This is a genomic window from Pseudomonas sp. GW821-FHT01C01 (assembly GCF_059422645.1).
The window spans coordinates 196,589-247,807 of record NZ_JBWKXF010000003.1 but is presented as its reverse complement, the minus strand read 5'-3'; the positions used below and the strand labels follow the sequence as shown (position 1 = coordinate 247,807).

The window sequence follows — 51,219 nt, the reverse complement described above, 5'->3', positions numbered from 1 at the left end:
GCGAAGGCGGTGTGTCAGTCAATGTTGATGTTGACTGACACACCGCCTTCGCGAGCAAGCCCGCTCCCACAGGTTCTGCGGCTGCTGCATAAGGAAAAACCATGAACGCCATTGTCGTATCGACCGGCAACAGCCCGGCCAAAGTAGAGGTCGGCACCAAACTGCGTGGCGCGGAAAAGGTCGCGCGGATTCCGGTGAAGATCATTCCCACGGATGAATTCCCGCGCAAACCCGACTGGATCCGCGTGCGTATGCCGATCTCTCCCGAAGTCGAGCGGATCAAGCAGCTGTTGCGCAAGCACAAGCTGCACAGCGTCTGCGAAGAAGCCTCGTGCCCCAACCTCGGCGAGTGTTTTTCCGGTGGTACCGCAACCTTCATGATCATGGGCGACATCTGCACCCGTCGCTGCCCGTTCTGCGATGTCGGCCATGGCCGGCCCAAGCCGCTGGACACCAACGAACCGATGAACCTGGCCGTGGCCATCGCCGAGCTGCGCCTGAAGTACGTGGTGATCACCTCGGTGGATCGCGACGATTTGCGCGATGGCGGCGCCCAACACTTTGTCGATTGCCTGCGTGAGATCCGCAAGCTGTCGCCCGGCGTGCAGCTGGAAACCCTGGTGCCGGATTATCGCGGACGCATGGACGTGGCCCTGGCGATCACCGCCACTGAGCCGCCGGATGTGTTCAACCACAACCTGGAAACCGTACCGCGCCTGTACAAGGCCGCGCGGCCGGGTTCGGACTTCGAGTGGTCGCTGGACCTGCTGCAGAAATTCAAGCATGCGGTGCCCCACGTACCGACCAAATCCGGGCTGATGCTGGGCCTGGGCGAAACCGACGAGGAAGTCATCGAGGTCATGCAGCGCATGCGCGAGCACGACATCGACATGCTGACCCTCGGCCAGTATCTGCAACCCTCCCGCAGTCACTTGCCGGTGCAGCGCTTCGTGCACCCGGACACCTTTGCCTGGTTCGCCGAGGAAGGTGCACGGATGGGTTTCAAGAACGTCGCGTCCGGACCACTGGTGCGCTCGTCCTATCACGCCGATCAACAACTTCATGGAGGTGCCGGCGGTTTCAAGCCATGATGGGGTGACTGGTCATGCATGGAGCCGTCCCGATGTCGCGTTCACCCTGTCTGTTGTTGCTGTGCCTGAGCCTTGCCACGCCGTGCATGGCCGACGAACCGAAACCCGGGCACATGGTGTATCTGCGTGCGGTCGACCCGGGCATCGGGCAGGACATCCGCTACGCCAGCGCCCACAACTTCACCGGACACCCGCTCGACGGTTATCAGGCGCCGGAGTGCCTGTTGTCCGTGGACGCCGCCAAAGCCCTGGCCCGAGTGCAAACGGCGCTGAAAGCCGAGGGTTACGGTTTGAAGGTATTCGACTGTTATCGCCCTGTGCGGGCAGTGGCGGACATGGGCCGCTTCGCCAATGAGCCCGGCGACCCGCTCAAGACCGAATTCTATCCACGGGTCGACAAGCAGGACTTCTGGCGCCTGGGTTACGTGGCACGGGTGTCCAATCACTCCCGGGGCAACACCGTCGACCTGACCCTGACCGGCCCCGACGCCCTGCCTGCCGATGCCTGGACGCCATCCGTCGATCCAGTGGATTGCACGGCGCCCTACGGCCAGCGCTGGCACGACGGCGCGCTCGACATGGGCACCGGGTTCGATTGCTTCGATGAGCGTGCGCACACCGATTCGGCGCTGATCAACGCCACGGCCAAAGCCAATCGCCAGCGACTCAACAGCGCGATGGAAAAAGAAGGTTTCACCGGTTATTCGGCTGAGTGGTGGCACTTCACGTACAGCGGGAATACGCAGAAACCGGACGTCATGGACTTCCCCATTACGCCGTTGGCGCCATGAACCTTTTGCTGAAGCCCCTGTTGCTGCTGTTTTTCCCATGGGTGGCGATGGCCCAAGGGCTCGACGGCAGCGATCAGCTGATCGTGGTCACCAGCAACGACTGGGATGGCATTCAAGCCACCGCTCAGCGCTATGAGCGGCACGGCAAGACCTTTGAAAAATTTGAAGCGCCGTTTGCGGTGGTGCTCGGCAAAAATGGCATGGGCTGGGGCAAGGGGCTACTCGACACCGGGCAACCTGAAGGACCGGTAAAACAGGAAGGCGACGGCAAGGCCCCGGCCGGAATGTTCAAGCTGGGCACGGCGTTTGGCTACGAGCCTTCGGCCGAAACCCGCCTGCCCTATCTGGCATTGACGCCAACTATCGAATGCGTGGATGACAGCCAATCGGCCCGCTACAACGAATTGGTCGACGGCGCGGTGATTGCGAAGGACTGGACCAGTTCCGAACGCATGCGCCGCAGCGATGACTTGTACCGCCAAGGCATTTTCATCCAGCACAACAACCCGGCCACTCCCGCCGCTGGCTCGTGCATTTTCTTCCACATCTGGCGCAGTTCCAGCGCACCAACCCGTGGCTGCACTGCCATGGACCCGGCGGATATCGCGCGGTTATTCAACTGGCTGGACCCGGGAAAATCCCCGGTACTGGTGCAACTGCCCGAAGCACAATACGAACAGTTGCGTGAGCGCTGGAAGCTGCCCAAACGCTGAACCTGTGGCGAGGGAGCTTGCTCCCGCTGGACTGCGTAGCAGTCCCATCTTTTAGGGCCGCTTCGCGCCCCAGCGGGAGCAAGCTCCCTCGCCACAAATGCGGGTGTTAACCCCGTTCAACCACCACGCCACTCATCGACGGCTTGGCCAGCGCGTAATAAATCACCCCCGGCACCAGCAACCCGACGATCCACGAAATATCCACGCCGCCCAGTTGCGCAACCATCGGCCCGGAGTAGAAATGGGTGTCGACAAACGGCAACTGAATCAACACGCCAATCACGTACACGCTGATCCCCAGCACGTTCCAGCGACCGTAGCGCCCGGCCGGGTCGGACAGTGCCGGGATGTCGTAACGTTCCTTGTTGATGAAGTAGTAATCCACCAGGTTGATCGCGCTCCACGGGGTGAAGAACGTCAGCAAAAACAGGATGAAGTACTTGAACGAGTTGAGGAACGAGTACTGCCCCAGCAACGCCAGCGTGGTGGATGCCGCGACGATCAGCAGCACAAACAGCATGCGCTGGCGGGCGGTGATTTCCAGGCGGCGACGAAAGCCAGTAATGATGGTGGCGATGCACATGAAACTGCCGTAGGCGTTGAGGGTGGACACCGTGACCTTGCCGAACACAATGCTCAGGTACAGCAGGGACGCGATCACCCCGGTACTGCCCAGACCGACAATGGTCGCCACTTCGTGCCCACGGAAATTCGCCCCGGCCAATGCGGCGGCGAACACCCCCAGCACCATCGAAGCCTGAGCCCCGAGCACCGTGCCCAGGCCCACGGCAGCAAAGGTTTTCCACGATGAAGTCTTGCTCGGCAGGTAACGCGAATAATCCGCCACATAAGGACCGAACGCGATTTGCCAGGATGCCGAGAGCGACACCGCCAGCAGGAAGGTGCTCCAGCCAAAATGACGATTGTCGAGCAGCAGGCCGATGTCGTTGAGGGTCATCAACCGGGTGAACAGGTAGGCGAAGGCGATGATGCCCAGCACGCTGGCCACCCGCCCGACCAGGTGAATCACCCGATAACCGAAGATCGTCAGGAACGCGATGCACGCCGCGAAAATCAGGATTCCGGCGCTGTCGCTGACGCTGATCAATTGCGCAATCGCCTGCCCCGACAGCACCGCGCCGGTGGCACTGAAACCGAGGTACATCAGGCACACCAGAACAATCGGGATCGCCGCGCCATACACCCCGAACTGCACTCGGCTGGAGATCATCTGCGGTAAGCCGAGCTTCGGACCTTGCGCCGCGTGCAGCGCCACCACGGCACCGCCGAATAGCTGACCGATCAGCAAGCCGATCAGCGACCAGAACACATCGCCGCCCAGCACCACGGCCAGGGCGCCGGTGACGATGGCGGTGATCTGCAGGTTGGCGCCAAGCCACAGGGTGAATTGGCTATAGAGACTGCCGTGACGCTCAGCCTCGGGAATGAAATCGATCGAGCGGGTTTCGATCAGGGGACTTCGTTGCACACTCATGACGGTGTTTCCTTTGAGGAACTGTTTTTGTTATCAGGGATAGAACTTAGAAGGTCTTGGTGGCGCTCGCCACCACCGTGGCCGAGCACAGATCGTCATAGCCATACCAGCCACTGCACTCGCTTTTCGTCAGGTCGGTGTCGACATAACTCAGGCCCCAGGTCACGCCGACGAAGTCGCGGGTCAGCTTGGCTTCCCACTCGTAGTAGGCCTCGCGGTTGTCGCCATTGGCGGACCAGAAGGCCGGGTCTTTCACATCGTTGCGCCCCACGCGTAGCTCCAGGCCGACTTCGGCCGGCAGTGCGATTTTATAGCCCAGATAGGTGTAGAGCGTGTCCTGGTCTTCGCCGAAAACATTCGGTGTGTCCTTCGAGTAATAGGCACCCAACTTCACGCCATACACGTCGAGAATGGCGTAGACCTCGCTCAGGTTGAATTCGGAATTTTTCGGGTAGTCGTACTTGATGTAGCCCAGATCGAGGCTGATCGCGTCCGTCGCCTGCCAGTAGTAACCGGCGTAGTACTCAAGTTCCTGCCGGGTATCGAAGCCGCCACCGAAATCCACGTTGGAGGTCCAGGCGCCAATGTACAAGCCGCTGCTGTGCAGCAATGTTGCGCCGGCCTGGGCCGCTGGATCGCCCAGGGTTTGCGAGATGCCGCGGCTACGGTAGTCGCTGACGACGCCCAGGGTCATGTCCAGGCTGAAGTCATCGTTGAGGGCCAGGGCCTGGCTGGTCAAAGGCGCCAATGCCAGTGCGGCGAGGGTCAAAGCTGAAAGTACGTTCATGCGCTTCTCTTGTTTTTATGGGGGTACGGGGAATTTCAGCCACGGCGCTGCCAGGCCCGTCGCAATGCGAGGGGCCTGGCAGTTTTCAGGCAGTGCGGTTGAACGCAGGTCAGGACGCGGGCGCGTAGACCTGCTTGCCGGCGAAGAAGGTGTTCAGGACTTTGGTTTCGAACAGGTCGTCATCGCTGACCTTGAACACATCGCGGTCGAGGATGATCAGGTCAGCCTGCTTGCCCGGTGCCAGCGAACCGATCTGCTGCTCCAGGCGCAGGGTTTTGGCGGCGTTGAGGGTGTAGGCGTAGAACATGGTCTGGCGGTCGATGCTCTCCTTGGCATTGAGCACACCCAGCGGCCCTTTGCGCGTGCTGGCCTGGGCAATGGCGTTGAACGGATTGGGGCTGGACACCGGCCAGTCGCTGCCACCGGCAATCACCGCGCCTGCGTCATGCAGCGACCGGGCGGGATACTGGTAACCGTAGGCAAAAGCGCTGATGTAGGGTTTGACCAGTTCGACGGTGTAGGTCTCGCCGGTGGCCCACAGCAGTTGCATGGAGGCGATCACCCCCAGTTGCTTGAAGCGTGCAAACTCCTTGGGATTGACCAGTTGCAAGTGAGCGATGCTGTGCGGCACCGGCGTCGGATTGAGCTTGCGCGCATAGGCTACGCCATTGAGCGACTCACGCACCGCGCGGTCGCCGACCGCGTGCATGTGCACGATCCAGCCACGTTTTTCCGCCGCCACCACCAGCTCACCAAAGTGCGCCGGGTCGATCAGTAGCTGACCATTCTTGTGGCTGTTCTTGAACGGCACGATGACCGCGGCGGTCTGCCCCGGAAATTCGAGAATGCCGTCGGTGAACACCTTGATGCCGGGGAACGTCAGGTTGGGAACGCCTTCGAACTGCTTCATCACCGTGGCGATCACTTCCAGATCGGCAGGTTTGCTCTTCGGGTTGGTGACCATCAACGCGGCGACGTGGGCGCTGAGTTCGCCGTTCTGCGCCAGCGCCTTGTACAGCGGCAGCACACCGACACTTTCCGTGGTCGCCTTGAAATCGAACAGCGAATCCTCACTGCCGCCGTTCGCCGCAGCGTCCATCCATGCGGTGATGCCGTATTGATTGTTGACCCTCACCGCCTCGCGAGCGGCCTTGAGCATGGTTTCCGGGCTGGGCGCGGGAATCCCGCTGCGCACCACGTCCCAACGGGATTCGGCAAAGTAACCGTTAGGTGTGAAATCCTGTTCATGCCCGATATAACCGCGTTCTTTTTCCGGCAGGCTTTTGACCAGCGCCGCATCGATGTTCAGGCGCTTGAGCATCGCGTTGTTGGCCCAACCGGTGTGACCATCAATGCCGCTGAAGACGATGGGCTGATCAGCCCAGCGTCCCTGATTGAACACTTTGCCGAGTTCACGGCTTTTCTCCCAATAGGCCGAACTGACCCCGGCGACGCTGATCACATCACCGGCCCTGGCACGGCCGGCCTTGTCCTCTTCGATCAACCATTGCTCCAGTTCCGGCAAGGGTTTGACTTCATCCAGCAGGTTGGCCTTCATGCTGTCGAATGCGCCCACGACCGGGTGGCTATGGGTGTCAATCATGCCTGGCATCAACACCTTGCCCGCCAGGTCGATGCGCTGGGTCCCGGCATCGGCCAGGGCATTGATTTCGGCATCGCTGCCGACCTTGAGGATCTTGCCGTCTTGTACCGCCACCGCTTGCACCAGCGCCTGGCCGGGCTCGGCGGTAAAGACCTTGCCGTTGAACAACACCAGGTCGGCGGCGGCCATCGCTTGCACCGAGGACAACGCCAGCGCGGCGGCCAACAGGTTTGGAATGAATCGCATCGGAACGCTCTCTAGTTTTTATTGGACGGATCGGGAAGTGACGACTTGGGAAGCGACCTGTGGAGCCAGCCCGAGGAACGGCGCCTTGGCCCACACGACTTTGCCGCCGACCAGCGTCAGCAGCACGTCGTTGCGACCCAACTCCTCCTCGGGTACCTGCATGAAGTTCTTGTCCAGCACGATCAGGTCAGCGAACTTGCCGACTTCGACCGAGCCCACCACCGCGTCCAGCTTCAGCTGTTCGGCGGCATTGAGGGTGATGCTGCGCAGCACTTCAGCTCGCGACATGGCCGGATCGGCATTGAGTCGCCCGGCATACTTCGGTCCGTAGCTGTGCGGATTGGTGGGGTCGCCGGAGCGGGTGACACCGACTTTCAGCGCCAGGAACTCATCGAGGGGATCGACCGGCCAGTCGCTGCCAAACGCCACACGACCGCCAGCATGGGCGATGCTGCCCGAGGGTTCCATGCGCTCGAATCGCTCGGCTCCGAGGTGATCGCTGGTGCCATCGACCGTGGACGGCGCCTGCTGCGCCCACTGGAACGACATGGTGGCCGTGACGTCCAGTGCCTTGAAGCGTGGGTAGTCGGCAGGGTCGACCGACTCGGCGTGCGCGATGGCCGGGCGGAAATGATTGCCCGGCAGTTGCTCGCGCACGTAGGCAACGCTGTCCAGTGCATCCCGCACCGCGCGCTCGCCGGTGGCATGCAGGTGCGGATCGAACCCGGCCTTGACCGCCTCCAGCAACAACGGATTGAGCACCTGCGGCGGGAAGTACAGTTCGCCCAGGTTTTTGCCCGGTGTCCACTTCGGCGCCTTGTCAGTGCCGCTGTTGTGCAGGTACGGGGTCAACATGGCCCCGGTGTCCGCCGGGGCATTGATGATGCCGTCCATGAACAGTTTGACGTGGCGCATGTTCACGCCCGGCGCGACATGCACTTCGCCCTGGTCGTAGATGTTGGCCAGGGCCTTGGCCTCGGCGATGGTTTTGACCGGATCGGCGGCAGCGGCGGCCGGGTCCAGCTTGATCGCCAGCAAGGCCCGGGCAGTCAGTTCGCCGGATTTTTGCAGACGGGTGAAGGCCTTGCCGCTTTCCGGTCCCGACAGGGCATCGAAGAAGCTGGTGATGCCCTGTTGGCGCATGGCGTCGAGGGCCGCGCGGATCTGCGTGAGTTTTTCCGCGTCGGTGGCGGGCGGCACCACGGCGGCCATCGACTCGGCGGCGCCGTCTTCGCAGATACCATTAGGATTGCCGGCACTGTCGCGCCGGTATTTGCCATCTTCGGGGTCCTTGGTCTGCTGGTTGATGCCGGCCATTTCCAGGCCACGGGAATTGGCCAGCACGGTATGAAAATCGGTGGAGCGGACCTGAATCGGCCGTTTGGTCTTGAGCGCGTCCAGGGTCGATTTGTCGGCGTCGCCGTCAAGCCCGGTCATGCCCATGCGATCCCAGCTGCCGACTTCCAGCCAGACATCCGGGCCCTTGTCCTTGTCGGCATCGAGGCAGGCCTGGATGCTCGCCTGAAACTGCGCGCGGGTCATGGTCTGGTATTTCAGATCGCACAGCGTCATGGCGCGACCGCCGTCTCCCGGGTGCATGTGCGCATCGACGAAGCCCGGCATCAGCATGCGCCCGGCCAGGTCGATCTGCTGTGTTTGCTTGCCGATGTAGCCGTCGACCCCGGCATCGCTGCCGACATAGACGATCTTGCCGCCCGATATGGCAATGGCTTGCTGCACGGAATCCTGGCCATCGACGGTGTAGACGTAGCCATTGCGCATGACCATGTCAGCGGGCGTCGCACCCAACGCCACGCAGGAAAACGCCGTTGTCGATGCAACGGCGATGAACAACCTGGAAAGTCTCAAATGCCTCACCCCTGTTCTTATTGTTTTGAAGCGGCCCGAAGCAACTGCACAAGCCCTTGATAGACAGGGCATACCCTATAGGGCGCAGCGCTCGAATGGACCTCTGCAAATGAGGAGGGGTCAGGCAAATAGTTGAAACGGCTGGGGTTAATCCCGGCGCACGGACTCCGCCAGAGTGCCCGGCGAACGCAGAGCGGAGCCCAGCTCCACCTTGCTTTTCACACCGAGCTGCAAGTAACAGTTACGCAAATAGGTGCGCACGGTCGCGGGGCTCAGGGCGAGGAGTTTGGCGATCTCTTTGTAGGAATGGCCGGCGGCGAACAGCATCGCTGCGGTACGTTCCCGTGGCGCCAGGCCATCTCCGCCCGATGGCGCATCGAGGGACAGGATGACGTGTTCGGCGTTGGGGCTGAGGGTCAGGGCACAGCGGCCCAGGCGGATCACGCAGGGGGCTTTGGACAATTGCGCGATCACCTCAGGTGGCAGCGTGGAACCGCTCCAGCCGGGCAGTTCGCGCTGGATGGCAACACACAACCTGGCCCCCACATAGAGCAGACTGCCGTCCATACGCGCGATGCCAAAATCACTCGCGCCGTTTTCGCTGTCGAAGCGAATCATGTCCTGCACTTGAAACCGCCACAGCTGGAACAGGTGATCGCAGAACGCCAAAAACAGCTCGGCTTCGTTCTCCTCGAACGCCTGTTCATCCTGACCACGGTAGAGGCAGACGAAAAACATCAGGCCGCTTTCGGGCAATTCGTAGGTGATGCTCATCAAGTGATAGAGATCGAAGCGCCGGGCGAAATCATTGACTGCCTCGCAAGGGTCGTTGAAACCCTTGTCGCACACCACCTCACCGGGACGATTGAGCGTGGCGTAGGAGAACTGATCGTTGGCCGCCACCGGATGCCATTCGCAGGCAAAGGATTCAGGAAGATTGATGCTGCCATGCATCCAGCTTTGCATGGGCACATCAGGACCTGGCGCAGACATTTCGCCCCACCAGGCAGAGGCGAAGGGCACCAGTTGACCGAATGCCTGCAGGCCATCGGCGATGAATCGCGACGCCCCGCTCTCCCGCGCCAGCCGGCCAAGGTGCAGTACGCAATGATTGAACGCCTTGAGCGTGACCATCGTTGCGTCACCGTCGACTTTATTTCCCTCCCCCATCATTGCGATCCCGTTCACTGCATGGCCTTTCGTTTCGACGATGCCATAGGCCCCTGACGGGCGTCCAGCACGCAATGACATCATCGGTTACAAAGTGCTGTGCAACCCGTACAGCTGTGGCCGGCGGTCCTGATGCAGGTCGTTGCGGGCGCTAATGCGCTTGTTGCGCGCTTCGGCGAGGTTCAGCGTCGCCAGCAGGATTTGCTCACCGCCCTGCTCCGCCGGCCCGGCCAAGGGGTAACCGTCAGCATCGACGATAACCGAGCCCTGTACCCAGCCGACGCCGCGTTCATGACCATAGCGGTCACACGCGGCAATGAACATCCGGTTCACCGACGCATTGGCCTGCACCCGCAGCACTTCAGCCGGGCGCTCGGTGGGCGGTCGCGGACCGTCGGGCCAATTGACCGGCGCACAGAGCAGGTCGGCCCCGGCCAGCGCCGGAAGACGCACCCATTCAGGGAATTCCAGGTCGTAGCAAATCAGCATGCCGAGCCGTCCATGGACCGTTTCCACCACTGGCGGTGGAGCATCGCCCGCCGTGAAGACGTCCTTCTCGGCATCCCATAAATGCGCCTTGCGGTACACCGCGCGCAGCCCATTGGCGTCGATCATCGCGGCGCTGTTAGCCAGTGCGTCATTGGCCAGGCGTTCGCAGAATCCGCCCACCACCACGAGATTCAGCTCACGGGCCAGGGACTGCCACAGTTGCAAGGTCGGACCGTCAACGGGTTCCGCCAGGGACAGCGCTTCGTCGCGGTCGGCAAACAGATAGCCGCTCTGCACCAACTCAGGCAGCACTACGATTTGCGCGCCCTGGTACGCCGCCTGACGAATCGCGCGTTCGGTGAGCGTGCGGTTATAAGCCAGATCGCCAATTTTCGGTGCCAATTGGCAGCAGGCGACCACGATATTTTTTACGCTGTTCAACGCCCTGCCTCCGCAGATGAATGGGTCATGGCGACGATGTCGCTTTCGCTCAGCGCGTCGATCACCCGGCGCTCGGCGGCCAGATCAATCGAGCGACTGAGCAGGTAATAGGTCAGCCCCGAGACCACCAGGCCCACCAGCCAGGCGATGTCCACGCCTTCCAGCACCCGTGCCAGCGGGCCGACGAAAACCTCTTTGCCGGCGGCGGCATCGAAGATGTAGAAGAACGGCACCATCGCAGCGAAGCCGATCAGGTACGAGACGATGCCGCGAAATTGCCAGGCGCCGTAGATGCCCTTTGGCGTGAAGAAATGCGGGATCGCATAGCGGCCCTTGCGCACGAAGAAGTAGTCCACCAGGTTGACCGCCGTCCACGGCACCAGGAAGTACAGCAACAACACGAGGAAGGTGTTCAACAGAGCGATGCCGTCTCCTTTGATCGACAGCACGCAGGTCAACAGAATGACGCTGATCACGCTGATCGACAGTACACGGGCGCGGGGTGTCGGGGTGATTTTCCTGACCGAGTCGACGCCGGTCAGCAACGTCAGCATGGCGCTGTAGGTGTTGAGCGCGATGATCGGCAGGAAACCCGCCACCGAGACGACCACCAGCAGATTACCCAGCCCCGGCACCATCGAGGAGCCGACCTGATTCAACGCAACCAGCGCATCCGCCGCTTTCAATTGCTGCGCCAGCCAGGCACCGAGGCCGATCATCCAGCTGCCCGACAACGAAGCGCCGATGAACACCGCGGCGATCAGTTTCGCCCGGCTGGTGTTTTTCGGCAGGTAACGGGAATAGTCGGACACGTAAGGCGCATAGGAAATGTTGTAGCTGGCACCGATGGCGAACAGCGTAGCGAAGGCCACCCAGTTGAAGCCCAGATCGGTCGCCGGCGTGACGCCCTCCTGACCCGCACCGAACATCAGGGCGATGGTCACCAGTGCGTACAGCGGCAAGGTCGCCAGCAAGGCCCACTTGAAGGCCTTGTGCATCAGGTCGTGGCCGTAGATCGACAACAGCGCCCCGATCAGCACCACGGCGACGGCGACGATGGTCGGGTCGATGCCAAACACGTGCTCCAGACCATTCATGATCAACGAGATGTTCACCACGTTGAAGCCGACGAACACAAACATCGTCGCCATCAAGGCCAGGATCACCCCGCGATAACCGAACTGGGCGCGGGACTGGATCATTTGCGGCAGGCCCATTTCCGGGCCCTGGGAGCCGTGGAACGCCATGAAAATGGTGCCGAACATGATGCCCAGGGCACCGGCGAGCATGGTCCACAATGCCGACAATCCGAGGCTCGGGCCGACAAAACCGATGGAGATGGTGAAGAAATGGAAATTGCCCAGGAACCAGAAAGGCCCCTGACTGCTGAGTTTGGCGTGGCGTTCGTTTTCCGGAATGTAATCGATCGAGTGGCCTTCGATGGCCAATCCGCCGCTCGTCTCGGCGACGTGCGCAGACACTGGGGAACCTGACATACGATTGTTCCTATGCTGTTGATTGTTGTTTTTGTGGGTACAGCGCTCGCCACGACCTCCAGATCCGGTAAAACTCCATAAAAAGCTGACGATGACGCTGGTTTCACGGCAATGTAGGGCGTGAGTTCCGGCAATAAAATATCGCAGGCACACTGTTCACATAGATCAGCACCTATGTAAGTGAGAATCGGGAGCCCCCATGCTGGGAACTGTTACGGAGCTGGATCTGCGTCTGATCCGGGTATTTCTGACCGTCGTCGAGGCTGGCGGCATCTCGGCGGCACAAACCGCCCTCAACACCACGCAGCCCACCATCAGCGCGCAGTTGGCGACGCTGGAAGCCAGGGTCGGTTTCCGCCTGTGCGAGCGCGGGCGCGGCGGGTTTTCCGTAACGCCCAAAGGCACTCAGTTCATCGAGGCGGCCCGGCGTTTGCTGGCGGCGGCCGAGGGTTTTCGGGTCGAGGTGCAGCACATCAACCGCAAAGTCTCGGGCAGCATCAACATCGGCCTGCTGGGGCAAATCGATCCGGTGGCGAACAAGAAAATCGGCCTGGCCATTGCCCGTTTGCGGGCTCGGCACGAGGGGTTGTACTTCCACTTCACTGAACTGTCGTCGTCCCTGCTGGAAGAAAAAATCATCAATGGCCATATCGACCTGGCCATCGGCTACTTCTGGCATCGCTTGCCCAGCATCGATTATTTCCCCTTGTTCCCGGAAACCCAGATTGCCTACTGCGCGCCCTCGCATCCGCTGTTCGGGCAAGTCGGTGCACTGACCCGCGAAGATGTCAGCGGCTTTGACTGGGTCTGGCCGAGCCATCCGCTGCCGGAAATGCCGGCCCCCACATCAATCGAACGCCTGACCGTGCTCACCGACAGCATGGACGGCGCAGCCCTGTTGATTCTGTCCGGCCAGCATTTGGGGTTTCTGCCGCAGCATTACGCGACCCGTCATGAACAGCTGGGGCAATTGCACCCGCTGAACCCGGACCTGCTGCGCTATGAGGTCAGCTTTCATGCGGCGGTGCGGCATTCGTCGCGGCAGCGGGATCTGGTGAGTGCGTTCCTGAACGAGTTGATCGAGATTTTCGGACCGATGTAGAGAAGTCGTCGCCGCGCACTGCGCTCAACGCTGGCTCAATCGCTATATAGTTTTGTATATTGCGAAGCTTATTTTTCCCAGATACCCCCATGAGCCGTATCCGCCAGCACAATCTGCACCTCATTCTGGAAGCCGCCAGCGCCGAATTCGCCGCCAAAGGTTTCGACGGCACGCAAACCCGCGACATCGCGTTGCGTGCCGGGGTGCCAAAAGCCAACCTGTATTACTACTTCCAGACCAAGGAGAACCTCTACGCGCAGGTCCTGCTCGGCTTCGTCCAGCCGTTGCTGGAAGCATCTGCCGTCCTGCGCGAGAGCGACGACCCGGTGTCGGGGTTGCAGGCCTACATCACCGCCCGCATCCGCATAGCCCGGGAACATCCGTACATTGCCAAGGTGTTCAGCGGCGAGTTGCTGTTGGGGGGCAAGCAGTTGCCCGCAGAATGCCGCGACCTGCTGTATGCCGAGGCCCAGCGCAATGTCGAATGCCTGCGCAGCTGGATTGATCGGGGCTTGATCGCGCCGGTCGACCCGCAGCACTTGATGTTGTTTATCTGGTCAGCGACCCGGACCTACACCAATCTGGGCTGGCAGATGGCGCATATCACGGGGCGCGAGACGCCGCAGGACGAGGATTACGACAACGCCGCGGCCACCATCACCCGACTGGTACTGGGCGGCGTGGTGCCGGCCGCGGTGCGGGAGGAAAGGGTTTTGATGTTTGCGACTTGAGTGAACGTGACGCGATTCATGTGGGAGCGGGCTTGCTCGCGAAGGCGGCGGGTCAGTCAACTCCGATGCTGGCTTTAATGACGCCTTCGCGAGCAAGCCCGCTCCCACAGGAAAATGCGGTGGTTTCAGAAATGGATGTCCTTGGCCGGTATCACATCGATCCGCGCCACGGAACCGGTCAGGCGCTTCAGGTCCTTGTTGTGCTCGGCAATGATGTCTTCGGCGCTGAGGTTGCCGTTGTCGACGGTGGAATGTGCATCGCTCGCCAGCACCACGTCGTAGCCCAGTGTCAGGGCCTGGCGCACGGTGGCATTGATGCAGTAATCGGTTTGCAGGCCGCAGATAACCAGGCGTTCGAAGTCTTGCACCGGCAACAGTTTTTGCAGATTGGTCTGGTAGAACGAATCCTGTGTGGTCTTGCGCACGCGATGATCCTTGGGCGAGGTTTCCAGCCCTGCGGCCAGTTGCCAGCCGGCAGTCTCATGCGCCAGCGGGCTGCCCGCTTCTTCGTGCTGGATCAGCACTACGGTCACGCCGGCCTTGCGCGCCCGGGCAGACAGGTCATTGATGGTGTCGATGACCCGTCCAATCTTGAAGCATTCATACTCACCGGAACACAAAGCCTGCTGGACGTCGATGATTAGCAACGCGGTGGTCATGATTTCCTTCCTTGATACGTCGAGGGATCAGGGGACGAACATAAGTCCGCCCCCTTCCGGACACAACCTTCAATAACCCAGCGACAACCCGGTGTTACGCCGTGGGTCGTTCGCCCCGTAGAAACGGTTCTTGCCTACCGGTTTGCCACCCAGGGACGGCGCGCCGACGAGGATCGCCGCCAGGTGGTTGGCATCCTGGGGACCGGCGAACTTGTGGCCCCAGCTTTCGAGGATCTTCACCGTGTCCGGGCTGGTGGTGAAGGCTTCCAGGTTGGTTTCCTCCGGCAGCCACTGCTGGTGGAAACGCGGTGCATCCACCGCTTCCTGGATGTTCATGCCGTAGTCGATGACGTTGAGCATGGTCAGCAAGGTCGCGGTGATGATACGGCTGCCACCCGGAGTGCCGACCACCATCACCACTTTGCCGTCCTTGGTGACAATGGTCGGGCTCATGGACGACAGCGGCGCCTTGCCGGGCGCGATGGCGTTCGCCTCGCCCTGCACCAGGCCGTACATGTTCGGCACGCCGATTTTCGAGGTGAAGTCGTCCATTTCATCGTTGAGGATGACCCCGGTCTTGCTCGCCATCACGCCGGCACCGAACCAGTCGTTGAGGGTGTAGGTCACCGACACCGCGTTGCCCCATTTGTCGACGATGGAGTAATGCGTGGTGTTGTTGCCTTCATGGGGCGCTACGCCTGGCTTGAGTTCACTGGATACCGCGGCTTTTTGTGGTTTGATCGCTTCGCGAAGTTTGGTCGCGTAGTTTTTATCCAGCAGATGAGCGATCGGGTTTTTCACGAAATCCGGATCGCCGAGGTAGCTGTTGCGGTCCACATAGGCGTGGCGCATCGCTTCGATCTGATAGTGCATGCCCTGGGCCGAGTGATAGCCCAGATCCTTCATCGGATAGCCTTCGAGAATGTTCATGATCTCGCAGATCACCACGCCGCCGGAGCTCGGTGGCGGTGCGGAAACCACGTGATAGCCACGGTAGTCGCACTCGATGGGCGCCAGTTCGCGGGTCTTGTATTTGTCGAGATCGGCCTGGGTGATGATGCCCTTGTTGGCCTGGCTGGAGGTGACGATGGCGTCGGCTACCCAGCCCTTATAGAACCCGTCGGCGCCTTTCTCGGAGATTTCCCGCAGGGTTTTGCTCAGGTCCTTTTGCACCAGCTTCTGGCCGACCTGCATCGGCTCGCCCTTGCTGAGGAAGATCGAGCCGGAATCCTTCATGTCCTTCTTGAACATGTCGGTGGCGTAGTCCAGCAGATCGACGTCACCCTGCTCCAGTTCAAAACCCTCTTCAGCAAGCTTGATGGCCGGGGCGATGATTTCCTTGCGCGGCTTGGTGCCGTACTTGGACAGCGCCAGCTCCATGCCCGAAACGGTGCCCGGTACACCCACGGCCAGGTGACCACGGGTACTCAAATCGGGAACGACGTTGCCCTCCTTGTCCAGGTACATGTTGGCGGTAGCGGCCAGCGGGGCTTTTTCACGGAAGTCGAGGAAGGTCTTGCGCCCGTCCGCCAACTGAATGGTCATGAAACCGCCGCCGCCGAGGTTACCTGCCGCGGGATACACCACCGCCAGCGCATAACCGACCGCGACCGCCGCATCCACGGCGTTGCCACCATTCTTGAGCACATCCACGCCCACATGGCTGGCCAGGTGCTGGGCAGTGACCACCATGCCGTTTTCCCCGGTAGCCGGGGCCACGGAGGCGGCGTGAGCAGTCAGACAGCTGAGTGCCAATGAGGTCGCAATCAGCGATTTGGCAAAAGGTTCATACTTCATGAGTCGGTCTCTTCTTGTTATTACGTAGGAAAACGCTTCAAAAGCCGTAGCCAAGTATGGTCGGGATTACGTATTGCGCCTCCCCGTCGAGACAGTATCCTTGACGCCTGTTCAGCCATTTCCCGCGAGCCCCGGCATGACCTACACCTGCATTACCATGGCTTCGCCCGTGGGCGAGTTGAAGCTGGTCGCGAACGGTTCACGACTGGCGGCCATCCTCTGGGAAAACGACAAACCCGGTCGGGTGCGCCTCGGACCGATGAGCGAAGCGCCGGATAACCCGATCCTGGTGCGCACGGCTGCGCAGCTGGGAGAATATTTTTCCGGCACCCGCGATCGCTTCGAACTGGAACTGGATTTTGCCGGTACGGAATTTCAGAAGAAGGTCTGGGCGGCGCTGCTGACTATCCCGTTCGGTGAGACCCGCAGCTACAGCCAGATCGCCGAGCAGATCGGCAACCCGGCGGCAGTCAGGGCAGTGGGTGCGGCGAATGGCAAGAACCCGATATCGATCGTGGCGCCGTGTCACCGGGTGATTGGCGCATCGGGCAAGTTGACCGGGTTTGCCGGAGGGCTTGAGGCGAAGGAGCTGTTGCTCACACTTGAAGGTTGCGAGTGGTCTGGCGCCAGTCGCATGGATGATTTGTTTCTACTAAACGATGAATAATTTGTGGCGAGGGAGCTTGCTCCCGCTCCAGTGCGCAGCACTGGCAAAGTACTCCGGCAACTTCAAGAGTTCTGGGGCAGCTGCGCAGCCCAACGCGAGCAAGCTCGCTCGCCACAGCAAGCACATACGTTAGCGGGCGAAGAGATTCTTCATCGCCGCATACTGCAACAGCATGATGGTCTTGGCGTCGCAGATCTCACCACGGTAAAACGCTTCGAGCGCGTCGTCGAAACGCCATTCCAGCACTTCCAGTTCCTCGGTTTCCGCCTCCAGCCCACCACCGTCGCTGACTTTCGAGGTCGCATCGTATTCAGCGATGAAGAAGTGCAATTTTTCCGTCACCGAACCGGGGCTCATGTACGCCTCGAACACCTTCTGCACATGGTGCACGCGGTAACCCGTCTCTTCCTCCGCCTCCTCGCGGATGCGGTCTTCCGGTGCCGCGCCTTCCAGCAGCCCCGCCGCCACTTCGATCAACAGGCCATCGTGGCCATTGACGAACACCGGCAGGCGAAATTGCCGGGTCAGTACCACTGTTCTCTTTTCGCGGTTGTACAAGAGAATCGCCGCGCCGTTGCCACGGTCGTAGACCTCTCGCGTCTGGCGTTGCCACTCGCCGTTGTTGCGGCGGTAATCGAAGGTGATTCTCCTGAGCAGGTACCAGTCGTTGGACAACACCTGAGACTCAAGGATGTTGACCCGCTCGGCCGTGTTCGACATGACAACGCGTCCTGTTATTTGTCTGAGGGGGCACATGTTAAGTGAAAACGAACAGCGCTTGCCCCTTTCAAACAAGCTGCGCGTTGGCGGCGGTTCAACTTTTCCGGGGATGGAACAATCGCTGCAACCGGGATAGGCTGCGGTTTCAATGCCATATGGATATAGCCATGAACTTGCGTATCGAACTGTCGCAAAACCCCACGGAAGAACAACGCCAGGCGATCCTCAAGCCGTTGCGTGCCTATAACGCCTCGAAGGCCGAAGGTCACGTGCCTGAACATATCGCCTTGCTGATTCGCGACGATAACGACGAGATCATCGGCGGCCTGCATGGCCGTTTGTTTTACCAGTGGCTGTACATCGATTTGTTGGTGGTGCCCGACCAGGCGCGGGGACAAGGCATGGGTTCGAAGCTGATGCAGATGGCCGAGGACCTCGCGCGGGAGCGGCAATGTGTCGGGCTGTGGCTCGACACCTTTGAATTCCAGGCACCGGAGTTCTACAAAAAATGCGGCTACAGCGAGATCGGGCACATTGCCGACTATCCGCCGGGCCACAAGCACTTCTTCTTCCAGAAGCGCCTGAATGACTGATCAACACCCAAAACCAATGTGGGAGCGGGCTTGCTCGCGAAAGCGGTGGATCAGTCGACATCAATATTGACTGAAGGACCGCTTTCGCGAGCAAGCCCGCTCCCACAAGGGACTTGCGTCTGTTATCAGATCACAGACAAGTCGCCAACGCCGCCAACCGGCGCTTGGCCACAAAATCGTCCTTCTGCGCGTAATAGCTCAAAACCGTTCCCGAGGCATCGTTGGTCACGTCGACGAAAGACTCTGCCGAACGCGTGTAAACCGTAGTGCCGCCCTTCTCGCCGGCCTGCAAATACGCCGCGGCATCGACACCGAAAACAGCCTCGTCCTGCCAGGAAAACTGCACGCACTGAGCAACGTCTTTTACCGGTTTTTCCGAGTTCAGGGTCTTGTACGGGGCCTTGGTGCGGGCATCGTTCATTGCCGAGCCCGCGCATCCCGCCAGCAACGTCACGGCCAGCGCCACCATCACAATTCGCATTGCATTCACTCATCAGAAAAAAGCGGACTTTATCACCCCGGCAGCCCGTATCGTTCTGCTTTACTGCATTTATACCGCGACACCGCGCAACGATTCGCGCACCCTGTCGCGCCAATACCGCCGCATCGCGCTTTTAACTGGAATTCTGATGACACCCAATGCCGAGTTTTACAAACCGACCGCTGAATATGCCGACAAGCTGATCAGCCAGATCGGTCAGACGCCTTCCTGGATTGCCAAGCGAATCGGCGTCACCGACAAGCGGATTCGCTACATCCTCAACGGTGAAAGAACCGTCAAAGGCGAAACCACGCCGATCCAGATGACCTACTCCGAACAGTTTGCCCTCGAATGCCTGGCAGCAGCAGCCAAGGCCAGCAAGAAGCAGTCTTCGTAATCCCCATTCAAGGAGCGACCATGGCGGCAACCGAGCAGCAACATGAACAGGCACTGAAGCGGTTTCTCGACGAACGCCCCGAGTTGCGCCACGACCTCGACAACCTCAACCCGCTGCTCGCACAAGCGAAAGGCGAAACCCCGGCGCAATACCGCGACGAACGCCTGCATGAAGCTTTTGAGGCCGAAGCCGAACGCCTTGGCCTGTTTGCCTGGGAACTGACCTTGCAACTGACGGCCGCCACGCCGCAGGACTATGAAACCCAGCGCCGTGAAGTGCACCGGGAGGTGGCGGAGATGGCCGGGATGGATTGGCTGGAGTATTGCGACTTGTATGGGATAGAACCATAGGGTTTGCTCAAGAACAGGCATTGGTGTTGTCTGTCAGTCCGCCTTCGCGAGCAAGCCCGCTCCCACATTAAACCGCGCTCTTGAGATAGAACCCGGTCGAATGTGGGAGCGGGCTTGCTCGCGAAGAGGCCAGAACAGGCAACATCGTTTTAGCCGCCCCGCCGATAAAGCATTATCATGGCCGCAGTTTCGCTGATCGAGTCCGTCATGAAGTTCGCCATCGCCGTGTTTTCCGCCGCCCATGCGCCCTCCTCGCGCCGCGCCTTGCTGTTCGCCCAGGCGGCGCTGGCCGGCGGGCATGAGATTGTCCGGCTGTTTTTCTACCAGGATGGCGTCTACAACGCATCCGGCAGCGTGGTCACACCCCAGGATGAACTGGACTTGCCCAAGCAATGGCGCACATTCGTCAGCGACCATCAACTTGATGGCGTGGTGTGCATCGCCGCCGCCCTGCGTCGTGGTGTCTTGAATGAAGAAGAAGCCAAGCGTTATCAGCGCGAGGCTGTAGCCGTCGGCGCGCCGTGGGAATTGTCCGGCCTCGGCCAATTGCACGATGCGGCGCAGGATGCCGACCGCCTGATCTGTTTCGGAGGCGCATGACATGGCCAAGTCCTTGTTGATCATCAGCCGTCAGTCGCCATGGTCCGGCCCAGGCGCGCGGGAAGCGCTGGATATCGTGCTGGCCGGCGGCGCCTTCGATCTGCCGATTGGCCTGTTGTTTCTCGATGACGGCGTGTTCCAGCTCGCCGCCAGTCAGAACGCCAAGGCCTTGCAACAGAAAGACCTGAGCGCCAACCTGCAAGCCCTGCCGATGTTCGGTGTCGAGGAACTGTTTGCCTGTGGCGACAGCATCACCCAACGCGGCCTTGACCCGAGCGGCCTGTCGCTGGAAGAAGCCCATGTGTTGGCCGCCCACGAAATCACCGCCCTCATTGACCGTTACGACCAGGTGATCACCCTCTGATGTCGACTTTGCATGTGTTGTCTCACTCCCCGTTCGGCGACGAACGCCTGACCAGTTGCCTGCGCGTGATCGGCGCCAACGATGGGTTGCTGTTGTCCGGTGATGCGGCCTATGCGTTGCAACCGGGCACCGCGCCGTTCACTGCGCTCAGTGAACGCAGCGAGCGCGGTCTGAAACTGTTCGTCCTGGCCGAAGATGCCCAGGCCCGTGCGCTTGCGGTTCCAGACTGGGCCCGGGCCATCGATTACCCGGCCTTCGTCGAACTGTCGATTCACTACGACAAGGTCAACAGTTGGCTATGAATGCATTGACGGTTGGCGCCCGCGCCATCGAGCTGGACAAGGACGGTTTCCTGGTCGAACTGAGTGACTGGTCTGCCGATGTAGCCAGTGCCCTGGCGGCGGCCGAAGACATCGAGTTGACACCCGAACACTGGGAGGTCCTCGAACTGCTGCGCAGTTTCTACGCCGAATTCCAGCTGTCACCGGCCACCCGTCCGCTGATCAAATACACCGCATTGAAACTCGGCCCGGAAAAAGGCAACAGCCTGCACCTGAACCGCCTGTTCAAAGGCACGCCCGCCAAACTCGCCGCGAAACTGGCGGGCCTGCCCAAACCGACGAATTGCTTATGACTGACTATCCTGCACTGACCCTCGAAACGCCCGCCGAGCATCCGTTCGCCCAGTTCGTGCGGATCCTCGGCAAAGGCAAGCGCGGCGCCCGCGATCTGACCCGGGTCGAAGCCCGCGAGGCCATGGGCATGGTGTTCGATGAAAAGGTCGAGGAAACCCAACTCGGGGCGTTCCTGATGCTGTTGCGGCACAAGGAAGAAAGCGCGGAGGAAATGGCCGGGTTCACCGAAGCCTTGCGTGAGCGCCTGAATCCGCCGGCACTGGCGGTGGATCTGGACTGGCCGACGTATGCCGGCAAGAAGCGTCATCTGCCGTGGTTTCTGCTGGCGGCCAAGTGTCTGGCGCAAAATGGCTTGCGGATTTTCATGCATGGCGGCGGTGCCCACACGGCTGGCCGGTTGTACACCGAGCAACTGTTGGGCGAGTTGAACATTGCGCTGTGCCGTAACTGGCAACAGGTGAGTTCGGCGCTGGATAACGACGGACTGGCGTTCATGCCGCTGGTTGACTGGGCGCCACAACTGCAACGGATGATCGACCTGCGCAATACCCTCGGCCTGCGGTCGCCGATCCACTCGCTGACGCGCATTCTCAATCCGCTGGGCGCGCGCTGCGGCCTGCAGAGCATTTTCCACCCCGGCTATCAGGCCGTGCACCGCGACGCCAGCGGATTGCTCGGTGATACCGCCATCGTGATCAAGGGCGATGGCGGCGAGATCGAGATCAACCCGGACGCCGACAGCCACCTGTATGGCACCACCGGCGGTGTTAGTTGGGATGAGGAATGGCCGCAGCTGTCGAGCCAGCGCCATGTCAAACCGGCCAGCCTCGATCCGGAGCACCTCAAAGCCGTATGGCGTGGCGACGTGATCGACAGCTATCCGCAAATGGCCCTGATCTCGACCATGGCCCTGGCCCTGCGCGGCCTCGGCCAGAGCCGCGAACAGGCCTTCGAAACCGCTGAAAAATACTGGGCTGCGCGGGACAAATCGATTTAACCGATCATTCACGCCCGATCTTTGCGCTTTTTGTTCGAACTCATCGGAATAGACTCAACTGCAACGCTTATGGGTTTCGGGAGTCTTGAACATGGGTTTATTAGTCGATGGCCGCTGGCAGGACAAGTGGTACGAAAGCAGCAAAGACGGCGCGTTCCAGCGTGAACAGGCGCAACGCCGCCACTGGCTGACCGCTGATGGCAAACCGGGGCCGACCGGCGTCGGTGGATTTGCGGCCGAACCCGTGCGCTATCATCTGTACGTGTCCCTGGCCTGTCCGTGGGCTCATCGCACGCTGATCCTGCGCAAACTCAAAGGCCTCGAAAACCTGATCGACGTCTCGGTGGTCAGTTGGTTGATGCTGGAAAACGGCTGGACCTTCGACCAGCACCTGGGCTCGACCGGCGACAAGCTCGATCATTTCGACTTCATGCACCAGCGCTACACCGCCGATGCCGCCGACTACACCGGCCGCGTCACCGTACCGGTGCTGTGGGACAAACAGCAAAAGCGCATCGTCAACAATGAATCATCGGAAATCATCCGCATGTTCAATGGTGCCTTCGATGATCTGACCGGCAATGACCTGGACTTCTACCCGGCGCCACTACAGGGTGAAATTGATGCGCTGAACGAGCGGATCTACCCGGCGGTGAACAACGGCGTATATCGCGCCGGGTTTGCCACGTCGCAGCAGGCTTATGAAGAAGCCTTCGACGATGTGTTTGCCGAACTGGATCGACTTGAGCTGCTGCTCGGCGCCAACCGTTACCTGGCTGGCGAGTACCTGACCGAAGCGGACATCCGTCTGTTCACCACGCTGGTTCGCTTCGATGCGGTGTATTACGGGCACTTCAAGTGCAATCTGCGGCGGATCGCCGATTATCCGAACCTGTCGAACTGGCTGCGCGAGATTTATCAGTGGCCGGGGATTGCCGAGACGGTGGATTTCACCCACATCAAGAACCACTACTACGCCAGCCACCGCACCATCAACCCGACAGGTGTCGTGCCGAAAGGCCCGGCACAGGACTTCATCGCGCCCCATGATCGGGAGCGGTTGAGCGGGAAAGGGGTTTGGCGCAAGGCCTGAGCTTCGCACTGGCTTTGAGGGCCTCTTCGCGAGCAAGCCCGCTCCCACATTGGATTTGTGTCGTTCACGAATCCAATGTGGGAGCGGGCTTGCTCGCGAATGGGGGCAACTCGGTCTTCAGACCTGCCCCTGAGCCCCTTCAAACCACGCCAGTTTCTCGCGCAGTTGCACCACTTCACCGACGATCACCAATGTCGGCGCATGCACTTCATGCTCCGCCACCAGCCGAGGCAGGTCCGCCAGGGTGCCGGTGAACACACGCTGATTGACCGTGGTGCCCTGCTGGATCAACGCCGCCGGGGTATCAGCGCCGCGACCGTGCTTGATCAACTGCTCGCAGATGACCGGCAAGCCCACCAAACCCATGTAGAACACCAGGGTTTGTGCCGGCGCGACCAGATCGGCCCACGGCAAATCGGTTGAGCCGTCCTTCAGGTGCCCGGTGACAAAGCGTACCGATTGCGCGTAATCGCGATGGGTCAGCGGAATCCCGGCATAGGCCGCGCAACCACTGGCCGCCGTGATCCCCGGCACGACCTGGAACGGGATGCCATTAGCCGCCAGCTCTTCGATCTCTTCACCGCCACGACCGAAGATGAACGGATCACCGCCCTTCAATCGCACCACACGCTTGCCCTGTTTGGCCAGATCCACCAATTGCTGGTTGATCTGATCCTGCGGCACCGCGTGATCGGCACGGCGCTTGCCGACGTAAACCCGCTCGGCATCGCGACGGCACAGCTCGAGAATCGCCGGCGCTACCAGACGGTCATACAGCACCACGTCGGCTTGCTGCATCAGACGCAATGCCTTGAACGTCAGCAGGTCGGGATCACCCGGCCCTGCGCCCACCAGATAGACTTCGCCGGTTGCAACCGGCGCTTCGCCATCGATCTTCGCTTGCAACAACCGCTCGGCTTCACCGCCCTGCCCGGCCAGTTGCCGATCGGCAATCGGGCCCTGGAAAACATCTTCCCAAAATGCTCGACGCTGCTGCACATCCGGAAACAGGCCTTTGACCTGATGTCGAAAACGCGCCGCCAGTCCGGCCAGCTGACCGAAGGTGGAAGGAATCCAGGTTTCGATCCTGGCGCGGATCAAACGCGCCAGCACCGGCGCATCGCCGCCGCTGGACACCGCGATGATCAGAGGGGAACGGTCGACGATGGCCGGGAAGATCACGCTGCACAGGGCTGGCGCATCCACCACGTTGACCGGTACGCAACGCCGATGGGCATAGGCGGAGACTTGTGCGTTCAGCGCCTCGTCGTCGGTGGCGGCAATGATCAACCCGCAACCGTCCAGATCCGCCTCGGCATAACCACGTAACAGGCACTCGCCACCGCTGCCGGCAACCAGTTCGCGCAATTGCGCTTCGATTTCAGGTGCAACCACCCGCAGCAGCGCACCGGCATCGGCCAGCAGGCGGGATTTGCGCAAGGCAATTTCCCCCCCACCGACGACCAACACACGACTGCCGCGAAGGTTGTGGAACAGCGGCAGATAGTTCATTTAGCCAATGACCTCAAGGCCACCCATGTACGGCTTGAGAACTTGCGGCACACGGATCGAACCGTCGGCCTGCTGATAGTTCTCCAGCACCGCCACCAGGGTACGACCCACCGCCAGGCCGGAGCCGTTCAGGGTGTGCACCAGTTCCGGCTTGCCGGTTTCAGGGTTGCGGAAACGCGCTTGCATGCGACGGGCCTGGAAGTCGCCGCAGTTGGAGCACGACGAAATCTCGCGGTACTTGTCCTGGCTCGGGATCCACACTTCCAGGTCGTAGGTCTTGACCGCGCTGAAGCCCATGTCGCCGGTGCACAGCGCCAGGGTGCGATAAGGCAGTTCCAGCAGTTGCAGGACTTTCTCGGCGTTGGCGGTCAGGCCTTCCAGCGCTTCCATCGACTTCGACGGCTCGACGATCTGCACCATCTCGACCTTGTCGAACTGGTGCTGGCGGATCATGCCGCGGGTATCACGACCCGATGCGCCGGCTTCACTGCGGAAGCACGGTGTGTGGGCGACGAACTTGATCGGCAGCAGTTTCGAGTCGACGATTTCGCCAGCGACAATGTTGGTCAGCGACACTTCGGCGGTCGGGATCAGGTACAGGTCGGCCTCGCCTTCGCGCGAGATCTTGAACAGGTCTTCTTCGAACTTCGGCAGTTGGCCGGTGCCTTGCAGCGCCGGGGCCTGGACCAGGTAAGGCGTGTAGGCCTCTTCATAGCCGTGCTCGGTGACGTGCAGGTTGATCATGAACTGCGCCAGGGCGCGATGCAGGCGAGCGATCGGGCCGCGCAGCAAGGCGAAACGGGCGCCGGACAGCTTGGCGGCAGTTTCGAAGTCCAGCCACCCGAACTTTTCGCCCAGTGCCACGTGGTCCTGAACCGGGAAGTCGAAGGCAGTCGGGGTGCCCCAACGGCGCACTTCGACGTTGCCGTCTTCGTCGTCGCCCACCGGTACCGATTCATGCGGCAAGTTGGGGATACCGAGCAGGATCGAGTCCAGTTCGGTCTGGATCGCGTCGAGTTCGACTTTACCGGCGCTCAATTCGCCCGCCATGCGCTCGACGTCCGCCATCAGCGGCGCGATGTCTTCGCCGCGCTGCTTGGCCTGACCGATGGATTTGGAGCGCGCATTACGTTCAGCCTGCAGCGCTTCGGTGCGGGTCTGGACGGTCTTGCGCTGTTCTTCCAGCGCTTCGATGCGCGCAACATCCAGCACAAAGCCACGGGATGCCAGGCGGTCCGCTACGTCCTGAAGGTTGCTACGTAACAGTTTGGAATCGAGCATGTCGGTTTCTCGTTTATCAAAGTTTGGTCAAGGACAGGCCGGCCCAGGTGGCAAGCAGCCCGCCGAATACGCTGAGCGCCGCATAGCCCAGGGCCAGCGGCACCTGCCCGCTTTCCAGCAGGCGCACCGTATCCAGTGAAAAGGATGAAAAAGTCGTCAGCCCCCCGAGGAAGCCGACGATCAACCCGGCGCGAATCTCAAAAGGCACCTCCGGGCGTATCAAAAACAGACCGTATAGAACACCGATCAGCAAACAGCCCACGATATTAACGGCCAGCGTCGCGGTATAGAAGTGCCGCGGCCAATTCGCGTTGATCCAGTTGCCCGTGGCGAAGCGCAACAACGTGCCGGCAATCCCGCCGACGGAAACCGCAACGATCAATGGAAGCACTACTTTCTCCGCTGCCTTGGGCTTAAACGATCGAGTTTCGCCAAGTGGTTGAGCTTTTCGCCGATCTTCAATTCCAGGCCACGGGGGACCGGTTGATAGAACGGGATCGGGTCGAGTTCTTCCGGGAAATAGTCTTCGCCAGCGGCATAGGCGTCCGGCTCATCGTGGGCGTAACGGTATTCATCGCCGTAGCCCAACTGCTTCATAAGCTTGGTCGGCGCATTGCGCAGGTGCAGCGGCACTTCCAGCGAACCGTGTTCGGCGGCAGCGCGCAGTGCGGTCTTGAAGCCCATGTACACCGCGTTGCTTTTCGGCGCGCAGGCCAGATAGGTGATGGCCTGGGCCACCGCCAGCTCACCTTCGGGGCTGCCGAGACGCTCCTGCACTTCCCACGCCGCCAGACACAGGCTCAGGGCACGTGGATCGGCGTTGCCGATGTCTTCGCTGGCCATGCGCACCACGCGCCGGGCCAGGTACAGCGGATCGCAACCGCCATCGATCATCCGCGCAAACCAATACAGCGCGCCATCCGGGTTGGAGCCACGCACCGATTTATGCAGCGCGGAAATCTGGTCGTAGAACGCTTCGCCACCCTTGTCGAACCGGCGGCGGGTGTCACCGAGCAGACTTTGCAGGAGCTCGGTGCCGATTTCACTGTTGTCCTCGGCCAGGTCCGAGGCGTTTTCCAGCAGGTTGAGCAAGCGCCGGCCATCGCCATCGGCGGCCGACAGCAGCATCTGGAAGCCTTCATCGCTGAGGCTCAGGTTGCGCTTGCCCAGACCCCGCTCTTCGGTCAGTGCGCGCTGCACCAGTTTGCGCAAGGCCGCTTCATCAAGGCTCTTGAGCACATAGACACGCGCCCGCGACAGCAAGGCGTTATTGAGTTCAAACGAAGGGTTTTCCGTGGTCGCGCCGATGAAAATCAGCGTGCCGTCCTCGACATAAGGCAGAAACGCGTCCTGCTGGGACTTGTTGAAGCGATGCACTTCGTCGACGAACAGAATGGTGCGGCGGCCGTACTGCGCGGCCTGCTGCTTGGCGATTTCCACCGCCTGACGGATCTCCTTGACCCCGGCCAGCACCGCCGAGACCGTTTCGAAGTGTGCATCCGAGACTTCCGCGAGCAATCGCGCCAGGGTGGTTTTACCCACGCCCGGCGGCCCCCAGAAAATCATCGAATGCAGCGCACCCTGCTCCAGCGCTTCGCGCAAGGGCTTGCCGCGAGCGAGCACGTGTTCCTGACCGACGTACTCGTCCAGATTGGCCGCACGCAAGCGGGCGGCCAAGGGCTGGGCGATCGGGGTGCTGCGAAACAGATCCATGACTATCTGTGAAACCTCACTGGGACTGATGCCGATCCTGTAGGAGCGAGCTTGCTCGCGATGGTCGCCAACGATAACGCTGTAAGCCTGACACCCCGCGGCGTGCTCGGGTTTATCGCGAGCAAGCTCGCTCCTACACTGGTTCGGCGTTTTACTCTTGGATCACATCCGCACCCTTGGGGATGTCGAATTTGAATTTGGAAGCCGGGATCGGCTCGTTGGCCTTCACCCCGGTGAACAGGATATTGGTGCGCTGGCCGACACTGTCGATCAGTTGCATGTCGTTAACCAGACCATTGCGGAACGACAGGCGCAGGCTGTCGAACAGGGTGTCCTTGGTCTTCGGCTTGAGGGTGAAATCGATCACGCCGCCCGCTTCCTTGGCGCTGATGTCGAAGCTCTGGCTGATCTTGGACACATCACCGGACAGCAGCAACGCTGGTGTCTGGGTCAGGCGCTGGTCGAGTTTCTTGATGGTGGCCTGTTCCAGGTCCGGGTCCCACAGGGTGACTTTCTTGCCATCGGAGATCATGGTCTGTTCGGCCGGTGCATCGGTGTGCCAGTAGAACAAGCCCGGACGCTGCAGCGACATCTCGCCGGCAGTTTCCTGCAACTGGGTGCCGGTGCCATCAAGGGTCAGTTGCGAGAAACGTGCGGTCAGGGTCTGGGATTTTTCCAGCAGTTGGGTCAGGCGCGCCACGTCCTTGTCATCGGCGTGAGCCGAGAGCGTGGTCAAAGCCAGTGCCGGCAGCAACAGCATGCGGATCAGACGCATGGGAGTCCTCATAACATTCGTGGGAGTGCGAGCGGCGCCAAAGGGCGCCGCCCCTTTCATACTTGGGTCAGTCGCGCACCGGGCCCGGGGCCAGGACTTCACGCGAACCGTTGGTGTTCATGGACGTCACAACCCCGGCCATTTCCATGGCTTCGATCATGCGCGCGGCGCGGTTATAGCCGATTTTCAACTTGCGCTGAACGGCGGAAATGGAGGCGCGACGGCTTTCCAGGACAAACTGCACTGCTTCGTCATACAGCGCGTCGGCCTCGGGATCGTCGCCGTCGCCGCCACCGCTGCTGCCTTCAAAGCCACTGCCCGCCTCTTCAACGCCATTGAGAATGTCGTCGTTGTATTCCGGCGCGCCACGCAGTTTCCAGGCTTCCACCACGCGGTGAACCTCATCGTCGGAAACGAAGGCACCGTGAACACGAATCGGCAGACTGGTGCCCGGCGGCATGTACAGCATGTCACCGTGGCCCAGCAGTTGTTCGGCACCGCCCTGGTCGATGATGGTCCGCGAGTCGATCTTGCTCGATACCTGGAACGCCATGCGGGTCGGGATGTTGGCCTTGATCAGACCGGTGATCACATCCACCGACGGACGCTGGGTCGCGAGGATCAAGTGGATACCGGCCGCACGAGCTTTCTGCGCAATACGGGCGATCAACTCTTCAACTTTCTTGCCGACGATCATCATCATGTCGGCGAATTCGTCGACCACCACCACGATGGTCGGCAGCTTTTGCAGGAGCGGCGCTTCGTCGTGGATGCTTTCACGCTTGTACAGCGGATCGCTCAACGGTTCGCCTGCGTCCTGGGCTTCCTTGACCTTGGCGTTGAAGCCCGACAGGTTCCGTACGCCCATCTTGGCCATCAGCTTGTAGCGTCGCTCCATCTCGGCAACGCTCCAACGCAAGGCGTTGGCGGCGTCCTTCATGTCGGTGACCACCGGGCACAACAGGTGCGGAATGCCTTCGTAGATCGACAGTTCAAGCATTTTCGGGTCGATCATGATCAGCTTGGCGTCTTCCGGGCCGGACTTGAACAGAATCGACAGGATCATCGCGTTCACACCCACCGATTTACCGGAACCGGTGGTACCGGCCACCAGCAAGTGCGGCATTTTCGCCAGGTCGGTGATGACCGGCTTGCCGCCGATGTCGTGACCCAGGGCCAGGGTGACCGGGGATTTGAAGTTGTCGTACTCGGGGGTCGACAGCACCTCGGAGAAACGCACGATCTGCCGGTCTTCGTTGGGAATCTCGATACCGACCGTGGTCTTGCCCGGAATCACTTCCACCACCCGCACGCTGGTCACGGCCAGGGAACGGGCCAGGTCTTTGGCCAGGTTGGAGATGCGGCTGACCTTGACGCCGGCAGCCGGCTGGATTTCGTAACGGGTAATCACCGGGCCCGGGTGGATCGAATCCACTGCGACTTCAACGCCGAATTCCTTGAGCTTGATTTCCAGCAAGTGGCCAACCGCAGCCAGGGATTCAGGCGAGTAATTGAGCTGTTTCTTTTCCGCAGGATCGAGAATCGAGATCGGCGGCAAGGTGCCTTCCACGGCGCTGTCGACGAACAGCGGTGCCTGTTTCTCTTTTTCGACGCGTTTGCTCGGTGCGGCAGGCTTTGGCGGCGCGGGCGCAATCACTGGCGGCACCTGCTTCTCGCGTTCGGACATGTGCTTGCTCAGGGCTTGCTCACGCTCGATCAGGCGCTCCTTGACCTTGGCCTGCTCGCGCTTGTCGGTGACGGTCGGCGCGACCACTTCATCCATACGGTCGTCGACCTCACGCAACTGGGCAACCAGTTGTTTGCGCTCGGTACGGGCCGCCCACCAGCGATTGGCCGCGCCCTGGAACAGTTCGAACAGGTCGAGGGTGATCTTGCCGGTGATGTCCATCACCTTGAACCACGACAGGTCGGTAAACACGGTCAGACCGAACAGGAACAACGCGATAAACAGCAACGTGCTGCCCTGGATATTCAGGGCATTCCTGGCCAGGTCGCCGAGGCTTTCGCCCAGCGCACCGCCCGCACCGGCCGGCAGACCGGTCGCGGCATGAAAATGGATATGGGCCAGGGCGGCACCCGACAGCACCAGGAATACCAGGCCGATCAGGCGCCAGGAGAACAGCCAACCGCTCCACTGCCACGGTTCGTGACGCTGACGGAAGATCTGGTAAGCCTTGATCGCCAACAGTAACGGGAAGATGTAGGCGAAGTAACCCAGCACCATGAACAGGATATCGGCGCTGTAGGAGCCCGCGGGCCCGCCGAAGTTCTGCACATCGTCGATCTTGCTGTTATGACTCCAGCCCGGATCATCCTTGCCATAGGTCAACAAGGCCATCATCAGGAACAGGCACAAGGCACCGATGGCGATCAGCGCACCTTCCTTGAGTCGGTAGTGCAAGTGCTGGCGCCAGAGCGGAACGACGGCTGGTTTAGGTGCTGCGGTGGATTTCTTCAAAACGCTTCTTTTCCTGCGCCATGGGCGCGTCCATCTGGTGAATGTCTATAAAAACTGCCAAAAAAACTGCCCAATCCAGGCAGGTAAAAAGTTAACACGCGTAACCGGGACTACTTTTAACACTGCGCCTCGGTTTTTATAAACACGCCGCGCACTGAATATATGTAACACGCAAGGCATTGTACGGGTTTGTACGCACGACGCCATGCTTGAGACCCTTGGGTGTAGCATAGTCAACAGCACATGACATGCCGTTCAATTTGAGCATGCATTCTCTTTGGTGACAAAGGCTTATGAGGTGTTTTTATGAGCGAAGCGAAGCATTCACGCCTGATTATCCTGGGCTCCGGTCCCGCCGGTTACAGCGCAGCCGTTTATGCCGCCCGTGCCAACCTCAAACCCGTTGTCATTACCGGCATACAGGCAGGTGGCCAGCTCACCACCACCGTCGAAGTCGATAACTGGCCAGGCGACGTCGAAGGCCTGACCGGGCCCGTCCTGATGGACCGCATGCAAAAACACGCCGAGCGCTTTGCCACCGAGATCGTTTACGACCACATCCATACTGCCAAGTTGCAACAACGGCCGTTCGAGCTGATCGGCGACGGCGGAACCTACACCTGCGACGCACTGATCATTGCCACCGGCGCTTCCGCGCAATACCTGGGCCTGCCGTCGGAAGAAGCGTTTGCCGGCAAAGGGGTTTCGGCCTGCGCGACCTGTGACGGATTCTTTTATCGCAACCAGGTGGTCGCAGTGGTCGGCGGCGGTAACACGGCGGTCGAAGAAGCGTTGTATCTGTCGAACATCGCCAAAGAAGTGCACCTGGTCCATCGGCGCGACAAGCTACGCTCGGAGAAAATCCTCCAGGACAAACTCTTCGAAAAAGCCGCCAACGGCAACGTCCGCCTGCATTGGAACCAGAATCTGGACGAAGTGCTCGGCGATGCCAGCGGTGTGACCGGCGCCCGCCTGCGCGACAGCCACACAGGTGAAACCACGGAGCTCGCACTGGCCGGCGTATTTATCGCCATTGGCCACAAACCCAACACCGACCTGTTCACGGGCCAACTGGAAATGCGTGACGGGTACCTGCTGGTCAAGGGAGGCAGCGAAGGCGATGCCACCGCCACGGCGATTGCAGGCGTGTTTGCTGCCGGCGACGTGGCCGACCACGTTTATCGCCAGGCCGTTACGTCTGCCGGGGCTGGTTGCATGGCGGCACTTGACGCCGAAAAATACCTCGACGACATTCCTGTCGTTTGAAGGCAAACTTTATGGCGGGTCAACACCCGCCACTGCCCTCCCCTTCTGCAAGCCCGGACGCCATGCTGACTTGGTTACAACGCAACTCCCTGACCTTTCCACCACTGGAAAAAGCCATGCGCGACCCCAACGGGTTGCTGGCTGCCGGCGGTGACCTGTCCGCTGATCGACTGATCAACGCCTATCGCCACGGGTGTTTTCCATGGTTTTCCGAAGGCCAGCCGATCCTCTGGTGGTCTCCGGACCCGCGCACGGTTTTGTTTCCCGACGAATTGCACGTCTCGCGCAGCCTGAACAAACTGCTGCGCCAGCAACGCTATCAAGTGAGCTTTGACGAGGACTTCGCCGCCGTCATCCGCGCCTGCGCAGCTCCCCGGGATTACGCCGACGGCACCTGGATCACCGACGCGATGCAGGACGCCTACATAGAGCTGCACCGGCGTGGTCACGCCCACTCGGTGGAAGTGTGGGACGACGACGAACTTGTCGGCGGGCTGTATGGCCTGGCGATGGGCCGGTTGTTTTTCGGCGAGTCCATGTTCAGCCGCGCTGACAACGCCTCGAAATTCGGCTTTGCCACACTGGTTCGACATCTGAAAGACTCAGGTTTTGTGTTGATCGATTGCCAGATGCCCACCGATCACCTGCACAGCCTGGGAGCGCGGGCAATTCCTCGCCGCGACTTTGCCAATTACCTCGCGCAGTATCTGGACCAGCCCAGCAGCGCCAATTGGGTTTGCTGAGCGACATTTGCGCGCGTGGCTTACACTTATTCAAAAGCATTATCCCGAGGGTTGATCATGACCGAGTTGGCGCGTTTGAAGTTCTATGCCACTCAGCCGCACTCTTGCAGTTATCTGCCTGAGGAGCAGGCCACGACCCTGTTCCTCGACCCTAGCCAGCCCATGGATGTGCATGTCTATGCAGACCTGTCAGAGATGGGTTTCCGGCGCAGTGGCGATCATCTCTACCGGCCGCACTGCCAGAATTGCAATGCGTGTGTTCCAGCGCGCATTCCTGTAGTGCAATTCAGCCCCAACCGTCAGCAGAAACGCATCTTCAAGCGCAACGCCGACTTGCAGGTACGCCCCGCCAAGCCAAGCTTCAACGAAGAGTATTTCGATCTTTATCAGCGCTATATCGAACAACGCCATGCCGACGGCGACATGTACCCGCCCAGCCGCGATCAGTTTTCCACGTTCCTGGTGCGCGACCTGCCGTTTTCCCGGTTCTACGAATTCCGTCTCGACGGCCGCTTGCTGGCGATCGCCGTCACCGACCTTCTGCCGAACGGTCTGTCGGCGGTGTACACCTTCTATGAACCCGACGAAGAGCGTCGCAGCCTGGGACGCTACGCCATCCTCTGGCAGATCGCCGAGGCCCGGCGACTGGGGCTGGATGCGGTCTATCTGGGCTACTGGATCAAAAACTGCAAAAAAATGAGCTACAAGACCCAGTATCGTCCCATTGAACTGCTGGTTAACCAGCGCTGGGTCGTCCTGAACTAGAGCGAACCCTAAACCCCTTGGCTTGAACCCCACTTTTCGGGCACAATGCACGCCGCTTTTGCCTGGCGCAGTTGCACCGGGCCATTCACTGGACACCGAGGGCTTTACTGCATGTCGAAAGAAGACAGCTTCGAAATGGAAGGCACTGTCGTCGACACCCTGCCCAACACCATGTTTCGCGTGGAGTTGGAAAATGGGCACGTCGTAACCGCGCACATCTCCGGCAAGATGCGCAAGAACTACATCCGTATTCTTACCGGCGACAAAGTGCGCGTCGAGCTGACGCCCTATGACTTGAGCAAAGGGCGCATCACTTACCGCGCTCGCTAATCAAGTCAATACAAGACGCCCGGCCTATGCCGGGCGTTTTTGTTTGTGCACGATTTAGCTGCCATCACACCAAACCCTGTGGGAGCGGGCTTGCTCGCGAAAGCGGCGGGTCAATTTGCATCAATGTTGTATGTGCAGACGTCTTCGCGAGCAAGCCCGCTCCCACAGGGAATCTACGGCGACAACCCAATTTCTGGCAGGCAACAAAAAGGCGCCTTTCGGCGCCTTTTTGTTTTGCTTCTAAACGTCAGGCCATTTCGGCCGTAGTCTCGAACTCGAAGGACAGTTCGCCGTCTTTGATGTCGATGTGCACCACACCGCCATGTTCGGCCAGTTCGCCAAAGAGAATCTCCTCCGCCAGCGGACGCTTGATCTTGTCCTGGATCAGGCGAGCCATTGGGCGAGCACCCATCGCCGCGTCGTAGCCACCTTCGGCCAGCCAGCTGCGGGCCGCATCGGTGACTTCGAGCAACACACGCTTGTCTTCCAGCTGCGCCTGAAGCTCGGTAAGGAACTTGTCCACCACGCTCTTGATGACCTCATGACTGAGGCGACCAAACTGGATGATGGTGTCCAGACGGTTGCGGAATTCCGGCGTGAAGCTCTTCTTGATCACTTCCATCGCATCGGACGAGTGATCCTGATAGGTGAAACCGATCGAAGCGCGGGCTGCGGTCTCGGCACCGGCGTTGGTCGTCATGATGACGATCACGTTACGGAAATCCGCCTTGCGCCCGTTGTTATCGGTCAACGTACCGTGGTCCATGACCTGCAGCAGCAGGTTGAAGACTTCCGGATGCGCCTTCTCGATTTCATCGAGCAACAGCACGCAGTGTGGCTGCTTGGTGATGGCTTCGGTGAGCAGACCGCCCTGATCGAATCCGACATAACCCGGAGGTGCACCGATCAGACGCGATACGGTGTGGCGCTCCATGTACTCGGACATGTCGAAGCGAATCAGCTCGACACCCAACGCCTTGGCCAACTGACGCGCCGCCTCGGTTTTACCGACACCGGTAGGCCCTGCGAACAGGAACGAACCAACAGGCTTGTCAGGGGATTTGAGGCCGGCACGGGACAGCTTGATCGCGGTTGCCAGCGAGTCGATCGCGGCATCCTGACCGAACACGGTCAACTTCAGGTCACGCTCAAGGTTACGCAACAGCTCCTTGTCGGAACTGGTGACGTGTTTAGGCGGAATCCGTGCGATTTTCGCGACGATGTCCTCGACTTGAGGCACTTCGATGCGTTTAACGCGCATCTCGATCGGCTGCAGGCGCTGGTAGGCACCCGCCTCGTCAATCACATCGATCGCCTTGTCCGGCATGTGCCGGTCATTGATATAGCGCGAAGCCAGTTCGGCAGCGGCGCGCAAGGCTTCATCGCTGTATTCGATGTTGTGATGCTGCTCGAAGCGCCCTTTGAGACCGCGCAGGATACCGATGGTGTCTTCCACGGAAGGCTCCGACACATCAACCTTCTGGAAACGCCGGGCCAAGGCACGGTCCTTCTCGAAGATGCCACGGAACTCCTGGAAGGTGGTCGAACCGATGCAACGGATATCACCCGAGGACAGCAGCGGCTTGAGCAGGTTCGAGGCATCCATGACACCACCGGACGCGGCACCCGCACCAATGATGGTGTGGATCTCGTCGATGAACAGGATCGCCTGCGGACGTTTTTTCAGTTCATTGAGCAACGCCTTGAAGCGCTTCTCGAAATCGCCACGGTACTTGGTACCGGCCAGCAAGGCCCCCAGATCAAGGGAGTAAACCACGCTGTTGGCCAGTAGGTCCGGCACCTGGTTATCGACAATGCGCTTGGCCAGGCCTTCGGCAATCGCAGTTTTACCCACGCCCGCTTCGCCCACCAGCAGCGGATTGTTTTTGCGACGACGCGCCAGGATCTGCGCGACACGCTCGACTTCCAGCTCACGACCTACCAACGGATCGATACGACCCTGGCGCGCCAGTTCGTTGAGGTTGCTGGCATAAGCATCCAGGGGATTGCCCGAGGAAGAAGACTCACCGCCCTCGTCGTCCTGCATATCTTGCTCACCTTCAGAGTGATCGCCATGCCCCGGCACCTTGGAAATGCCATGGGCGATGTAGTTGACGACATCTATACGGGCAACGCTCTGCTGTTTCAGCAGGAACACCGCCTGACTCTCTTGCTCACTGAAGATCGCGACCAGCACGTTGGCACCAGTCACTTCGCGTTTGCCCGAGCTCTGTACATGAAACACAGCACGTTGCAGTACACGCTGGAAGCCCAGGGTTGGCTGGGTTTCGCGATCCTCGTCATGAACCGGGATCAATGGCGTGGTGGAGTCAATGAACTCCTGCAGGTCATGCTTGAGTTTGTCGAGGTTTGCGCCGCACGCACGCAAAACGGTGGCGGCAGCCTCATTGTCCAATAGGGCCAGCAAGAGGTGTTCGACGGTCATGAACTCATGACGCTTCGAACGGGCCTCCTTGAAGGCAAGATTGAGGGTGACTTCGAGCTCGCGGTTTAACATAGCTTCACCTCATACCCAAGTGGTCGGCGATTAACCGTCCTTCTCGATTTCACAGAGTAGCGGATGCTGGCTTTCCCTGGCGTACTGGTTGACCTGCATGGCCTTGGTCTCGGCGATGTCGCGGGTAAACACTCCACATACTGCCCGCCCTTCTGTATGGACGGCCAGCATGACCTTGGTCGCCAGCTCGCGATTCAGGTTAAAAAACACCTCGAGCACTTCGACGACGAAATCCATCGGTGTGTAGTCATCGTTGAACAAAACCACCTTGTACATCGGCGGCGCCTGAAGTGCAGGCTTTGCCTCCTGAACAGCAATGCCTGCGGAATCGTCGTCGTGTAAATCAGGGCGATCCTGATTGAATGTTAGTCGAATCTGGCTGATTGCATGCATGGAAAGAAAGGTTCGTCAGTTGTTCAAATACAGTGGTGGGGGCGGCTATCAGCGTTTTCAACTCCGACTGCCCGGTCAGCTTGACTATCGGCAAAACGGTGTTACAACCAATAGAGCCCACAGTGGGTAAAAAAGGTCCGCGGAGTCAATCTTATTTACAGATTCGACTGCGGATGTACTGGATGATACTCCAGTGATGGAGTCTGTTGCAGAGGGAGTTGGGTATGTCAGGCGGCAAGGTCAGCGGCAAGGTCAAATGGTTCAACAATGCCAAGGGTTACGGTTTCATCATCGAGGACGGCAAGACAGAGGACCTGTTTGCCCACTACTCGGCCATCCAGATGGAAGGTTATAAAACCCTGAAAGCCGGGCAAGCTGTCGTATTCGACATCATCCAGGGCCCCAAAGGCCTGCACGCGGTCAACATCGGCAATCCGGTGGATGCTTCGAAAGCGATGACATCCGCCGTGCAACAGACCGTTACGGTGTAAGACCGCACCACCATCCCGCCATAAAAAAACCGCCTGACTCAAGTTCTTGAATCAGGCGGTTTTTATGTGCCTGCGTTTTCTTACATGTGCGAGATCAGCGCATCACCGAAGCCGGAAGACGAAACCAGCTTCGCGCCCTCCATCAGACGCTCGAAGTCATAGGTCACGGTCCTGGCGGAAATCGCGCCGTTGGTGCCCTTGATGATCAGGTCGGCCGCTTCGGTCCAGCCCATGTGGCGCAGCATCATTTCAGCGGACAGGATCAGCGAACCCGGGTTGACCTGGTCCTTGCCGGCGTACTTCGGTGCAGTACCGTGGGTAGCTTCGAACATGGCCACGGTGTCGGACAGGTTGGCGCCCGGCGCAATACCGATACCGCCCACTTCTGCCGCCAGGGCGTCAGAGAGGTAGTCGCCGTTCAGGTTCAGGGTTGCAATCACGTCGTACTCGGCCGGGCGCAGCAGGATCTGCTGGAGCATGGCGTCGGCGATGGCGTCCTTGACGATGACGTTCTTGCCGGTTTTCGGGTTCTTGAACTGCATCCACGGACCGCCGTCGAGCAGGGTCGCGCCGAACTCTTGCGCCGCCACTTCGTAGGCCCACTCCTTGAAGGCACCCTCGGTGAACTTCATGATGTTGCCTTTGTGCACGATGGTCAGCGAATCGCGATCGTTGTCGACCACATATTGCAGGGCCTTGCGTGCCAGACGCTTGGTGCCTTGCAGGGACACCGGCTTGACGCCGATACCGCAGTTCTCGTCGAAACGGATCTTGGTAACGCCCATTTCTTCCTTGAGGAACTTGATGACCTTGGTGGCTTCCGGCGTACCGGCCTTCCACTCGATGCCGGCGTAGATGTCTTCGGAGTTCTCGCGGAAAATGGTCATGTCGACATCGCCTGGCTTCTTGACCGGGCTAGGCACGCCTTCGAACCAGCGCACCGGGCGCAGGCAGACGTACAGGTCGAGCTGCTGACGCAGGGCCACGTTCAGGGAACGGATGCCGCCACCGACCGGGGTGGTCAGCGGGCCCTTGATGGAAACCACGTAATCCTTGACCGCGTCCAGGGTTTCCTGAGGCAGCCAGGTGTCCTGATCGTAAACCTGAGTCGCTTTCTCCCCGGCGTACACTTCCATCCAGGAAATCTTGCGCTCGCCACCGTAGGCCTTCTTAACAGCAGCATCGACAACCTTGATCATGACCGGACTGATGTCGACACCAATGCCGTCGCCTTCGATGAAGGGGATGATCGGGTTATTAGGAACATTGAGAGAATGGTCTGCATTGACGGTGATTTTGTCGCCGACGGCTGGAACCTGAATCTTCTTGTAACCCATGCTGAACTCCATTGATTGGATTGAACATCTGGCTTGGTTCGAGCGTAACCCAGTTGAATCGGCGCGCAAACCCTATGTTCCATCCATCTGCCGCAAAGCCTTGCAACTCGCGAGCTACAAGCCTGAAAGCAAAGGGAAAAGCGCCAAACTCAAGCACGACGAATGACCTTACGCCCTCCTCGCCCCTGCGACCTTTAGACCAATGGACGACATTCGTTGCGTATGAACCATCGGCAGATTGCCAGCTACCTATGTATAATGCCGCCGCTGACTAAAGGGTCACGACGGGCGGAACAGCTCTACGATGAGTGTTTACGCCCGATAAGCCGGTCTGTTACCGCAGCCCGACTGCTTGACGCCCTACTGATGCACCCAACATCACAGCAACGAAACCTCGATATTCGGCTCATGGATGACTTTGAACGAACGCGCTTACCCGGCGCCCTCGAGTTTCTGCGCACGCTTTAGCAAAGAAGAGAGAGTTAATCCGAATATGCCCACCCGCTCGAAGATCATCTATACCTTCACCGACGAAGCTCCTGCCCTCGCCACCTATTCACTGTTGCCTATCGTAGAGGCGTTCACCGCCTCGGCCGATATCGCCGTTGAAACCCGCGATATCTCTCTTGCAGGGCGCATCCTGGCCAGCTTCCCCGAGCAACTGGGTGACAAAGCCGTAGCCGACCACCTCGCCGAACTGGGCGCCCTGGCCGTTACGCCTGAAGCCAACATCATCAAGCTGCCGAACATCAGCGCTTCGGTTCCACAACTGCAAGCCGCGATCAAAGAACTGCAAGCCCAGGGCTACAACCTGCCGGACTACCCGGAAACCGTGACCTGCGACGCCGACAAAGAAGCCAAGGCGCGCTACGACAAGGTCAAGGGCAGCGCCGTGAACCCGGTTCTGCGCGAAGGCAACTCCGACCGCCGCGCTCCACTGTCGGTCAAGAACTACGCACGCAAGCACCCGCACAAAATGGGCGCCTGGGCCAAGGACTCCAAGTCCCACGTCGCGCACATGAGCACCGGCGATTTCTACGGCAGCGAAAAAGCCGCCCTGATCGACGCCGCTGACGCCGTGAAAATCGAACTGATCGCTCAAGACGGCACCTCCACCGTCCTGAAAGAAAAGACCAGCGTACAAGCCGGTGAGATCCTCGATTGCGCGGTCATGAGCAAAAACGCCCTGCGCAGCTTCATCGCCGCCGAAATCGAAGACGCCAAGGCACAAGGCGTGCTGCTGTCGGTTCACTTGAAAGCCACCATGATGAAGGTCTCCGACCCGATCATGTTCGGCCAGATCGTTGCCGAGTTCTACAAAGACGCACTGGCCAAGCACGCTGACGTGCTGGCACAGATCGGCTTCAACCTGAACAACGGCATCGGCGACCTGTACGCTCGCATCAAGGCATTGCCTGCTGAACAGCAAGCGGCCATCGAAGCTGACATCCAGGCGGTCTACGCCGCTCGCCCTTCCCTGGCGATGGTCAACTCCGACAAAGGCATCACCAACCTGCACGTGCCGAGCGACGTTATCGTCGACGCCTCGATGCCGGCCATGATCCGTGACTCCGGCAAGATGTGGGGCACCGACGGCCAGCTGCACGACACCAAGGCTGTGATCCCGGATCGCTGCTACGCGACCATCTACCAGGCCGTGATCGAAGACTGCAAGGCTAACGGCGCGTTCGATCCGACCACCATGGGCAGCGTGCCAAACGTTGGCCTGATGGCGAAAAAAGCCGAAGAGTACGGCTCCCACGACAAGACTTTCCAGATCAAGGCTGACGGCGTTGTTCGCGTCACCGACAGCAAGGGCAACCTGCTGCTGGAGCAGTCGGTTGAAGCCGGCGACATCTTCCGCATGTGCCAGACCAAAGACGCGCCGATCCAGGACTGGGTCAAACTGGCCGTCAACCGTGCTCGCGCCAGCAGCACCCCGGCAATTTTCTGGCTGGACCCGATGCGCGCCCACGACGGCGTGGTGATCGAGAAAGTTCAGGCTTACCTGAAGGATCACGACACTGCCGGCCTGGACATCCAGATCATGTCGCCAGTCGACGCCATGAAGTACACCCTGCTGCGCACCCGCGAAGGTAAAGACACCATCTCGGTAACCGGCAACGTACTGCGCGACTACCTGACCGACCTGTTCCCGATCATGGAACTGGGCACCAGCGCCAAGATGCTGTCGATCGTTCCGCTGATGAACGGCGGTGGCCTGTTCGAAACCGGCGCCGGCGGCTCGGCACCGAAGCACGTTCAGCAGTTGCTGGAAGAAAACTTCCTGCGCTGGGATTCGCTGGGTGAGTTCCTGGCCCTGGCCGCGTCCCTGGAACACCTGGGCGTGACCTACAACAATCCAAAGGCGCTGGTTCTGGCCAAGACCCTGGATCAGGCCACCGGCCAGTTCCTGGACAACAACAAGTCGCCATCGCGCAAAGTCGGCAACATCGACAACCGCGGCAGCCACTTCTACCTGGCGCTGTACTGGGCTCAAGCCCTGGCTGCCCAGACCGAAGACACTGCACTGCAAGCGCAGTTCGCGACCCTGGCCAAGACCCTGACCGAGAACGAGGCGACCATCGTTGCCGAACTCAACGCCGTCCAGGGCAAGCCAGTGGACATCGGCGGTTACTACCATGCCGACGCCGAGCTGATCAGCAAGGCCATGCGCCCGAGCGCAACCTTCAACGCGGCTGTAGCTGCGCTGGTGTAAGGTTGTAAGGATGCAAAGAAGCCCCGGCCCAGTGCCGGGGTTTCTGTTTGTGGCCTGCACACAACTCTATCTGCCGAACCTCAAAACCTGTAGGAGCTGGCTTGCCAGCGAAAGCGGTTTATCATTCAACATTTCACTGACTGACCCACCGCCTTCGCTGGCAAGCCAGCTCCTACAAGGTTCGTGTTTCAACATTCAAAATTGAAGGCATCTCATGGAGTGGAAACCCCACATCACCGTCGCCACCATCGTCGAAGACAACGGCCGCTTCCTGATGGTCGAAGAACTCAAGCACGGACGAACGGTGCTCAACCAGCCAGCCGGCCACCTGGACCCGGATGAAACTCTGACCGAAGCCGCCGTGCGCGAAACCCTCGAGGAGACCGGCTGGGACGTCGAACCGACCGGCGTACTGGGTATTTACCTCTACACCGCCCCGAGCAACGGCGTGACCTACCAGCGGGTCTGCTTCATTGCCAAACCGCTCAAACACCACGCAGACTATCAACTGGACGAGGGCATCGTCGGCGCCAAGTGGTTGACCCGCGAGGAATTAATCGAACAGCGCGGCAACTGGCGCAGCGAGCTGATCATCCGCTGCATCGACGACTATCTGGCAGGCATTCACTTCGGCCTTGAATTGATCCGTCCTTCTCTTTAGCCATGCAGGCTCCAGCCTGTTAGAATCGCGTCCTTTTTCAAGACACTCATTGAATCCCTATGCGTGATCCAGCCCCTTCTGACACACAAAAGAAGCGCGTCATTGTCGGCATGTCCGGCGGCGTGGACTCTTCCGTTTCCGCCCTCCTGCTGATCGAGCAGGGCTATGAGGTGGAAGGCCTGTTCATGAAGAACTGGGAAGAAGACGATGGAACGGAGTACTGCACCGCCATGGATGACCTGGCGGATGCCCAGGCCGTGTGCGACAAGATCGGCATCAAGCTGCACACCGCCAACTTCGCCGCCGAGTACTGGGACAACGTGTTCGAGCATTTCCTGGCCGAATACAAGGCCGGACGCACGCCGAACCCGGACATCCTGTGCAACCGCGAAATCAAGTTCAAGGCGTTCCTCGACTACGCCATGATGCTCGGCGCCGATCTGATCGCCACCGGTCACTACGTGCGTCGCCGTGACATCGATGGCCGCACCGAACTGCTCAAGGGCCTGGACCCGAACAAGGACCAGAGCTACTTCCTGCATGCCGTCGGCGGCGAACAGATCGCCAAGACCCTGTTCCCGGTCGGCGAGCTGGAAAAGCCGCAAGTGCGTGCCATTGCCGAGAAATACGAGCTGGCGACCGCGAAGAAAAAGGACTCCACCGGAATCTGCTTTATCGGCGAGCGCCGCTTCAGCGACTTCCTCAAGCAGTACCTGCCAGCACAACCGGGCGAGATCAAGACCACCGAAGGCGAAATCATCGGCCGCCACCACGGCCTGATGTATCACACCATCGGCCAGCGTCAGGGCCTTGGCATTGGCGGGCTGAAAGACGCCAGCGACGAGCCGTGGTACGTGCTGATCAAGGACCTGGAACACAACGAGCTGATCGTTGGCCAAGGCAATGATCACCCGTGGCTGTTCTCCCGCGCCCTGCTCGCTTCCGATATCTACTGGGTCAACCCGATCGACCTGAGCCAGCCGCGCAAGCTGACCGCCAAGGTTCGTTATCGCCAGAGCGACCAGCCGTGCACCCTGGAAAAAACCGCCACCGGTTATCGCGCGACCTTCGATGACCCGCAACGCGCGGTCACTCCGGGCCAGTCCGTGGTGTTCTACGACGGTGAAATCTGCCTCGGCGGCGGCGTGATTGAAGTAGCCGAGCCGTGGACGAGCAAGGGCCAGGCCCTATGAACCCCATTCAGGAGCAACTGACGGCACTGGGCGGCGTATTTCTTGCCGCGGTGCTGGTGGACAGGATCGCCAAAACCGGCCAGACCAACGAGGCCGGCCTGACCTGCATGCTCGGCAGCCTGCTGATCCGCGACCCCAAGGACACTTTGGAAGTCTATGGCGGCGACGACATCAACCTGCGCGAAGGCTACCGCGCACTGATCGGCGCCCTCGAACGCGACCCTAGCGCCTTGCAACGCGAGCCGCTGCGCTATGCCCTGGCCATGCTCGGCCTTGAGCGTCAGCTGGCCAAACGCAACGACATGCTCGACGTGATCGGCAAACGCCTGCCGCAGATTCAGTCCCAGGTCGAACACTTCGGCCCGGCTCACGAAAACGTGATCGCCGCCTGCGGCGCGCTGTATCAGGACACCCTGAGCACACTGCGCCAACGCATCCAGGTGCACGGCGACATGCGTAACCTGCAACAACCGAGCAACGCCTCGAAAATTCGTGCCCTGCTGTTGGCCGGTATCCGTTCGGCACGCCTGTGGCGGCAATTGGGCGGTCATCGCTGGCAGCTGGTGATCAGCCGCCGCAAATTGCTGAAAGAGCTTTACCCATTGATGCATAACGAATAACCCGCATCGACAGAACCGAACTTAGCAATACGCGTAATACGCCGGTCAGTTGGCGACGGACCGGCGGATTTTTTCATGTATGATACGCGCCCCATTTCGTTGCCCGACTGTCCGAGAACACCCCATGCAGCTCTCTTCGCTCACTGCGGTTTCCCCTGTTGACGGCCGCTACGCCGGCAAAACCCAGGCCCTGCGCCCAATTTTCAGCGAGTACGGCCTGATCCGCGCCCGCGTTCTGGTTGAAGTGCGCTGGCTCCAGCGCCTGGCTGCTCACCCTGCCATCAGCGAAGTGCCGGCGTTCTCCGCCGAAGCCAACGCTGTGCTCAACACCCTGGCGGAAAACTTCTCTCTGGAGCACGCCGAGCGCGTCAAAGAGATCGAGCGCACCACCAACCACGACGTCAAAGCCATCGAATACCTGCTCAAAGAGCAAGCGGCCAAGCTGCCGGAACTGGCCAAGGTCAGCGAATTCATCCACTTTGCCTGCACCAGCGAGGACATCAACAACCTGTCCCACGCCCTGATGCTGCGCGAAGGCCGTGATGACGTGATGTTGCCGCTGATGCGCCAGACCGCCAATGCCATCCGTGAACTGGCCATCCGTTTCGCCGACGTGCCGATGCTGTCGCGCACCCACGGTCAACCGGCCTCGCCGACCACCCTGGGCAAAGAATTGGCGAACGTGGTTTACCGTCTGGAGCGCCAGATCGCTCAAGTCGCCGCCGTTCCGCTGCTGGGCAAGATCAACGGCGCTGTCGGCAACTACAACGCACACCTGTCGGCCTACCCTGAGATCGACTGGGAAGCCAACGCCCGCGCCTTCATCGAAGACGAGCTGGGCCTGGGCTTCAACCCGTACACCACGCAGATCGAACCGCACGACTACATCGCCGAGCTGTTCGACGCGATCGCCCGCTTCAACACCATCCTGATCGACTTCGACCGCGATATCTGGGGCTACATTTCCCTGGGTTATTTCAAACAGCGCACCATCGCTGGCGAAATCGGCTCGTCGACCATGCCGCACAAAGTCAACCCGATCGACTTCGAAAACTCCGAAGGCAACCTGGGCATCGCCAACGCACTGTTCCAGCACCTGGCGAGCAAGCTGCCGATCTCCCGCTGGCAGCGCGACCTGACCGACTCCACCGTACTGCGCAACCTCGGTGTCGGCTTCGCCCACAGCGTGATCGCGTACGAAGCCAGCCTCAAGGGCATCAGCAAACTGGAGCTCAACGAGCAGAAGATTGCCGCTGACCTGGACGCGTGCTGGGAAGTATTGGCCGAGCCGATCCAGACCGTGATGCGCCGCTACAACATCGAAAACCCGTACGAAAAACTGAAAGAACTGACCCGCGGCAAAGGCATCAGCCCTGAAGCGCTGCAGACTTTCATCGACGGCCTGGACATGCCGGCCGCCGCCAAGGCTGAGCTGAAATTGCTCACCCCGGCGAACTACATCGGCAACGCTGTAGAGCAAGCCAGACGCATCTGATCGATCGCTAGACCCTTTTAAGACGCCCGGCCGCGCCGGGCGTTTTTATTCCCGTCTGAAAAGTGCATTTTTTCAATAGGTTACACATGAATCCTGATACTCCTCTTCAACTTCTGGGCGGCATCACGGCACGGGAATTCCTGCGCGACTACTGGCAGAAAAAACCACTGTTGATCCGTCAGGCGATTCCTGATTTCGAAAGCCCGATCGACGCCGACGAACTGGCCGGCCTGGCACTGGAAGAAGAAGTCGAATCGCGCCTGATCATCGAGCACGGCGAGCGCCCCTGGGAATTGCGTCGCGGCCCGTTCGCCGAAGACGAATTCAGCAAATTGCCGGAGCGCGAATGGACCCTGCTGGTGCAAGCCGTGGATCAATTCGTGCCGGAAGTCAGCGAACTGCTGGAAAACTTCCGCTTCCTGCCGAGCTGGCGCATCGACGATGTGATGATCAGCTTCGCCGCACCGGGTGGCAGCGTCGGTCCGCACTTCGACAACTACGACGTGTTCCTGCTGCAAGGCCACGGCAAGCGCAACTGGAAGATCGGCCAGATGTGCAACTCCGAAAGCCCGCTGTTGCAGCACGCCGACCTGCGCATCCTCGCCGACTTCGAAGCCACCGATGAATGGGTACTGGAACCGGGCGACATGCTGTACCTGCCGCCGCGTCTGGCCCACTGCGGCGTGGCCGTCGATGACTGCATGACCTACTCCGTGGGCTTTCGCGCACCGAGCGCCGCTGAAGTACTGACTCACTTCACCGACTTCCTCAGCCAGTTCCTGTCGGACGAAGAGCGCTACACCGACGCTGACGCCTTGCCGACTGCCGATCCTCACCAGATCCAGCGCGACGCACTCGACCGCTTGAAAGTCCTTCTGGCCGAGCACATGAGCGACGAGCGCTTGCTGCTGACCTGGTTCGGCCAGTTCATGACCGAGCCACGCTACCCGGAACTGGTGGTTGGCCCGGAAGACCTCGAAGAAGACGACGTCCTGGGCGCCCTGGAACAAGGCGCCGTGTTGATCCGCAATCCAAGCGCGCGCCTGGCCTGGTCGGAAGTCGATGACGACCTGCTGCTGTTCGCCAGCGGCCAGAGCCGTTACCTGCCGGGCAAACTGCGCGAACTGCTGAAAATGATCTGCGCCGCCGACGCACTGCACGCCGACAACCTTGGCGACTGGCTGAGCGATGAAGACGGCCGCGGCCTGCTGTGCGAACTGGTCAAGCAAGGAAGCCTGGGGTTTGCCGATGAATAAGATTCACGTACGTGTCGCAGACTGGCAAAAGGACAACGCCGAGATCCGGCGCATTCGTGAAACGGTGTTTGTCGCCGAGCAATGCGTTCCACCCGAGCTGGAATGGGATGCCGACGATGCAACCGCCGTGCATTTTCTGGCGTTCGAAGGCGACTTTCCGATTGGCACCGCCCGCCTGCTGCCTGACGGCCACATTGGCCGGGTGTCGGTGCTCAAGGACTGGCGCGGCCTGAAGGTCGGCGATGCGCTGATGCAGGCGGTGATCGGCGAAGCCGAGGAGCGCGGATTGAAGCAGCAGATGCTGAGCGCCCAGGTACAAGCCACGGCGTTCTATGAGCGCCTTGGCTTCAGCATGGTCAGCGAGGAGTTCCTGGAAGCCGGGATTCCGCATGTGGACATGGTGCGACACTCTGCTTAAGACCCTGTGGCGAGGGAGCTTGCTCCCGCTAGACTGCGTAGCAGACCCAAGCTTTTAGGGCCGCTTCGCGCCCCAACGGGAGCAAGCTCCCTCGCCACAAAAAGCACCATGCAAGCACTACAAAACGCCCTGACATCACACGATGCCGGGGCGTTTTGCTGTCTACGATTCAACTTGCCCCATCTCAGGCCGATATATTGGCAATATCAACACCTGTAGGAGCGAGCTTGCTCGCGATGGACTTGAGAGCGCCGCGGGAATGTCAGGCTTCACGCATTATCGTTGACGACCATCGCGAGCAAGCTCGCTCCTACACAAATCACATTGGCGGAGATAACGGATATGCCCCTACGCACCCTGCTCAGCACCCTGCTGGTGGCCTGCAGCTTTTCGGTCATGGCAGCCACCGAAATCGTGCCCCTGAACTACCGCACCAGCGCCGACCTGCTGCCGGTAGCCCAGGACTTCATCGGCAAGGAGGGACAGGTCAGCACCTACGGCAATCAACTGATTGTCAACGCCGATCAGCGCAAGATCGACGAACTTAAAGCCCTTCTCGCACAACTCGACACCGCTCCCAAGCGCTTGCTGATCACCGTCGACACCAGCGACAACAACTTCCAGGGTGACCAGGGTTACTCGGTGAACGGCGCCAAGCCAAGCCAGACCCGCATCATCAACTACAGCACCGACAGTCGTGACGGCGGCATCCAGCAAGTGCAGGCCAGCGAAGGTGCACCGGCGCTGATCCAGGTTGGCCAGAGCGTGCCGATCACCAGCAGCCAGAGCGACGTCTATGGCGGTTACAGCAGCCAGACTGAGTACCGCAATGTCACCCAGGGCTTCTACGTCACGGCAAACGTCACCGGCGACATCGTTCACCTGTCGATCAGTACCAACCGTGACCGCATGAGCCAGGAACGTCCCGATGTAGTGAACGTGCAAAGCACCGACACAACCGTCACCGGCCGCCTCGGTGAGTGGATCCTGCTGGCCGGGGTCAATGGCCAGACCCAGGCCGACAAACAGGGCCTGACCCGCAGCTACTCGACCCAGAGCCGCAACGACATGACTTTGCGAGTGAAAGTCGACACTTTGGACTAAGGCCCCGAAAACTGACCGGCGAGTCGTATTAGACCAAAGATGTAGTGCCAGAAAAAAAGCACTACAAAACGTTTGACGAGCCAAAAAAGCGAAGGCATGATGGCCTCGCTCCCGCTAATCAGGGGCCCTGGCAAGGGCCTTCGAGGCGATGTTCGCAACCTACCCCCGCGAACCGCTTCGTGTCTGTACCGCCCACAAGGTGTGTTTGACGAGGTTGTCGACTGGAACGAAGTTGTCCCGAGGGACGGAAGCGTAATTAGGTAACCCGGCAGCACACTGATGTTCGTACCAAGGCCCACGACGCCCGAATGCGCCCGCAGTTCGCCTTTACCTGCTCACTTCCCCTCGAGCCCATCGTTCATCCCGTCGCCCTCCCCGCCGAATCCGACTTGACCGCTTAAGCCTCTGGTCAGCGAGCGCAGGAATTTTCCACCGCAGAACTACTTTTCATAAAGACGCGACGAGGTTTATCTCCCATGGCACTGACACGCGAACAGCAAATTGCAGCCCTCGAAAAAGACTGGGCTGAAAACCCGCGCTGGAAAGGCGTGACACGCACTTACTCCGCTGCTGACGTCGTCCGCCTGCGTGGCTCGGTTCAACCTGAGCACACTTTTGCAAAAATGGGCGCCGAGAAGCTGTGGAACCTGGTTACCCAGGGTGCCAAGCCGGCCTTCCGTCCTGAGAAAGATTTCGTCAACTGCATGGGCGCCCTGACCGGCGGCCAGGCTGTACAACAAGTCAAAGCCGGTATCCAGGCGATCTACCTGTCGGGCTGGCAAGTGGCTGCGGACAACAACTCCGCCGAATCGATGTACCCGGACCAGTCGCTGTACCCGGTGGACTCGGTTCCAACCGTGGTCAAGCGCATCAACAACTCGTTCCGTCGTGCTGACCAGATCCAGTGGAAAGCCGGCAAGAACCCGGGCGACGCTGGCTACATCGACTACTTCGCACCAATCGTGGCTGACGCCGAAGCCGGTTTCGGCGGCGTACTGAACGCTTACGAGCTGATGAAGAGCATGATCGAAGCAGGCGCCGCCGGCGTTCACTTCGAAGACCAGCTGGCTTCCGTGAAAAAATGCGGCCACATGGGCGGCAAAGTACTGGTTCCTACCCAGGAAGCCGTACAGAAGCTGACCGCTGCTCGTCTGGCAGCTGACGTTGCCGGTACTCCGACCATCATCCTGGCCCGTACCGACGCTAACGCCGCTGACCTGCTGACGTCCGACTGCGACCCGTACGACCAGCCATTCGTGACTGGCGAACGTACCCAGGAAGGCTTCTACAAAGTGCGCGCCGGTCTGGACCAGGCCATCGCTCGCGGCCTGGCCTACGCGCCGTACGCCGACCTGATCTGGTGCGAAACCGCCAAGCCGGACCTGGACGAGGCTCGTCGCTTCGCTGAAGCGATCAAGAAGGAATACCCGGACCAACTGCTGTCGTACAACTGCTCGCCTTCCTTCAACTGGAAGAAAAACCTGGACGACGCGACCATCGCCAAGTTCCAGCGCGAACTGTCCGCCATGGGCTACAAGCACCAGTTCATTACCCTGGCCGGCATTCACAACATGTGGCACAGCATGTTCAACCTGGCGCACGACTACGCCCGCAACGACATGACTGCCTACGTGAAGCTGCAAGAGCAGGAATTCGCTGACGCTGCCAAGGGTTACACCTTCGTGGCTCACCAGCAGGAAGTGGGCACCGGCTACTTCGACGACATGACCACCGTGATCCAGGGTGGCTCGTCTTCGGTTACCGCGCTGACCGGTTCGACTGAAGAAGAACAGTTCCACTGATCTGCTTCAACTGAGACATCGGCCGCTGCGGACCGGATAGAAAGCTAACCGCAGCGCTGCACATCTGACGCCCCGACTGGTTCGGGGCGTTTTTTTTGCGCGCGATTTCTCCGCCCGTGTAGGAGCTGGCTTGCCAGCGAAGAGGCCCGAAAGCCGTGCGATGAATGAACGGACGCTTTCGCTGGCAAGCCAGCTCCTACAGGTTCTGCGGCGCAGCCAGGATCGCGACGCGGCAAAAATCTTTGATCCAGAGCAGTTTCCCGATCAAAAAACAGGGTAAAACGACCCCGCCCGCTACTTGCAGTAACCCGCATTTAAGACAACTTCCTGCGCACTTACCGAATTAACAGATTAAAAACCAAGCCAAACAATATTGATTATCATTTAGCAGCAACTATGTTCGTTACATTCCCTACAAAACATAATTGATGAAAAGCCGGCTAATGCCCGCAACGCATGGGCTGCCGGGCTTTGGAGGTGCGTTATGTCCTTATTCCTGTAAATAATTTCGCTACAGGAATTTTACTTGCCGGGTGTTTAGCCATAAAATCAGCTGGATTGATTGCTGCGACATATCGTCACTGCGTTGTTTCTTTTCAAGCTCAGAGACCTTTGCTCTCTGTTAAGGATTACCAGCATGCCCGAAGCGACAGGACTCATGGCCCACAACTGGGGCTTTGCCATTTTCCTTCTAGGCGTCGTCGGCCTCTGTGCCTTCATGCTCGGTGTCTCCAGCCTACTCGGGTCAAAAGCCTGGGGCCGCAGCAAAAACGAACCGTTCGAGTCCGGCATGCTACCTACAGGTGGCGCCCGCTTGCGGCTCTCAGCCAAATTCTATCTGGTCGCGATGCTCTTCGTGATCTTCGATATCGAAGCCCTCTTTCTCTTTGCATGGTCTGTGTCCGTCCGCGAAAGCGGCTGGACCGGATTCGTCGAAGCTCTCGTTTTCATAGCAATTCTGTTGGCAGGCC

Annotated in this window: 51 protein-coding genes (1 of these 51 running past the window's edge); 31 read left to right on the top strand and 20 right to left on the bottom strand. The window is 60.0% G+C overall.

Features of this window, described 5'->3' with window-relative positions; all coding sequences use genetic code 11:
* The first annotated feature begins 101 nt into the window (after positions 1 to 101).
* From lipA to AC07XF_RS03725, 3 genes are read left to right on the top strand one after another with little or no spacing between them, the layout of a single operon-like run.
* A complete protein-coding gene (lipA, locus tag AC07XF_RS03735; protein ID WP_495025449.1) occupies positions 102 to 1,091 on the top strand; it encodes a lipoyl synthase in 990 nt (329 codons plus the stop codon).
* A gap of 32 nt (positions 1,092 to 1,123) precedes the next feature.
* Positions 1,124 to 1,882 (top strand): M15 family metallopeptidase, encoded by a 759-nt coding sequence (locus AC07XF_RS03730; protein WP_495025448.1) that lies wholly within the window; start codon positions 1,124 to 1,126, stop codon positions 1,880 to 1,882.
* The gene (locus tag AC07XF_RS03725; protein WP_495025447.1) at positions 1,879 to 2,595 is read left to right on the top strand and encodes a L,D-transpeptidase family protein; all 717 of its coding nucleotides are present in this window, start codon (positions 1,879 to 1,881) and stop codon (positions 2,593 to 2,595) included. Before AC07XF_RS03730 ends, AC07XF_RS03725 begins: the two co-directional genes overlap by 4 nt.
* 106 nt (positions 2,596 to 2,701) lie before the next feature.
* Here AC07XF_RS03725 and AC07XF_RS03720 read toward each other — a convergent pair whose 3' ends face one another.
* The 7 genes from AC07XF_RS03720 to AC07XF_RS03690 form a co-directional block, all read right to left on the bottom strand.
* Entirely contained in the window at positions 2,702 to 4,090 is a 1,389-nt protein-coding gene (locus AC07XF_RS03720) for a purine-cytosine permease family protein (RefSeq protein ID WP_495025446.1), read from the bottom strand.
* Positions 4,091 to 4,136: 46 nt separating this feature from the next.
* On the bottom strand, positions 4,137 to 4,877 hold the full coding sequence (locus AC07XF_RS03715) for a TorF family putative porin (protein ID WP_495025445.1): 741 nt from the start codon (positions 4,875 to 4,877) through the stop codon (positions 4,137 to 4,139).
* A gap of 109 nt (positions 4,878 to 4,986) precedes the next feature.
* Positions 4,987 to 6,726 (bottom strand): amidohydrolase, encoded by a 1,740-nt coding sequence (locus tag AC07XF_RS03710; RefSeq protein WP_495025444.1) that lies wholly within the window; start codon positions 6,724 to 6,726, stop codon positions 4,987 to 4,989.
* 18 nt (positions 6,727 to 6,744) lie between these two features.
* On the bottom strand, positions 6,745 to 8,595 hold the full coding sequence (locus tag AC07XF_RS03705) for an amidohydrolase (RefSeq protein ID WP_495025443.1): 1,851 nt from the start codon (positions 8,593 to 8,595) through the stop codon (positions 6,745 to 6,747).
* 147 nt (positions 8,596 to 8,742) lie between these two features.
* Positions 8,743 to 9,765: a helix-turn-helix transcriptional regulator gene (locus AC07XF_RS03700; protein WP_495025442.1), complete on the bottom strand. Its 1,023-nt coding sequence runs from the start codon at positions 9,763 to 9,765 to the stop codon at positions 8,743 to 8,745.
* An 87-nt stretch (positions 9,766 to 9,852) separates the two neighbouring features.
* Positions 9,853 to 10,695: a nitrilase family protein gene (locus AC07XF_RS03695; protein ID WP_495025441.1), complete on the bottom strand. Its 843-nt coding sequence runs from the start codon at positions 10,693 to 10,695 to the stop codon at positions 9,853 to 9,855.
* Entirely contained in the window at positions 10,692 to 12,191 is a 1,500-nt protein-coding gene (locus AC07XF_RS03690; RefSeq protein ID WP_495025440.1) for a purine-cytosine permease family protein, read from the bottom strand. The genes AC07XF_RS03695 and AC07XF_RS03690 overlap by 4 nt, the downstream gene beginning before the upstream one ends.
* Before the next feature lie 199 nt (positions 12,192 to 12,390).
* Between AC07XF_RS03690 and AC07XF_RS03685 the strand changes: the two genes are divergently transcribed.
* Both AC07XF_RS03685 and AC07XF_RS03680 read left to right on the top strand, forming a co-directional pair.
* On the top strand, positions 12,391 to 13,293 hold the full coding sequence (locus tag AC07XF_RS03685) for a LysR family transcriptional regulator (protein ID WP_495025439.1): 903 nt from the start codon (positions 12,391 to 12,393) through the stop codon (positions 13,291 to 13,293).
* An 89-nt stretch (positions 13,294 to 13,382) separates the two neighbouring features.
* Positions 13,383 to 14,024, top strand: a complete 642-nt coding sequence (locus AC07XF_RS03680; protein WP_495025438.1) for a TetR/AcrR family transcriptional regulator — start codon at positions 13,383 to 13,385, stop codon at positions 14,022 to 14,024.
* A gap of 125 nt (positions 14,025 to 14,149) precedes the next feature.
* Here the strand turns inward: AC07XF_RS03680 and AC07XF_RS03675 are convergent, their stop codons facing one another.
* On the bottom strand, positions 14,150 to 14,683 hold the full coding sequence (locus tag AC07XF_RS03675; RefSeq protein ID WP_495025437.1) for a cysteine hydrolase family protein: 534 nt from the start codon (positions 14,681 to 14,683) through the stop codon (positions 14,150 to 14,152).
* Between the two features lie 69 nt (positions 14,684 to 14,752).
* Entirely contained in the window at positions 14,753 to 16,480 is a 1,728-nt protein-coding gene (gene ggt / locus AC07XF_RS03670; protein ID WP_495025436.1) for a gamma-glutamyltransferase, read from the bottom strand.
* Between the two features lie 136 nt (positions 16,481 to 16,616).
* Here ggt and AC07XF_RS03665 point away from each other — a divergent pair, with 136 nt between their 5' ends.
* Positions 16,617 to 17,147: a methylated-DNA--[protein]-cysteine S-methyltransferase gene (locus tag AC07XF_RS03665; protein ID WP_495025435.1), complete on the top strand. Its 531-nt coding sequence runs from the start codon at positions 16,617 to 16,619 to the stop codon at positions 17,145 to 17,147.
* A gap of 129 nt (positions 17,148 to 17,276) precedes the next feature.
* On the opposite strand, the gene AC07XF_RS03660 is transcribed toward AC07XF_RS03665, so the two are convergent.
* Entirely contained in the window at positions 17,277 to 17,867 is a 591-nt protein-coding gene (locus AC07XF_RS03660) for an NUDIX domain-containing protein (RefSeq protein ID WP_495025434.1), read from the bottom strand.
* Between the two features lie 167 nt (positions 17,868 to 18,034).
* Here AC07XF_RS03660 and AC07XF_RS03655 point away from each other — a divergent pair, with 167 nt between their 5' ends.
* Positions 18,035 to 18,460, top strand: a complete 426-nt coding sequence (locus AC07XF_RS03655) for a GNAT family N-acetyltransferase (protein WP_495025433.1) — start codon at positions 18,035 to 18,037, stop codon at positions 18,458 to 18,460.
* Positions 18,461 to 18,590: 130 nt separating this feature from the next.
* Here the strand turns inward: AC07XF_RS03655 and AC07XF_RS03650 are convergent, their stop codons facing one another.
* Positions 18,591 to 18,941 (bottom strand): hypothetical protein, encoded by a 351-nt coding sequence (locus AC07XF_RS03650; protein WP_495025432.1) that lies wholly within the window; start codon positions 18,939 to 18,941, stop codon positions 18,591 to 18,593.
* 148 nt (positions 18,942 to 19,089) lie between these two features.
* On the opposite strand from AC07XF_RS03650, the gene AC07XF_RS03645 reads away from it, so the two are divergent.
* The 8 genes from AC07XF_RS03645 to AC07XF_RS03610 all read left to right on the top strand — a co-directional run bounded on the left by AC07XF_RS03645 (position 19,090) and on the right by AC07XF_RS03610 (position 23,377).
* Entirely contained in the window at positions 19,090 to 19,338 is a 249-nt protein-coding gene (locus AC07XF_RS03645; protein ID WP_495025431.1) for a hypothetical protein, read from the top strand.
* Between the two features lie 20 nt (positions 19,339 to 19,358).
* Positions 19,359 to 19,688, top strand: a complete 330-nt coding sequence (locus AC07XF_RS03640) for a DUF6388 family protein (RefSeq protein ID WP_495025430.1) — start codon at positions 19,359 to 19,361, stop codon at positions 19,686 to 19,688.
* A gap of 207 nt (positions 19,689 to 19,895) precedes the next feature.
* Entirely contained in the window at positions 19,896 to 20,288 is a 393-nt protein-coding gene (gene tusD / locus AC07XF_RS03635; RefSeq protein ID WP_008000825.1) for a sulfurtransferase complex subunit TusD, read from the top strand.
* A 1-nt stretch (position 20,289) separates the two neighbouring features.
* Positions 20,290 to 20,652 carry a sulfurtransferase complex subunit TusC gene (gene tusC, locus AC07XF_RS03630; RefSeq protein WP_495025429.1) on the top strand — a complete coding sequence of 121 codons (363 nt, stop codon included), beginning with the start codon at positions 20,290 to 20,292 and terminating at the stop codon, positions 20,650 to 20,652.
* On the top strand, positions 20,652 to 20,954 hold the full coding sequence (gene tusB, locus AC07XF_RS03625; RefSeq protein WP_495025428.1) for a sulfurtransferase complex subunit TusB: 303 nt from the start codon (positions 20,652 to 20,654) through the stop codon (positions 20,952 to 20,954). The genes tusC and tusB overlap by 1 nt, the downstream gene beginning before the upstream one ends.
* Positions 20,951 to 21,286 (top strand): TusE/DsrC/DsvC family sulfur relay protein, encoded by a 336-nt coding sequence (locus AC07XF_RS03620; RefSeq protein WP_046037873.1) that lies wholly within the window; start codon positions 20,951 to 20,953, stop codon positions 21,284 to 21,286. The genes tusB and AC07XF_RS03620 overlap by 4 nt, the downstream gene beginning before the upstream one ends.
* Positions 21,283 to 22,284 carry a glycosyl transferase family protein gene (locus AC07XF_RS03615; protein ID WP_495025427.1) on the top strand — a complete coding sequence of 334 codons (1,002 nt, stop codon included), beginning with the start codon at positions 21,283 to 21,285 and terminating at the stop codon, positions 22,282 to 22,284. The genes AC07XF_RS03620 and AC07XF_RS03615 overlap by 4 nt, the downstream gene beginning before the upstream one ends.
* Positions 22,285 to 22,375: 91 nt before the next feature.
* Positions 22,376 to 23,377, top strand: coding sequence for a glutathione S-transferase family protein (locus tag AC07XF_RS03610; protein ID WP_495025426.1), 1,002 nt, complete (start codon positions 22,376 to 22,378; stop codon positions 23,375 to 23,377).
* A 117-nt stretch (positions 23,378 to 23,494) separates the two neighbouring features.
* Here the strand turns inward: AC07XF_RS03610 and cysG are convergent, their stop codons facing one another.
* From cysG to AC07XF_RS03580, 6 genes are all read right to left on the bottom strand, one after another.
* Positions 23,495 to 24,889: a siroheme synthase CysG gene (cysG, locus tag AC07XF_RS03605; protein ID WP_495025425.1), complete on the bottom strand. Its 1,395-nt coding sequence runs from the start codon at positions 24,887 to 24,889 to the stop codon at positions 23,495 to 23,497.
* Positions 24,890 to 26,170, bottom strand: a complete 1,281-nt coding sequence (serS, locus tag AC07XF_RS03600) for a serine--tRNA ligase (RefSeq protein WP_495025424.1) — start codon at positions 26,168 to 26,170, stop codon at positions 24,890 to 24,892.
* Positions 26,171 to 26,186: 16 nt separating this feature from the next.
* A complete protein-coding gene (gene crcB, locus AC07XF_RS03595; RefSeq protein WP_495025423.1) occupies positions 26,187 to 26,561 on the bottom strand; it encodes a fluoride efflux transporter CrcB in 375 nt (124 codons plus the stop codon).
* A complete protein-coding gene (locus AC07XF_RS03590) occupies positions 26,561 to 27,883 on the bottom strand; it encodes a replication-associated recombination protein A (protein ID WP_277537973.1) in 1,323 nt (440 codons plus the stop codon). Before AC07XF_RS03590 ends, crcB begins: the two co-directional genes overlap by 1 nt.
* A 151-nt stretch (positions 27,884 to 28,034) precedes the next feature.
* Positions 28,035 to 28,658, bottom strand: coding sequence for an outer membrane lipoprotein periplasmic chaperone LolA (lolA, locus tag AC07XF_RS03585; protein WP_007986890.1), 624 nt, complete (start codon positions 28,656 to 28,658; stop codon positions 28,035 to 28,037).
* A 67-nt stretch (positions 28,659 to 28,725) separates the two neighbouring features.
* A complete protein-coding gene (locus AC07XF_RS03580; protein WP_007986892.1) occupies positions 28,726 to 31,137 on the bottom strand; it encodes a DNA translocase FtsK in 2,412 nt (803 codons plus the stop codon).
* A gap of 306 nt (positions 31,138 to 31,443) precedes the next feature.
* Here AC07XF_RS03580 and trxB point away from each other — a divergent pair, with 306 nt between their 5' ends.
* The 4 genes from trxB to infA all read left to right on the top strand — a co-directional run bounded on the left by trxB (position 31,444) and on the right by infA (position 34,241).
* A complete protein-coding gene (gene trxB, locus AC07XF_RS03575) occupies positions 31,444 to 32,403 on the top strand; it encodes a thioredoxin-disulfide reductase (protein WP_495025422.1) in 960 nt (319 codons plus the stop codon).
* Between the two features lie 62 nt (positions 32,404 to 32,465).
* Complete coding sequence (gene aat, locus AC07XF_RS03570) at positions 32,466 to 33,146, top strand: leucyl/phenylalanyl-tRNA--protein transferase (RefSeq protein WP_495025421.1); 681 nt, start codon at positions 32,466 to 32,468, stop codon at positions 33,144 to 33,146.
* 57 nt (positions 33,147 to 33,203) lie between these two features.
* Complete coding sequence (locus AC07XF_RS03565) at positions 33,204 to 33,911, top strand: arginyltransferase (protein ID WP_495025420.1); 708 nt, start codon at positions 33,204 to 33,206, stop codon at positions 33,909 to 33,911.
* A 111-nt stretch (positions 33,912 to 34,022) separates the two neighbouring features.
* The gene (gene infA, locus AC07XF_RS03560; protein WP_002553999.1) at positions 34,023 to 34,241 is read left to right on the top strand and encodes a translation initiation factor IF-1; all 219 of its coding nucleotides are present in this window, start codon (positions 34,023 to 34,025) and stop codon (positions 34,239 to 34,241) included.
* A 247-nt stretch (positions 34,242 to 34,488) separates the two neighbouring features.
* On the opposite strand, the gene clpA is transcribed toward infA, so the two are convergent.
* Positions 34,489 to 36,759, bottom strand: a complete 2,271-nt coding sequence (clpA, locus tag AC07XF_RS03555) for an ATP-dependent Clp protease ATP-binding subunit ClpA (RefSeq protein WP_495025419.1) — start codon at positions 36,757 to 36,759, stop codon at positions 34,489 to 34,491.
* Positions 36,760 to 36,789: 30 nt separating this feature from the next.
* The gene (gene clpS, locus AC07XF_RS03550; RefSeq protein ID WP_015094394.1) at positions 36,790 to 37,152 is read right to left on the bottom strand and encodes an ATP-dependent Clp protease adapter ClpS; all 363 of its coding nucleotides are present in this window, start codon (positions 37,150 to 37,152) and stop codon (positions 36,790 to 36,792) included.
* A gap of 224 nt (positions 37,153 to 37,376) precedes the next feature.
* Between clpS and cspD the strand changes: the two genes are divergently transcribed.
* Positions 37,377 to 37,643, top strand: a complete 267-nt coding sequence (gene cspD / locus AC07XF_RS03545; RefSeq protein WP_495025418.1) for a cold shock domain-containing protein CspD — start codon at positions 37,377 to 37,379, stop codon at positions 37,641 to 37,643.
* Positions 37,644 to 37,723: 80 nt separating this feature from the next.
* On the opposite strand, the gene icd is transcribed toward cspD, so the two are convergent.
* Positions 37,724 to 38,980 carry an NADP-dependent isocitrate dehydrogenase gene (gene icd / locus AC07XF_RS03540; RefSeq protein WP_495025417.1) on the bottom strand — a complete coding sequence of 419 codons (1,257 nt, stop codon included), beginning with the start codon at positions 38,978 to 38,980 and terminating at the stop codon, positions 37,724 to 37,726.
* On the opposite strand from icd, the gene AC07XF_RS03535 reads away from it, so the two are divergent.
* The 11 genes from AC07XF_RS03535 to AC07XF_RS03485 form a co-directional block, all read left to right on the top strand.
* The gene (locus AC07XF_RS03535) at positions 38,979 to 39,146 is read left to right on the top strand and encodes a hypothetical protein (protein WP_177318805.1); all 168 of its coding nucleotides are present in this window, start codon (positions 38,979 to 38,981) and stop codon (positions 39,144 to 39,146) included. The genes icd and AC07XF_RS03535 overlap by 2 nt on opposite strands.
* Before the next feature lie 327 nt (positions 39,147 to 39,473).
* The gene (locus AC07XF_RS03530; RefSeq protein ID WP_495025416.1) at positions 39,474 to 41,699 is read left to right on the top strand and encodes an NADP-dependent isocitrate dehydrogenase; all 2,226 of its coding nucleotides are present in this window, start codon (positions 39,474 to 39,476) and stop codon (positions 41,697 to 41,699) included.
* Between the two features lie 214 nt (positions 41,700 to 41,913).
* Complete coding sequence (locus AC07XF_RS03525; RefSeq protein ID WP_495025415.1) at positions 41,914 to 42,360, top strand: NUDIX hydrolase; 447 nt, start codon at positions 41,914 to 41,916, stop codon at positions 42,358 to 42,360.
* A 59-nt stretch (positions 42,361 to 42,419) separates the two neighbouring features.
* The gene (mnmA, locus tag AC07XF_RS03520) at positions 42,420 to 43,553 is read left to right on the top strand and encodes a tRNA 2-thiouridine(34) synthase MnmA (RefSeq protein ID WP_007972086.1); all 1,134 of its coding nucleotides are present in this window, start codon (positions 42,420 to 42,422) and stop codon (positions 43,551 to 43,553) included.
* Positions 43,550 to 44,173 carry a high frequency lysogenization protein HflD gene (gene hflD, locus AC07XF_RS03515; RefSeq protein ID WP_495025414.1) on the top strand — a complete coding sequence of 208 codons (624 nt, stop codon included), beginning with the start codon at positions 43,550 to 43,552 and terminating at the stop codon, positions 44,171 to 44,173. Before mnmA ends, hflD begins: the two co-directional genes overlap by 4 nt.
* 124 nt (positions 44,174 to 44,297) lie before the next feature.
* On the top strand, positions 44,298 to 45,668 hold the full coding sequence (purB, locus tag AC07XF_RS03510; RefSeq protein ID WP_007981277.1) for an adenylosuccinate lyase: 1,371 nt from the start codon (positions 44,298 to 44,300) through the stop codon (positions 45,666 to 45,668).
* An 86-nt stretch (positions 45,669 to 45,754) separates the two neighbouring features.
* Positions 45,755 to 46,924: a ribosomal protein uL16 3-hydroxylase gene (locus AC07XF_RS03505; protein WP_495025413.1), complete on the top strand. Its 1,170-nt coding sequence runs from the start codon at positions 45,755 to 45,757 to the stop codon at positions 46,922 to 46,924.
* Positions 46,917 to 47,342, top strand: a complete 426-nt coding sequence (locus AC07XF_RS03500; protein ID WP_056854616.1) for a GNAT family N-acetyltransferase — start codon at positions 46,917 to 46,919, stop codon at positions 47,340 to 47,342. Before AC07XF_RS03505 ends, AC07XF_RS03500 begins: the two co-directional genes overlap by 8 nt.
* Before the next feature lie 342 nt (positions 47,343 to 47,684).
* Complete coding sequence (locus tag AC07XF_RS03495) at positions 47,685 to 48,446, top strand: secretin N-terminal domain-containing protein (RefSeq protein WP_495025412.1); 762 nt, start codon at positions 47,685 to 47,687, stop codon at positions 48,444 to 48,446.
* A 476-nt stretch (positions 48,447 to 48,922) separates the two neighbouring features.
* Positions 48,923 to 50,248 (top strand): isocitrate lyase, encoded by a 1,326-nt coding sequence (gene aceA, locus AC07XF_RS03490; RefSeq protein ID WP_007970439.1) that lies wholly within the window; start codon positions 48,923 to 48,925, stop codon positions 50,246 to 50,248.
* A gap of 637 nt (positions 50,249 to 50,885) precedes the next feature.
* Positions 50,886 to 51,219: the 5' portion of an NADH-quinone oxidoreductase subunit A gene (locus tag AC07XF_RS03485; RefSeq protein ID WP_003223812.1), read on the top strand. The gene runs 80 nt beyond the window's last position; only the first 334 of its 414 coding nucleotides appear in the window; its start codon is at positions 50,886 to 50,888; its stop codon lies off the right edge, out of view.

Bases quoted from the DNA above. Each gene is read 5' to 3' on its own strand.
- lipA (WP_495025449.1), top strand. From the start codon at position 102: ATGAACGCCATTGTCGTATCGACCGGCAACAGCCCGGCCAAAGTAGAG.
- AC07XF_RS03730 (WP_495025448.1), top strand. From the start codon at position 1,124: ATGTCGCGTTCACCCTGTCTGTTGTTGCTGTGCCTGAGCCTTGCCACG.
- AC07XF_RS03725 (WP_495025447.1), top strand. From the start codon at position 1,879: ATGAACCTTTTGCTGAAGCCCCTGTTGCTGCTGTTTTTCCCATGGGTG.
- AC07XF_RS03720 (WP_495025446.1), bottom strand. From the start codon at position 4,090: ATGAGTGTGCAACGAAGTCCCCTGATCGAAACCCGCTCGATCGATTTC.
- AC07XF_RS03715 (WP_495025445.1), bottom strand. From the start codon at position 4,877: ATGAACGTACTTTCAGCTTTGACCCTCGCCGCACTGGCATTGGCGCCT.
- AC07XF_RS03710 (WP_495025444.1), bottom strand. From the start codon at position 6,726: ATGCGATTCATTCCAAACCTGTTGGCCGCCGCGCTGGCGTTGTCCTCG.
- AC07XF_RS03700 (WP_495025442.1), bottom strand. From the start codon at position 9,765: ATGGGGGAGGGAAATAAAGTCGACGGTGACGCAACGATGGTCACGCTC.
- AC07XF_RS03690 (WP_495025440.1), bottom strand. From the start codon at position 12,191: ATGTCAGGTTCCCCAGTGTCTGCGCACGTCGCCGAGACGAGCGGCGGA.
- AC07XF_RS03685 (WP_495025439.1), top strand. From the start codon at position 12,391: ATGCTGGGAACTGTTACGGAGCTGGATCTGCGTCTGATCCGGGTATTT.
- AC07XF_RS03680 (WP_495025438.1), top strand. From the start codon at position 13,383: ATGAGCCGTATCCGCCAGCACAATCTGCACCTCATTCTGGAAGCCGCC.
- AC07XF_RS03675 (WP_495025437.1), bottom strand. From the start codon at position 14,683: ATGACCACCGCGTTGCTAATCATCGACGTCCAGCAGGCTTTGTGTTCC.
- ggt (WP_495025436.1), bottom strand. From the start codon at position 16,480: ATGAAGTATGAACCTTTTGCCAAATCGCTGATTGCGACCTCATTGGCA.
- AC07XF_RS03665 (WP_495025435.1), top strand. From the start codon at position 16,617: ATGACCTACACCTGCATTACCATGGCTTCGCCCGTGGGCGAGTTGAAG.
- AC07XF_RS03660 (WP_495025434.1), bottom strand. From the start codon at position 17,867: ATGTCGAACACGGCCGAGCGGGTCAACATCCTTGAGTCTCAGGTGTTG.
- AC07XF_RS03655 (WP_495025433.1), top strand. From the start codon at position 18,035: ATGAACTTGCGTATCGAACTGTCGCAAAACCCCACGGAAGAACAACGC.
- AC07XF_RS03650 (WP_495025432.1), bottom strand. From the start codon at position 18,941: ATGCGAATTGTGATGGTGGCGCTGGCCGTGACGTTGCTGGCGGGATGC.
- AC07XF_RS03645 (WP_495025431.1), top strand. From the start codon at position 19,090: ATGACACCCAATGCCGAGTTTTACAAACCGACCGCTGAATATGCCGAC.
- AC07XF_RS03640 (WP_495025430.1), top strand. From the start codon at position 19,359: ATGGCGGCAACCGAGCAGCAACATGAACAGGCACTGAAGCGGTTTCTC.
- tusD (WP_008000825.1), top strand. From the start codon at position 19,896: ATGAAGTTCGCCATCGCCGTGTTTTCCGCCGCCCATGCGCCCTCCTCG.
- tusC (WP_495025429.1), top strand. From the start codon at position 20,290: ATGGCCAAGTCCTTGTTGATCATCAGCCGTCAGTCGCCATGGTCCGGC.
- tusB (WP_495025428.1), top strand. From the start codon at position 20,652: ATGTCGACTTTGCATGTGTTGTCTCACTCCCCGTTCGGCGACGAACGC.
- AC07XF_RS03620 (WP_046037873.1), top strand. From the start codon at position 20,951: ATGAATGCATTGACGGTTGGCGCCCGCGCCATCGAGCTGGACAAGGAC.
- AC07XF_RS03615 (WP_495025427.1), top strand. From the start codon at position 21,283: ATGACTGACTATCCTGCACTGACCCTCGAAACGCCCGCCGAGCATCCG.
- AC07XF_RS03610 (WP_495025426.1), top strand. From the start codon at position 22,376: ATGGGTTTATTAGTCGATGGCCGCTGGCAGGACAAGTGGTACGAAAGC.
- cysG (WP_495025425.1), bottom strand. From the start codon at position 24,889: ATGAACTATCTGCCGCTGTTCCACAACCTTCGCGGCAGTCGTGTGTTG.
- serS (WP_495025424.1), bottom strand. From the start codon at position 26,170: ATGCTCGATTCCAAACTGTTACGTAGCAACCTTCAGGACGTAGCGGAC.
- AC07XF_RS03590 (WP_277537973.1), bottom strand. From the start codon at position 27,883: ATGGATCTGTTTCGCAGCACCCCGATCGCCCAGCCCTTGGCCGCCCGC.
- lolA (WP_007986890.1), bottom strand. From the start codon at position 28,658: ATGCGTCTGATCCGCATGCTGTTGCTGCCGGCACTGGCTTTGACCACG.
- trxB (WP_495025422.1), top strand. From the start codon at position 31,444: ATGAGCGAAGCGAAGCATTCACGCCTGATTATCCTGGGCTCCGGTCCC.
- aat (WP_495025421.1), top strand. From the start codon at position 32,466: ATGCTGACTTGGTTACAACGCAACTCCCTGACCTTTCCACCACTGGAA.
- AC07XF_RS03565 (WP_495025420.1), top strand. From the start codon at position 33,204: ATGACCGAGTTGGCGCGTTTGAAGTTCTATGCCACTCAGCCGCACTCT.
- infA (WP_002553999.1), top strand. From the start codon at position 34,023: ATGTCGAAAGAAGACAGCTTCGAAATGGAAGGCACTGTCGTCGACACC.
- clpA (WP_495025419.1), bottom strand. From the start codon at position 36,759: ATGTTAAACCGCGAGCTCGAAGTCACCCTCAATCTTGCCTTCAAGGAG.
- clpS (WP_015094394.1), bottom strand. From the start codon at position 37,152: ATGCATGCAATCAGCCAGATTCGACTAACATTCAATCAGGATCGCCCT.
- cspD (WP_495025418.1), top strand. From the start codon at position 37,377: ATGTCAGGCGGCAAGGTCAGCGGCAAGGTCAAATGGTTCAACAATGCC.
- AC07XF_RS03535 (WP_177318805.1), top strand. From the start codon at position 38,979: ATGCTGAACTCCATTGATTGGATTGAACATCTGGCTTGGTTCGAGCGT.
- icd (WP_495025417.1), bottom strand. From the start codon at position 38,980: ATGGGTTACAAGAAGATTCAGGTTCCAGCCGTCGGCGACAAAATCACC.
- AC07XF_RS03530 (WP_495025416.1), top strand. From the start codon at position 39,474: ATGCCCACCCGCTCGAAGATCATCTATACCTTCACCGACGAAGCTCCT.
- AC07XF_RS03525 (WP_495025415.1), top strand. From the start codon at position 41,914: ATGGAGTGGAAACCCCACATCACCGTCGCCACCATCGTCGAAGACAAC.
- mnmA (WP_007972086.1), top strand. From the start codon at position 42,420: ATGCGTGATCCAGCCCCTTCTGACACACAAAAGAAGCGCGTCATTGTC.
- hflD (WP_495025414.1), top strand. From the start codon at position 43,550: ATGAACCCCATTCAGGAGCAACTGACGGCACTGGGCGGCGTATTTCTT.
- purB (WP_007981277.1), top strand. From the start codon at position 44,298: ATGCAGCTCTCTTCGCTCACTGCGGTTTCCCCTGTTGACGGCCGCTAC.
- AC07XF_RS03505 (WP_495025413.1), top strand. From the start codon at position 45,755: ATGAATCCTGATACTCCTCTTCAACTTCTGGGCGGCATCACGGCACGG.
- AC07XF_RS03500 (WP_056854616.1), top strand. From the start codon at position 46,917: ATGAATAAGATTCACGTACGTGTCGCAGACTGGCAAAAGGACAACGCC.
- AC07XF_RS03495 (WP_495025412.1), top strand. From the start codon at position 47,685: ATGCCCCTACGCACCCTGCTCAGCACCCTGCTGGTGGCCTGCAGCTTT.
- aceA (WP_007970439.1), top strand. From the start codon at position 48,923: ATGGCACTGACACGCGAACAGCAAATTGCAGCCCTCGAAAAAGACTGG.